Annotated in this window: 52 protein-coding genes (1 of these 52 only partly in view); 18 read left to right on the top strand and 34 right to left on the bottom strand. The window is 59.4% G+C overall.

Going from position 1 to position 57,671, the window contains the following annotated elements; all coding sequences use genetic code 11:
- The 3 genes from gspE (EDF75_RS19975) to nadC form a co-directional block, all read right to left on the bottom strand.
- Nucleotides 1-645, bottom strand: partial view of a type II secretion system protein GspE gene (gene gspE / locus EDF75_RS19975; protein ID WP_133600648.1) — the 5' end (the start) only. It extends 744 nt beyond the left edge of the window; the window shows 645 of its 1,389 coding nt (coding positions 1-645); it begins with the start codon at nt 643-645; the stop codon falls past the left edge of the window.
- 10 nt (nt 646-655) lie between these two features.
- Complete coding sequence (gene ppdD, locus EDF75_RS19970) at nt 656-1,087, bottom strand: prepilin peptidase-dependent pilin (RefSeq protein ID WP_133600647.1); 432 nt, start codon at nt 1,085-1,087, stop codon at nt 656-658.
- 183 nt (nt 1,088-1,270) lie between these two features.
- Nucleotides 1,271-2,164, bottom strand: a complete 894-nt coding sequence (gene nadC / locus EDF75_RS19965; protein WP_133600646.1) for a carboxylating nicotinate-nucleotide diphosphorylase — start codon at nt 2,162-2,164, stop codon at nt 1,271-1,273.
- A 293-nt stretch (nt 2,165-2,457) separates the two neighbouring features.
- Between nadC and ampD the strand changes: the two genes are divergently transcribed.
- Both ampD and ampE read left to right on the top strand, forming a co-directional pair.
- Nucleotides 2,458-3,021, top strand: coding sequence for a 1,6-anhydro-N-acetylmuramyl-L-alanine amidase AmpD (ampD, locus tag EDF75_RS19960; protein ID WP_133600645.1), 564 nt, complete (start codon nt 2,458-2,460; stop codon nt 3,019-3,021).
- A complete protein-coding gene (gene ampE, locus EDF75_RS19955) occupies nt 3,018-3,872 on the top strand; it encodes a beta-lactamase regulator AmpE (protein WP_133600644.1) in 855 nt (284 codons plus the stop codon). Before ampD ends, ampE begins: the two co-directional genes overlap by 4 nt.
- Nucleotides 3,873-3,899: 27 nt before the next feature.
- On the opposite strand, the gene EDF75_RS19950 is transcribed toward ampE, so the two are convergent.
- From EDF75_RS19950 to aroP, 3 genes are all read right to left on the bottom strand, one after another.
- Complete coding sequence (locus tag EDF75_RS19950; protein WP_133600643.1) at nt 3,900-4,850, bottom strand: glycoside hydrolase family 43 protein; 951 nt, start codon at nt 4,848-4,850, stop codon at nt 3,900-3,902.
- Nucleotides 4,850-6,256 carry a glycoside-pentoside-hexuronide (GPH):cation symporter gene (locus tag EDF75_RS19945; protein WP_123710096.1) on the bottom strand — a complete coding sequence of 469 codons (1,407 nt, stop codon included), beginning with the start codon at nt 6,254-6,256 and terminating at the stop codon, nt 4,850-4,852. The genes EDF75_RS19950 and EDF75_RS19945 overlap by 1 nt, the downstream gene beginning before the upstream one ends.
- A gap of 172 nt (nt 6,257-6,428) precedes the next feature.
- Nucleotides 6,429-7,802: an aromatic amino acid transporter AroP gene (gene aroP / locus EDF75_RS19940; RefSeq protein WP_133600642.1), complete on the bottom strand. Its 1,374-nt coding sequence runs from the start codon at nt 7,800-7,802 to the stop codon at nt 6,429-6,431.
- Between the two features lie 643 nt (nt 7,803-8,445).
- Between aroP and pdhR the strand changes: the two genes are divergently transcribed.
- The 7 genes from pdhR (at nt 8,446) to yacL (ending at nt 19,746) form a co-directional block, all read left to right on the top strand.
- Nucleotides 8,446-9,225, top strand: a complete 780-nt coding sequence (gene pdhR, locus EDF75_RS19935; protein ID WP_004857919.1) for a pyruvate dehydrogenase complex transcriptional repressor PdhR — start codon at nt 8,446-8,448, stop codon at nt 9,223-9,225.
- 248 nt (nt 9,226-9,473) lie between these two features.
- Nucleotides 9,474-12,137, top strand: coding sequence for a pyruvate dehydrogenase (acetyl-transferring), homodimeric type (gene aceE, locus EDF75_RS19930; RefSeq protein ID WP_133600641.1), 2,664 nt, complete (start codon nt 9,474-9,476; stop codon nt 12,135-12,137).
- 14 nt (nt 12,138-12,151) lie between these two features.
- Nucleotides 12,152-14,041 (top strand): pyruvate dehydrogenase complex dihydrolipoyllysine-residue acetyltransferase, encoded by a 1,890-nt coding sequence (aceF, locus tag EDF75_RS19925; protein ID WP_133600640.1) that lies wholly within the window; start codon nt 12,152-12,154, stop codon nt 14,039-14,041.
- Nucleotides 14,042-14,366: 325 nt separating this feature from the next.
- Entirely contained in the window at nt 14,367-15,791 is a 1,425-nt protein-coding gene (gene lpdA, locus EDF75_RS19920; protein ID WP_045859854.1) for a dihydrolipoyl dehydrogenase, read from the top strand.
- A gap of 162 nt (nt 15,792-15,953) precedes the next feature.
- A complete protein-coding gene (locus EDF75_RS19915) occupies nt 15,954-16,238 on the top strand; it encodes a hypothetical protein (protein WP_133600639.1) in 285 nt (94 codons plus the stop codon).
- A 363-nt stretch (nt 16,239-16,601) separates the two neighbouring features.
- On the top strand, nt 16,602-19,199 hold the full coding sequence (acnB, locus tag EDF75_RS19910; RefSeq protein ID WP_133600638.1) for a bifunctional aconitate hydratase 2/2-methylisocitrate dehydratase: 2,598 nt from the start codon (nt 16,602-16,604) through the stop codon (nt 19,197-19,199).
- Nucleotides 19,200-19,383: 184 nt separating this feature from the next.
- Complete coding sequence (gene yacL, locus EDF75_RS19905; protein ID WP_133600637.1) at nt 19,384-19,746, top strand: protein YacL; 363 nt, start codon at nt 19,384-19,386, stop codon at nt 19,744-19,746.
- A 32-nt stretch (nt 19,747-19,778) separates the two neighbouring features.
- Here the strand turns inward: yacL and speD are convergent, their stop codons facing one another.
- From speD to EDF75_RS19890, 3 genes are all read right to left on the bottom strand, one after another.
- Complete coding sequence (gene speD / locus EDF75_RS19900) at nt 19,779-20,573, bottom strand: adenosylmethionine decarboxylase (RefSeq protein WP_133600636.1); 795 nt, start codon at nt 20,571-20,573, stop codon at nt 19,779-19,781.
- A 14-nt stretch (nt 20,574-20,587) separates the two neighbouring features.
- Entirely contained in the window at nt 20,588-21,457 is an 870-nt protein-coding gene (gene speE / locus EDF75_RS19895) for a polyamine aminopropyltransferase (RefSeq protein WP_133600635.1), read from the bottom strand.
- A gap of 165 nt (nt 21,458-21,622) precedes the next feature.
- Complete coding sequence (locus tag EDF75_RS19890) at nt 21,623-21,970, bottom strand: YacC family pilotin-like protein (protein WP_095104103.1); 348 nt, start codon at nt 21,968-21,970, stop codon at nt 21,623-21,625.
- Between the two features lie 144 nt (nt 21,971-22,114).
- Between EDF75_RS19890 and cueO the strand changes: the two genes are divergently transcribed.
- On the top strand, nt 22,115-23,707 hold the full coding sequence (gene cueO / locus EDF75_RS19885) for a multicopper oxidase CueO (protein WP_133600634.1): 1,593 nt from the start codon (nt 22,115-22,117) through the stop codon (nt 23,705-23,707).
- A gap of 74 nt (nt 23,708-23,781) precedes the next feature.
- Here the strand turns inward: cueO and EDF75_RS19880 are convergent, their stop codons facing one another.
- Complete coding sequence (locus EDF75_RS19880; RefSeq protein WP_133600633.1) at nt 23,782-26,175, bottom strand: glucose/quinate/shikimate family membrane-bound PQQ-dependent dehydrogenase; 2,394 nt, start codon at nt 26,173-26,175, stop codon at nt 23,782-23,784.
- 204 nt (nt 26,176-26,379) lie between these two features.
- Between EDF75_RS19880 and hpt the strand changes: the two genes are divergently transcribed.
- On the top strand, nt 26,380-26,916 hold the full coding sequence (gene hpt / locus EDF75_RS19875) for a hypoxanthine phosphoribosyltransferase (protein WP_041147520.1): 537 nt from the start codon (nt 26,380-26,382) through the stop codon (nt 26,914-26,916).
- Nucleotides 26,917-26,988: 72 nt separating this feature from the next.
- Here the strand turns inward: hpt and can are convergent, their stop codons facing one another.
- Complete coding sequence (gene can / locus EDF75_RS19870) at nt 26,989-27,651, bottom strand: carbonate dehydratase (protein WP_133600632.1); 663 nt, start codon at nt 27,649-27,651, stop codon at nt 26,989-26,991.
- Between the two features lie 106 nt (nt 27,652-27,757).
- Between can and EDF75_RS19865 the strand changes: the two genes are divergently transcribed.
- From EDF75_RS19865 to EDF75_RS19850, 4 genes are all read left to right on the top strand, one after another.
- A complete protein-coding gene (locus EDF75_RS19865) occupies nt 27,758-28,684 on the top strand; it encodes an ABC transporter ATP-binding protein (protein WP_041144085.1) in 927 nt (308 codons plus the stop codon).
- The gene (locus EDF75_RS19860; protein WP_045859825.1) at nt 28,681-29,451 is read left to right on the top strand and encodes an ABC transporter permease; all 771 of its coding nucleotides are present in this window, start codon (nt 28,681-28,683) and stop codon (nt 29,449-29,451) included. The genes EDF75_RS19865 and EDF75_RS19860 overlap by 4 nt, the downstream gene beginning before the upstream one ends.
- A gap of 120 nt (nt 29,452-29,571) precedes the next feature.
- The gene (locus EDF75_RS19855) at nt 29,572-30,012 is read left to right on the top strand and encodes a PTS sugar transporter subunit IIA (protein ID WP_133600631.1); all 441 of its coding nucleotides are present in this window, start codon (nt 29,572-29,574) and stop codon (nt 30,010-30,012) included.
- Between the two features lie 63 nt (nt 30,013-30,075).
- Nucleotides 30,076-31,323 carry a polysaccharide deacetylase family protein gene (locus EDF75_RS19850; protein ID WP_133600630.1) on the top strand — a complete coding sequence of 416 codons (1,248 nt, stop codon included), beginning with the start codon at nt 30,076-30,078 and terminating at the stop codon, nt 31,321-31,323.
- 35 nt (nt 31,324-31,358) lie between these two features.
- Here the strand turns inward: EDF75_RS19850 and panD are convergent, their stop codons facing one another.
- The 9 genes from panD to thpR all read right to left on the bottom strand — a co-directional run bounded on the left by panD (nt 31,359) and on the right by thpR (nt 38,526).
- A complete protein-coding gene (panD, locus tag EDF75_RS19845) occupies nt 31,359-31,739 on the bottom strand; it encodes an aspartate 1-decarboxylase (protein ID WP_095103716.1) in 381 nt (126 codons plus the stop codon).
- Between the two features lie 149 nt (nt 31,740-31,888).
- Nucleotides 31,889-32,743 carry a pantoate--beta-alanine ligase gene (panC, locus tag EDF75_RS19840; RefSeq protein ID WP_041144089.1) on the bottom strand — a complete coding sequence of 285 codons (855 nt, stop codon included), beginning with the start codon at nt 32,741-32,743 and terminating at the stop codon, nt 31,889-31,891.
- A gap of 11 nt (nt 32,744-32,754) precedes the next feature.
- Nucleotides 32,755-33,546, bottom strand: coding sequence for a 3-methyl-2-oxobutanoate hydroxymethyltransferase (gene panB / locus EDF75_RS19835; RefSeq protein WP_133600629.1), 792 nt, complete (start codon nt 33,544-33,546; stop codon nt 32,755-32,757).
- Nucleotides 33,547-33,663: 117 nt separating this feature from the next.
- A complete protein-coding gene (gene folK, locus EDF75_RS19830; protein ID WP_133600628.1) occupies nt 33,664-34,143 on the bottom strand; it encodes a 2-amino-4-hydroxy-6-hydroxymethyldihydropteridine diphosphokinase in 480 nt (159 codons plus the stop codon).
- Nucleotides 34,140-35,534, bottom strand: a complete 1,395-nt coding sequence (gene pcnB, locus EDF75_RS19825) for a polynucleotide adenylyltransferase PcnB (protein ID WP_133600627.1) — start codon at nt 35,532-35,534, stop codon at nt 34,140-34,142. The genes folK and pcnB overlap by 4 nt, the downstream gene beginning before the upstream one ends.
- A 179-nt stretch (nt 35,535-35,713) precedes the next feature.
- Nucleotides 35,714-36,595, bottom strand: coding sequence for a tRNA glutamyl-Q(34) synthetase GluQRS (gene gluQRS / locus EDF75_RS19820; protein ID WP_133600626.1), 882 nt, complete (start codon nt 36,593-36,595; stop codon nt 35,714-35,716).
- Between the two features lie 58 nt (nt 36,596-36,653).
- A complete protein-coding gene (gene dksA, locus EDF75_RS19815) occupies nt 36,654-37,109 on the bottom strand; it encodes an RNA polymerase-binding protein DksA (RefSeq protein WP_007373199.1) in 456 nt (151 codons plus the stop codon).
- Nucleotides 37,110-37,261: 152 nt separating this feature from the next.
- Nucleotides 37,262-37,990 carry a DNA/RNA nuclease SfsA gene (sfsA, locus tag EDF75_RS19810; protein WP_133600625.1) on the bottom strand — a complete coding sequence of 243 codons (729 nt, stop codon included), beginning with the start codon at nt 37,988-37,990 and terminating at the stop codon, nt 37,262-37,264.
- The gene (gene thpR, locus EDF75_RS19805) at nt 37,990-38,526 is read right to left on the bottom strand and encodes an RNA 2',3'-cyclic phosphodiesterase (protein WP_045859802.1); all 537 of its coding nucleotides are present in this window, start codon (nt 38,524-38,526) and stop codon (nt 37,990-37,992) included. Before thpR ends, sfsA begins: the two co-directional genes overlap by 1 nt.
- A 127-nt stretch (nt 38,527-38,653) precedes the next feature.
- Between thpR and hrpB the strand changes: the two genes are divergently transcribed.
- On the top strand, nt 38,654-41,098 hold the full coding sequence (gene hrpB / locus EDF75_RS19800; RefSeq protein ID WP_133600624.1) for an ATP-dependent helicase HrpB: 2,445 nt from the start codon (nt 38,654-38,656) through the stop codon (nt 41,096-41,098).
- A gap of 7 nt (nt 41,099-41,105) precedes the next feature.
- Here hrpB and EDF75_RS19795 read toward each other — a convergent pair whose 3' ends face one another.
- From EDF75_RS19795 to gspC, 13 genes are read right to left on the bottom strand one after another with little or no spacing between them, the layout of a single operon-like run.
- Nucleotides 41,106-41,906: a prepilin peptidase gene (locus EDF75_RS19795; RefSeq protein WP_133600623.1), complete on the bottom strand. Its 801-nt coding sequence runs from the start codon at nt 41,904-41,906 to the stop codon at nt 41,106-41,108.
- On the bottom strand, nt 41,903-42,658 hold the full coding sequence (locus EDF75_RS19790) for a type II secretion system protein N (RefSeq protein WP_133600622.1): 756 nt from the start codon (nt 42,656-42,658) through the stop codon (nt 41,903-41,905). Before EDF75_RS19790 ends, EDF75_RS19795 begins: the two co-directional genes overlap by 4 nt.
- The gene (gspM, locus tag EDF75_RS19785; RefSeq protein WP_133600621.1) at nt 42,648-43,139 is read right to left on the bottom strand and encodes a type II secretion system protein GspM; all 492 of its coding nucleotides are present in this window, start codon (nt 43,137-43,139) and stop codon (nt 42,648-42,650) included. Before gspM ends, EDF75_RS19790 begins: the two co-directional genes overlap by 11 nt.
- Nucleotides 43,132-44,328: a type II secretion system protein GspL gene (gspL, locus tag EDF75_RS19780; protein ID WP_133600620.1), complete on the bottom strand. Its 1,197-nt coding sequence runs from the start codon at nt 44,326-44,328 to the stop codon at nt 43,132-43,134. Before gspL ends, gspM begins: the two co-directional genes overlap by 8 nt.
- Nucleotides 44,321-45,301: a type II secretion system minor pseudopilin GspK gene (gene gspK / locus EDF75_RS19775; protein WP_133600619.1), complete on the bottom strand. Its 981-nt coding sequence runs from the start codon at nt 45,299-45,301 to the stop codon at nt 44,321-44,323. Before gspK ends, gspL begins: the two co-directional genes overlap by 8 nt.
- Complete coding sequence (gene gspJ, locus EDF75_RS19770) at nt 45,298-45,882, bottom strand: type II secretion system minor pseudopilin GspJ (RefSeq protein WP_133600801.1); 585 nt, start codon at nt 45,880-45,882, stop codon at nt 45,298-45,300. The genes gspK and gspJ overlap by 4 nt, the downstream gene beginning before the upstream one ends.
- A gap of 11 nt (nt 45,883-45,893) precedes the next feature.
- Nucleotides 45,894-46,259, bottom strand: coding sequence for a type II secretion system minor pseudopilin GspI (gene gspI, locus EDF75_RS19765; protein ID WP_041144103.1), 366 nt, complete (start codon nt 46,257-46,259; stop codon nt 45,894-45,896).
- Nucleotides 46,256-46,774 carry a type II secretion system minor pseudopilin GspH gene (gene gspH, locus EDF75_RS19760; RefSeq protein WP_133600618.1) on the bottom strand — a complete coding sequence of 173 codons (519 nt, stop codon included), beginning with the start codon at nt 46,772-46,774 and terminating at the stop codon, nt 46,256-46,258. Before gspH ends, gspI begins: the two co-directional genes overlap by 4 nt.
- Nucleotides 46,774-47,196, bottom strand: a complete 423-nt coding sequence (gspG, locus tag EDF75_RS19755; RefSeq protein ID WP_041144105.1) for a type II secretion system major pseudopilin GspG — start codon at nt 47,194-47,196, stop codon at nt 46,774-46,776. Before gspG ends, gspH begins: the two co-directional genes overlap by 1 nt.
- 20 nt (nt 47,197-47,216) lie before the next feature.
- A complete protein-coding gene (gene gspF / locus EDF75_RS19750) occupies nt 47,217-48,431 on the bottom strand; it encodes a type II secretion system inner membrane protein GspF (protein ID WP_133600617.1) in 1,215 nt (404 codons plus the stop codon).
- Entirely contained in the window at nt 48,418-49,926 is a 1,509-nt protein-coding gene (gene gspE / locus EDF75_RS19745; protein WP_133600616.1) for a type II secretion system ATPase GspE, read from the bottom strand. Before gspE (EDF75_RS19745) ends, gspF begins: the two co-directional genes overlap by 14 nt.
- Nucleotides 49,923-51,863 carry a GspD family T2SS secretin variant PulD gene (gene pulD, locus EDF75_RS19740; protein ID WP_133600800.1) on the bottom strand — a complete coding sequence of 647 codons (1,941 nt, stop codon included), beginning with the start codon at nt 51,861-51,863 and terminating at the stop codon, nt 49,923-49,925. The genes gspE (EDF75_RS19745) and pulD overlap by 4 nt, the downstream gene beginning before the upstream one ends.
- A 42-nt stretch (nt 51,864-51,905) precedes the next feature.
- Nucleotides 51,906-52,757, bottom strand: coding sequence for a type II secretion system protein GspC (gene gspC / locus EDF75_RS19735; protein ID WP_133600799.1), 852 nt, complete (start codon nt 52,755-52,757; stop codon nt 51,906-51,908).
- A 307-nt stretch (nt 52,758-53,064) separates the two neighbouring features.
- Between gspC and pulA the strand changes: the two genes are divergently transcribed.
- Nucleotides 53,065-56,337, top strand: a complete 3,273-nt coding sequence (pulA, locus tag EDF75_RS19730) for a pullulanase-type alpha-1,6-glucosidase (RefSeq protein ID WP_133600615.1) — start codon at nt 53,065-53,067, stop codon at nt 56,335-56,337.
- Nucleotides 56,338-56,427: 90 nt separating this feature from the next.
- Complete coding sequence (gene gspB, locus EDF75_RS19725; protein WP_463671441.1) at nt 56,428-56,988, top strand: type II secretion system assembly factor GspB; 561 nt, start codon at nt 56,428-56,430, stop codon at nt 56,986-56,988.
- 41 nt (nt 56,989-57,029) lie between these two features.
- Here gspB and gspS read toward each other — a convergent pair whose 3' ends face one another.
- Nucleotides 57,030-57,404 carry a type II secretion system pilot lipoprotein GspS gene (gene gspS / locus EDF75_RS19720; protein WP_133600614.1) on the bottom strand — a complete coding sequence of 125 codons (375 nt, stop codon included), beginning with the start codon at nt 57,402-57,404 and terminating at the stop codon, nt 57,030-57,032.
- Between the last annotated feature and the right edge of the window lie 267 nt (nt 57,405-57,671).

The following is a 57,671-nucleotide window of genomic DNA, read 5'->3' as shown; positions in this document are numbered from 1 at the left end:
GGGCTGATTGAGCGCCGAGACAAAGGCGGCAAGCTGTTCTGGGGAGAGGCCGATCGCCTCGAGGTCCAGCGCCTGCTCCACCTGATGCAGCAGGCGCAGAACGATTTTCTCACCGTAGCGACAGGGCAGGGTGGCGATGCGAAATGAGACCGATTGTCCCGAGAGCGTCTGAGTAAACTGACCGTCCTGCGGCAGGCGGTGTTCGGCAATATCAAGGTTCCCGAGCACCTTAAGCCGCGCCGTTATCGGCAGCGCCAGTTCGGCGGCGAGCGGCGCGAGCGGATGGAGCACCCCGTCGACCCGCAGGCGTATGCGCAGGCTACTTTCACCAGGCTCGACGTGGATATCAGATGCGCGCTGGCGCAGCGCCTGCTCCAGAATTTGCTTAACCTGGTCGATGACGCCGGTTGGTGTTTCGCCGCTGGCGGCAGATGGCCCGGGCTGTGCGGCCGACTGCTGGCGCTGATTCATTTTTTCCTGGCTCCAGCACTCGATATCGATCCGCTTTTGCGTGGCAAAGCGCAGCGCCTCCATCAGCTCAGGCGGCGGAGAGTCTACGACCGCGATGGAGAGGGTTTGCTCATCGCTGTTAAGCACCAGGGCATGGTAGCGCTGGCAGAGGGCGATCAATTTTTCGGCTTTCATCGCGTTGGCCTCAGTTAAAGCGGAAGACGTCTTCACACGCCTGCTTGAGGGCGCTGCCGCTGGCGATGTCGCACTCTCTTTGCCAGCCGGTAATGCCATTTGCGCTATCCCAGCCCGGCGTCATGGTGACGCGTAGCCCGTTGAGGCTCTCCTGCCCGCTGAGCGTGACGACGCCTTGCGCCACGGTCAGGGCGGAAACGTAGCGCGTGGTGGCGGGCGCGGGAATGCCGTTGCTGCCGCCGTCGCAGCTTGCGAGGCCGCCGTGCTCAAGGGCGCAGAGCTCCACCGCCGTGCGGTAGGGAATAAAGGTTTGCAGCATGTCGGTGAGCGCCGCCTTGCGCAGATAGTTCTGGTAGGCGGGAATACCGATGGCGCTGAGAATGGCGATAATGCCAATCACCACCATGAGTTCGATAAGGGTAAAGCCGCGTTGTTTGTCCATCGTTTGCTCCTTATTAGCGTCGGGAGCACTGTGGCGGTCTGCGGGGAGGATGACGAGCGGTAAATGAGCGCTCAGGAAGCGGCTTCCCGGGCCTTCTCTACTTATTACAGGGTGAGGGCAAAGCGCTGAGATCGCCCTCGCAAAGCGTGCGCCCCGGCAGGCGAGCCATGCCGGGGCGGAGCGTTAGCGGAAACGCATCGACAGGTCGAGCGCGCGGACGTGTTTGGTCAGGGCGCCAACGGAGATGTAATCGACGCCGGTTTCGGCAAACTCACGGATCGTCTCGAAGGTGACGTTGCCGGAGACTTCCAGCGCGGCCTGGCCGCTGGTGCGCTTCACCGCTTCGCGCATCAGGTCGGGGGTGAAGTTATCGAGCATGATGATATCGGCCCCGGCCTTCAGGGCTTCATCCAGCTCATCAAGGGATTCAACCTCAACTTCTACCGGCACGTCCGGATGCAGCCAGAAGGCCTTCTCGACGGCCTGGCGCACGGAGCCGGAGGCAATAATGTGGTTCTCTTTGATCAGGAAGGCATCGAACAGCCCCAGGCGGTGGTTTGCGCCGCCCCCGCACAGGACGGCATACTTCAGCGCGGTGCGCAGGCCGGGCAGGGTTTTACGGGTATCGAGCAGCTGGGTTTTGGTGCCCGCCAGCAGATCCACGTAGCGGCGCACCTCGCTGGCGACCCCGGATAGGGTCTGCACGAAGTTCAGCGCGGTGCGCTCGCCGGTCAGAAGAAGGCGGGAAGGGCCCTGCAGCTCAAACAGCGGCTGATCCGCCTTGACCGCGTCGCCATCGTCAACCAGCCAGGTGACGCTGACGTCATCGCCAGCCAGCTGAATAAAGACCTCTTCCACCCAGCGCTTGCCGCAAAACACGCCGTCTTCGCGCGTAATGACCACCGCGTGCGAGCGTGCGCTTTCCGGCAATAATTGCGCGCTAATATCGTTGTTAGCGTCAACTTCGCCGCCTAAATCTTCGCGCAGGGACTGGGCTACGGCATCGGTAATATCGAGGTTAATACGTTCCAGCAGCGCGTCACGGCGGCGGTCGGGGTTGTAGCGACGAGGCGACATGATAAAGCTCCAGATAGATAAGATTCAGAAGTGGGAAACATGCTAACCTGAACGGCGTTTCTACACCATATACTCTTCATCCTTCAGGCTATTGCAGCGTTGGCGTGCCTGCGCTGTAGAGGTTGAGGCGCGGCACCGCTCCTTTGCTAAAGGGCGGACAGGTCGAATTGGCGGATGGCGCATTTTCTGCCCGCCGGCTGCGGCGATCGGCCCCGAACGAATTTGTGTATGATAATCGGCATCCCTGGCCATGGGCGGCCCGGGAGCATGCGTTAGTGAAAGGAGACTCCGCAATGCAGTTGAACGGAGGATGGCTGGTGGGCGCGCGTCGGGTTCCTTCGCCGCACCATGATTGCCGCCCGGATGATGAAACCCCCTCTCTGCTGGTGGTGCATAATATTAGCCTGCCGCCGGGTGAATTTGGCGGTCCGTGGATTGACGCTCTGTTCAGCGGCACGCTCGATCCCACCGCGCATCCCTATTTTGCCGGGATCGCTCAGCTGCGGGTTTCGGCGCATTGTCTGATTCGCCGCGATGGTGAAATCGTGCAGTATGTGCCTTTCGATAAGCGCGCGTGGCATGCCGGCGTCTCCTGCTATCAGGGGCGCGAGCGCTGCAACGACTTCTCTATTGGTATTGAGCTGGAAGGAACGGATACGCTGGCTTATACCGACGCGCAGTATCAGCAGCTGGCCGCGGTTACGCGGCAGCTGACCGCGCTGTATCCGGCCATTGCTGAAAACATGACCGGCCATAGCGATATCGCGCCGGTGCGTAAAACGGATCCCGGCCCGGCGTTTGACTGGGCAAAATTTCGCGGTCTGCTGACCGCTTCGTCAGATAAGGAGATGCCATGACGTTGTTTTCTACGCTGCTGGTTCTCATCGCCGAACGCCTGTTTAAGCTGGGCGAGCACTGGCAGCTCGATCATCGCCTCGAGGTCCTGTTCCGTCGCGTGAAGCACTTCTCGCTTTTCGGCACGCTGCTGATGGCGGCGGTGGCGATGGTCGCGGTATACATTATTCAGCGCCTGCTGCAGGGCGTGCTGTTTAACGTCCCGCTGCTGGTGTTCTGGATCCTGCTTGGTCTGCTGTGCATTGGTGCCGGCAAAGTCCGTCTGCACTATCACGCCTATCTGAAGGCCGCTTCCCGCAACGATAAGCATGCCTGCGACGCGATGGCCAGCGAGCTGACGCTTATCCACGGCGTCCCGCCGGGCTGCGACAATCGCGAATACCTCAGCGAACTGCAGAATGCGCTGCTGTGGATCAACTACCGCTACTACCTTGCGCCGCTGTTCTGGTTTGTGGTCGGCGGGCCGTGGGGCCCGATCACGCTGATTGGCTACAGCGTTCTGCGCGCATGGCAGTCGTGGCTGGCTCGCTATCAAACGCCGCACCACCGTTTACAGTCAGGAATTGACGGCATTTTGCACGTCGTGGACTGGGTGCCGGTGCGGCTGGTTGGCGTGGTTTACGCGCTGGTTGGTCACGGGGAGAAGGCGCTACCCGCCTGGTTCGCCTCGCTGGGCGATCGCCATTCGTCGCAGTACCAGGTGCTAACGCGCCTGGCGCAGTTCTCGCTCGCCCGCGAGCCGCATGTCGACAAGGTCGAGACGCCAAAGGCCGCCGTCTCAATGGCCAAGAAAACGTCGCTGGTGGTGGTGGTGATTATGGCCCTGCTAACGATTTACGGCACGCTGATTTAAGCGCCCGCCCGGCGGCGGGCGAGACGCTTAGTCTGTATCCGCAGGCGGGATGCCAAAATCAGGCATCCCGTTTTTTTGCCAGACGATCCGCTTCAGCCGCGTATGGCGATTAGGGTCGTACAGCGGGTCACCTTCAATTTCGGTGTAGCTTCGCGCGTGATACACCAGCACGTCTTCCCCTTCCTCCGTTTGCGTAAAGGCGTTGTGCCCGGGACCATACTGACGGTTCGCATCGCTGGTGCAAAACACCGGCTGCGGCGATTTATGCCAGTTCTCCGGCCGCAGCGGGTCGGCCTGGCGGTCGATCCACAGCAGCCCCATGCAGTAGTTCTCATCCGTGGCGCTGGCGGAGTAGCTCACGAACAGTTTGTCCTCATGAAACAGCGCCGCCGGGCCCTCGTTCACCAGAAAACCGCGGCACTCCCAGCCAAACTCCGGCTTACTCAGCATCACGGGATCGCCTTTCAGCGTCCATGGGTTTTCCTGCTCTGCCAGATACAGGTTCGAGTTGCCGTCGATATGCGGGGCCTTTTGCGCCCAGAGATACCACTGCTTTCCCTGATGACGGAAGGTGGTGGCATCCAGCGCAAAGGTGTCAAAGGGCGTTTTCACCCGGCCTTTTTCTCTCCACCTGCCGGTCAGCGGATCGCCGTCATCGCATTCAAGCACGAACATGCGGTGCTGGAACATGCCCAGCGCGTCGAGGTCGTGGGTATGGGTCGCCGCGAAGTAGATGTACCATTTCCCGTCAATTTCATGCAGTTCCGGCGCCCAAATCAGCTGGCTCATCGGGCCGCTTTCCGGCTTGCGCCAGACGACCACCGGCGGCGCCTCGCGCAGGCCCTCCAGCGTTGCGGCGCGGCGGATCTCCAGCCGGTCATACTCCGGGACCGAAGCTATAAAATAGTAGTGCTGCCGATGGCGCAGAATAAACGGGTCCGCGCGCTGTTCAATAAACGGATTCGGCCAGTTGTTCATCAGGCTTTCCTTATCTGTTCGCTGGTTTTGAGGTCCTGAAGTTCGTTCAGCTCGCCGTAGTTGACGCGGCGTTTCTCGAGGTCGGCCTGGATTTGGCTCATAAACTCGCGATTCACTTTTAGCATCCTCACCACCCCTGCGGTCAGCAGATAGCCGATGCCCGGAATAATGCTGAACAGCAGGACAATGCCGTTTACGGCGGAGGCGCTTTGCTCTTTGGCCCCGGAATCATAGCCGTACCAGGAGAGCAGGAAGCCGACCATCGCCCCGGCTACCGCCAGCCCAACCTTCAGGAAGAAGAGGTTGCCGGAGAAGCTAATGCCGGTGATGCGTTTGCCGGTTTTCCACTCGCCGTAGTCATCAACGTCGGCCATCAGCGACCAGTGCAGCGGCGATGGGATCTGATGGAGGATGTTAAGCAGGAAGTAGAGCACCATAATCATCGTGGTGGCGTGCGGGTCGAAGAAGTAGAAGGCGCAGGAGAAGATAGCCAGCGCGATGTTGGTCCAGAAAAATACCTGCAGCTTGCACCAGCGGTCGGTCAGCACCTTGGCCAGCATGCTGCCGATCATCATCCCGACGACGCCGAGGCTGATAAACAGGGTCGCAAAGTGGGTGCTTTGCTGCATCACCCAGGTTACGTAATACATGGTGGCGGCCATACGGATAAAGCCCGGACAGACGTTGCACAGCGTCAGCAGCAGAATGCGTACCCACTGGTCATTTTTCCAGACGTCTTTGAAATCCTTCTTCAGTTCATCATTGGTTTGCACCGCCGGACGCACGCGCTCACGTACCGTGGCGAAACAGAATAAAAACATGCACATGCCGATAAGCGCCAGCACGGTCATCGCCATCTGGTAGCCTTTGGCTTTATCGGCGCCGCCGAACCAGTCCGCCATCGGCAGGAGCGTTAACGACAGCAGCAGCGTGGCAATGCCGACCATCACAAAGCGGTAGGACTGGCAGGCAACGCGCTCCCTGGGGTCATTAGTAATGACGCTGCCTAGCGAGCAGTAGGGAATATTGATGGCGGTATAGGTCAGCGAGAGCAGGAAGTAGGTGACGAAGGCATAGATAACCTTGCTGTTATACGTCCACTCGGGCGTGGTGAACATCAGGACGCTAAACAGGGCATAGGGGAAGGCTATCCACAGCAGCCACGGGCGAAAGCGGCCATATTTGCTGCGGGTGCGGTCGGCCATCGCCCCCATGATGGGGTCGGTCACGGCGTCAATAACGCGCACCGAGAGCAGCAATACGCCGACCAGCGCCGGAGCAAGGCCGAATATATCGGTATAAAAATAGTTAACAAACAGCATGATGGCGCCGAAAATGATGTTACATCCGGCATCGCCCATCCCATAGCCAATCTTTTCTTTAACTGAAAGCTTATTGTCTGCCATCTGGAGATCCTCCCCGTTGCGGTATGGAAGGATTATTTGCTGATATGTTGTTAAATGCGTTGCAGTATCAGGTTAACGATATGGACAAAACGACTGATGCAGGGGAAGTGTGAGGTGGGTAACAGTGCTCTGTGCCCGCAACGATGCGGCGGGCACAGAGTTTGGAGATGTATTAATGTGCTTTTACGGCGCTGGCGTTTCTTTGTTTGAGCAGGTAGCCGACGCCGAGAACGGCAATCCACACCGGGATCAGGTAGACGGAAATGGCCATGCCCGGGGTGATCAGCATGATGACCAGTACCGCGACCATGAACAGCAGGCAGATCCAGTTACCGACCGGGTAGAACAGGGCCGGGAAGCGGGAAACCACGCCCTGCCGCTGTTTTGCGCGACGGAACTTGATGTGCGCCAGGCTGATCATTGCCCAGTTAATCACCAGGGCAGAGACAACCAGCGCCATCAGCAGACCAAACGCTGATTCAGGAGCGAGGTAGTTAATCAGCACGCACAGCGCGGTCACCACGGCGGAAACCAGGATGGTATTCACCGGTACGCCGCGCTTGTCGACGTTCATCAGCGCTTTCGGTGCGTTGCCCTGCTGGGCAAGGCCAAACAGCATCCGGCTGTTGCAGTAAACGCAGCTGTTATACACCGACAGCGCGGCGGTCAGTACCACCACGTTGAGCGCGTTAGCAACGAAGGTATCTCCCAGTTCGTGGAAGATCAGCACAAACGGGCTGGTGTCTGCGGTCACGCGGGTCCACGGCAGCAGAGAGAGCAGTACCGCCAGCGAGCCCACGTAGAAGATCAGGATACGGTAGATAACCTGATTGGTGGCTTTGGGAATGCTCTGCTCCGGGTTATCCGCTTCCGCCGCGGTGATCCCTACCAGCTCCAGGCCGCCAAACGAGAACATGATGATGGCCATCATCATCACCAGCCCGGTGAAGCCGTGCGGCAGGAAGCCGCCCTGATCCCACAGGTTACGAACGGTTGCCTGCGGGCCGCCGTTGCCGCTGAACAGCAGCCAGCCGCCGAACAGAATCATCGCCACAACGGCAACGACTTTAATAATGGCGAACCAGAACTCCATCTCGCCGAAGACCTTCACGTTGGTGAGGTTGATGGCGTTAATGGCAACGAAGAAGATAGCTGCAGAAACCCAGGTTGGGATCTCGGGCCACCAGAACTGGACGTATTTTCCGACCGCGGTCAGTTCCGCCATGGCGACCAGAACGTACAGCACCCAGTAGTTCCAGCCGGAGGCAAAGCCGGCAAAACCGCCCCAGTACTTATAGGCGAAATGACTGAATGACCCTGCCACCGGCTCTTCCACAACCATCTCACCGAGCTGGCGCATAATCAGAAAAGCAATAAAACCGGCGATGGCATAGCCAAGGATAATACCGGGACCTGCTGACTGGATAACGGACGCGCTGCCCAGAAACAGGCCGGTACCGATAGCGCCGCCCAGAGCAATAAGCTGTATATGGCGGTTTTTCAGGCCGCGCTTTAGCCGATCGCCTTGCTGTTGACCTTCCATCATGAAACCTCGTGTGTGGTTATTTTGCGTTTACGCTTCATCCTTCAGGCTGTTGCTTTATTGTCGGTCCCTGCCAGATAGCATAGCTATCCCTATTGCTGAGAGTTGATGACCAGCCCTGTTATGCATGATTCTGCGTCAACATTATTGTGTTGTGTAATTATGAAATTCCGTTTCTGTATTAATTTCTTTACGCAAGGCGGAATATAAAATCACTAAAAGGCCTTTTGTATCATGGAGAATAGTGATAAGTGCGGGCGAATGCACCTGCTTTATGAAGGGGTGATGACGAAGCGAACAAAAAGAAACCATTTGTAAATAGGGCGGCGACGGGCGCTTTTAACCCTTAATGACTAACCACGCAATAAAACTGAATATAAAGACGCGTTTTGGCCTGTTGAATCGGTTCAGATAGCCTGTTTTACGTTTCACAAAAGTTAACGCTACCTCCAACGGGGTAAAGACATCATTTGTGAGAAGTTACAATTCTGAAATGTTATTTCTGTAAGGTTGTTAAAATATGCCGGGTTTACTGATTTCAATCAAAACCTGTATGGACAGAAGGTGAATACTTTGTTACTTTACCGCTACGAACTGCGAATTGGTAAGACCAATTGACTCCGGGCTAATGGCAGAGACAGGGAATATGGCCTACAGCAAAATCCGCCAACCAAAACTATCTGATGTGATTGAGCAGCAGCTAGAGTTTTTAATCCTTGAGGGGACGTTGCGCCCCGGTGAAAAACTCCCGCCTGAACGCGAACTGGCTAAACAGTTCGACGTTTCCCGTCCCTCGCTGCGTGAGGCGATTCAACGCCTCGAAGCCAAGGGCCTGTTGCTTCGTCGCCAGGGCGGTGGAACTTTTGTACAGAGCAGCCTGTGGCAGAGCTTCAGCGACCCGCTGGTAGAGCTCCTGTCCGATCACCCTGAATCCCAATTCGATCTGCTGGAAACCCGTCACGCGCTTGAAGGCATCGCGGCTTATTACGCGGCGCTGCGCAGCAATGATGCTGACCGCGAACGTATTCGCGAACTGCATCAGGCCATTGAACGGGCCCAGCAGTCCGGCGATCTTGACGCCGAATCCGATGCCGTCGTCCAGTATCAAATTGCCGTCACCGAAGCGGCGCATAATGTTGTGCTGCTGCATCTGCTACGCTGCATGGAGCCGATGCTGGCGCAAAACGTTCGTCAGAACTTTGAATTGTTGTACGCCCGTCGGGAAATGCTCCCGCAGGTCAGCAATCATCGCACGCGTATTTTCGAGGCGATAATCGCCGGGGAGCCGGAGCAGGCGCGTGAAGCGTCGCATCGACACCTGGCATTCATTGAAGAAATTTTGCTGGATCGTAGCCGTGAGGAGAGTCGTCGAGAACGCTCACTGCGTCGTTTACAGCAACGGAAAGATGAGAACTCCGGTTCTTAAGCGCCATTTTTTAGAGCGCGGCAACTAAACGCAGAACCTGTCTTATTGCGCTTTTAGTTTCAGTTGCCCTAAATAATTCGGCTTGTATCGCGGCGGCAAGCGTCGGAATCCCCGGGAGCATAGCTAACTATGTGACCGGGGTGAGGACGAGAAGCCAACAATGATACAAGCCGAAGTATGACGGGCAAAGAGTGCAATGGGACAGGTTCCAGATTAATCAACGATTAGATAGATAAGGAATACCCCCCATGTCAGAACGTTTACCAAATGACGTGGATCCGATCGAAACTCGCGACTGGCTACAGGCGATCGAATCGGTCATCCGTGAAGAAGGTGTTGAGCGCGCTCAGTATCTGATTGACCAACTCCTTTCTGAAGCCCGCAAAGGCGGGGTGAAGGTTGCTGCTGGCACATCTACTGGCAGTTACGTCAACACTATTGCCGTTGAAGATGAACCGGAATACCCGGGGAATCTCGATCTGGAACGTCGCATTCGTTCTGCGATTCGCTGGAACGCCATCATGACCGTTCTGCGCGCATCGAAAAAGGATCTTGAGCTGGGCGGCCACATGGCTTCCTTCCAGTCCTCCGCGACCTTCTATGAAGTGTGCTTCAACCACTTCTTCCGTGCGCGCAACGAGCAGGATGGCGGCGACCTGGTTTACTTCCAGGGCCACATCTCTCCGGGCGTCTACGCACGTGCGTTCCTCGAAGGTCGTCTGACTGAAGAGCAGATGAACAACTTCCGTCAGGAAGTGCATGGCAAAGGCCTCTCTTCCTACCCGCACCCGAAACTGATGCCGACCTTCTGGCAGTTCCCGACCGTATCCATGGGTCTGGGCCCAATCGGTGCAATCTACCAGGCTAAATTCCTGAAATATCTGGAACACCGTGGCCTGAAAGATACTTCCAAACAAACCGTTTACGCCTTCCTGGGCGATGGCGAGATGGATGAGCCGGAATCTAAAGGCGCTATCACCATCGCGACCCGTGAAAAACTGGATAACCTGGTCTTCGTCATCAACTGCAACCTGCAGCGTCTGGACGGCCCGGTCACCGGTAACGGCAAAATCATTAACGAACTGGAAGGCATCTTTGCCGGTGCTGGCTGGAACGTTATCAAGGTTATCTGGGGCGGCCGCTGGGATGAGCTGCTGCGTAAAGACACCAGCGGTAAGCTGATTCAGCTGATGAACGAAACCGTTGATGGCGACTACCAGACCTTCAAATCCAAAGACGGTGCCTACGTTCGCGAGCACTTCTTCGGTAAATATCCGGAAACCGCAGCGCTGGTTGCCGACTGGACTGACGAGCAGATCTGGGCCCTGAACCGCGGTGGTCACGATCCGAAGAAAGTCTTCGCTGCACTGAAAAAAGCGCAGGAAACCACCGGTAAAGCTACCGTTATCCTGGCCCATACCATCAAAGGTTACGGCATGGGTGATACCGCTGAAGGTAAAAACATCGCTCACCAGGTGAAGAAAATGAACATGGACGGCGTACGCTACGTCCGCGATCGTTTCAACGTGCCGGTTGCCGATGCTGATATCGAAAAACTGCCGTACGTGACCTTCCCGGAAGGTTCCGAAGAGCATACCTATCTGCACGCCCAGCGTGAGAAACTCCACGGCTACCTGCCGACCCGTCAGCCTAACTTCGATGAGAAGCTGGAGCTGCCGACCCTGGGAGATTTCGGTCCGCTGCTGGAAGAGCAGAACAAAGAGATTTCTACCACCATCGCCTTCGTTCGTGCCCTGAACGTGATGCTGAAGAACAAGTCCATTAAAGACCGCCTCGTGCCGATCATCGCCGATGAAGCGCGTACCTTTGGTATGGAAGGCCTGTTCCGTCAGATTGGTATCTACAGCCCGAACGGTCAGCAGTACACCCCGCAGGACCGTGAGCAGGTTGCTTACTATAAAGAAGACGAGAAAGGTCAGATCCTGCAGGAAGGTATCAACGAACTGGGTGCCGGCGCATCCTGGCTGGCTGCTGCGACCTCTTACAGCACCAACAACCTGCCGATGATCCCGTTCTACATCTACTACTCCATGTTCGGGTTCCAGCGTATCGGTGACCTGTGCTGGCAGGCAGGCGATCAGCAGGCTCGCGGCTTCCTGGTCGGCGGTACTTCCGGTCGTACCACGCTGAACGGCGAAGGTCTGCAGCACGAAGATGGTCACAGCCATATTCAGTCTCTGACTATCCCGAACTGTATCTCTTACGATCCGTCTTACGCGTACGAAGTTGCCGTCATCATGCACGATGGCCTGGAGCGTATGTACGGTGAGAAACAAGAGAACGTTTACTACTACATCACCACGCTGAACGAAAACTACCACATGCCGGCCATGCCGGAAGGCGTTGAGGAAGGTATCCGTAAAGGTATCTACAAACTCGACACCCTTGAAGGTAGCAAAGGTAAAGTTCAGCTGCTGGGCTCCGGTTCTATCCTGCGTCACGTGCGTGAAGCAGCAGAGATTCTGGCGAAAGACTACGGCGTAGGTTCTGACGTCTACAGCGTAACTTCCTTCACCGAGCTGGCGCGCGATGGCCAGGACTGTGAGCGTTGGAACATGCTGCACCCGCTGGAAACCCCGCGTGTACCGTACATCGCTCAGGTGATGAACGACGCACCGGCCGTAGCGTCTACTGACTATATGAAACTGTTCGCCGAGCAGGTTCGTACCTATGTACCGGCTGATGATTACCGCGTACTGGGTACCGACGGCTTTGGTCGCTCTGACAGCCGTGAAAACCTGCGTCACCACTTCGAAGTAGATGCTTCCTACGTGGTTGTTGCGGCGCTGGGCGAACTGGCTAAACGTGGTGAAATCGATAAGAAAGTTGTGGCAGAAGCAATCGCCAAATTTAACATCGATGCAGATAAAGTTAACCCGCGTCTGGCGTAAGAGGTAAGAGAATAATGGCTATCGAAATCAACGTACCGGATATCGGGGCAGATGAAGTTGAAATCACCGAAATCCTGGTCAAAGTTGGCGACAAAGTTGAAGCTGAACAGTCGCTGATCACCGTAGAGGGTGACAAAGCCTCTATGGAAGTCCCGTCTCCGCAGGCTGGCGTCGTTAAAGAGATTAAAGTCTCCGTTGGCGACAAAACCGAGACCGGTAAACTTATCATGATTTTCGATTCCGCCGATGGTGCAGCAGCCGCTGCACCTGCGCAGGAAGAGAAAGCAGCAGCGCCAGCTCCGGCCGCTGCACCGGCTGCGGCCGCGGCGAAAGACGTACACGTGCCTGATATCGGCGGCGACGAAGTAGAAGTCACCGAGATCATGGTTAAAGTGGGCGACACCGTTACGGCTGAACAGTCTCTGATTACCGTTGAAGGCGACAAAGCGTCAATGGAAGTCCCGGCACCGTTCGCGGGTACCGTGAAAGAGATTAAAATCAGCGCTGGCGACAAAGTCTCCACCGGCTCGCTGATCATGGTCTTCGAAGTGGCGGGCGCGGCACCTGCCGCAGCGGCAGCACCGGCACAGGCGGCCGCTCCGGCGGCAGCGGCTCCGGCTGGCGCGAAAGACGTTAACGTACCGGATATCGGCGGTGACGAAGTTGAAGTGACCGAAGTGATGGTGAAAGTGGGCGACAAAGTTGCCGCTGAACAGTCACTGATCACCGTAGAGGGTGACAAAGCCTCGATGGAAGTTCCGGCACCGTTCGCGGGCACCGTGAAAGAGATCAAAATCAGCACCGGCGACAAAGTCTCCACCGGCTCGCTGATTATGGTCTTCGAAGTTGAAGGCGCGGCGCCTGCTGCGGCTCCGGCGGCAGCTGCTCCGGCACCTGCAGCGGCTGCACCGGCTCCGGCTGCGAAAGCGGCGGCCCCTGCGGCGAAAGCTGAAGGCAAATCCGAGTTCGCTGAGAACGATGCCTACGTCCATGCGACTCCGCTGATCCGCCGCCTGGCGCGCGAATTTGGCGTGAACCTGGCGAAAGTGAAAGGCTCCGGTCGTAAAGGCCGCATCCTGCGCGAAGACGTTCAGGCCTACGTGAAAGATGCCGTTAAGCGCGCTGAGTCTGCGCCTGCTGCCGCTACCGGCGGCGGTATCCCGGGCATGCTGCCGTGGCCGAAAGTGGACTTCAGCAAGTTTGGTGAAGTTGAAGAAGTTGAGCTGGGCCGTATCCAGAAAATCTCTGGTGCTAACCTGAGCCGTAACTGGGTGATGATCCCGCACGTTACGCACTTCGACAAAACCGACATCACTGACCTCGAAGCGTTCCGTAAGCAGCAGAACGCGGAAGCTGAGAAGCGTAAGCTGGACGTGAAATTCACCCCGGTGGTCTTCATCATGAAAGCGGTTGCCGCTGCGCTTGAGCAGATGCCTCGCTTCAACAGCTCCCTGTCCGAAGATGCGCAGCGTCTGACGCTGAAAAAGTACATCAACATCGGTGTGGCGGTTGATACGCCTAATGGTCTGGTTGTTCCGGTCTTCAAGGACGTGAACAAGAAGAGCATTACCGAGCTGTCCCGTGAGCTGACGGTGATCTCTAAGAAAGCGCGTGACGGTAAGCTGACCGCTGGCGAAATGCAGGGCGGTTGCTTTACCATCTCCAGCATCGGCGGCCTGGGTACCACCCACTTCGCGCCGATTGTTAACGCGCCGGAAGTGGCTATCCTCGGTGTGTCCAAATCCGCGATGGAACCGGTATGGAATGGTAAAGAGTTCGTTCCGCGTCTGATGATGCCGATCTCTCTGTCCTTCGACCACCGCGTGATCGACGGTGCTGATGGTGCTCGCTTTATTACCATCATCAACAACACCCTGAGCGATATTCGCCGCCTGGTGATGTAAGCGAAAAGCCGGCCTGACGGCCGGCTTTTTTCTGGTAATCTCGCGCGCGTTTTGGGGTTATCGGCAATAAAGGACAAAATCGTTTGCCGTTTGTTGTTTCAAAATTGTTAACAATTTTGTAAAATGCACGCGGATAGAACGTCCCGGTGGATATAAGGGTATTAATATACATACCCTATGGATTTCTGGATGCAGCAAGGCAGCAAGCGCCAGAATCCCCAGGAGCTTACTCAAGTAAGTGGCTGGGGGGAAGGTGTGAAGCTAACGCAGTTGCGGCCTGAAAGACGACGGGTATGACCGCCGGATACTAACTACAGAGGTCATGATGAGTACTGAAATCAAAACTCAGGTCGTGGTACTTGGGGCTGGTCCCGCAGGTTATTCTGCTGCCTTCCGTTGCGCTGACTTAGGTCTGGAAACCGTCATCGTCGAACGTTACAGCACCCTGGGCGGTGTTTGTCTGAACGTCGGCTGTATCCCTTCTAAAGCGCTGCTGCACGTTGCTAAAGTTATCGAAGAAGCGAAAGCGCTGGCCGAACACGGTATTGTTTTCGGTGAGCCGAAAACCGATATCGACAAAATTCGTACCTGGAAAGAGAAAGTTATCACTCAGCTGACCGGCGGTCTGGCCGGTATGGCCAAAGGCCGTAAAGTGAAAGTGGTAAACGGTCTGGGTAAATTTACCGGGGCTAACACCCTGGAAGTTGAAGGCGAAAACGGCAAAACCGTGATCAACTTCGACAACGCGATCATCGCGGCGGGTTCCCGTCCGATCGAACTGCCGTTCATTCCGCATGAAGATCCGCGCGTGTGGGACTCCACCGACGCCCTCGAACTGAAATCCGTACCTAAGCGCCTGCTGGTTATGGGTGGCGGTATCATCGGTCTGGAAATGGGTACCGTTTACCATGCGCTGGGTTCAGAGATTGACGTGGTCGAAATGTTCGACCAGGTTATCCCGGCTGCCGATAAAGACGTGGTGAAAGTCTTCACTAAACGCATCAGCAAGAAGTTCAACCTGATGCTGGAAACCAAAGTGACCGCCGTTGAAGCAAAAGAAGACGGCATCTACGTTTCCATGGAAGGCAAAAAAGCCCCGGCTGAAGCGCAGCGTTACGACGCCGTGCTGGTGGCTATCGGCCGCGTACCGAACGGTAAAAACCTCGATGCGGGCAAAGCCGGCGTTGAAGTTGACGAACGCGGCTTCATCCGCGTTGATAAGCAGCTGCGTACCAACGTACCGCACATCTTCGCTATCGGCGATATCGTGGGTCAGCCGATGCTGGCGCACAAAGGCGTTCACGAAGGTCACGTTGCCGCAGAAGTTATTTCTGGCCTGAAGCACTACTTCGACCCGAAAGTGATCCCGTCAATCGCCTATACCGAACCGGAAGTTGCCTGGGTTGGTCTGACCGAGAAAGAAGCGAAAGAGAAAGGCATCAGCTACGAAACTGCCACCTTCCCGTGGGCAGCATCCGGCCGTGCGATCGCTTCCGATTGTGCAGACGGTATGACCAAACTGATCTTCGACAAAGAGACCCACCGTGTTATCGGCGGCGCGATTGTCGGCACCAACGGCGGCGAGCTGCTGGGTGAGATCGGTCTGGCTATCGAAATGGGCTGTGACGCAGAAGACATCGCTCTGACCATCCACGCGCACCCGACTCTGCACGAGTCCGTTGGCCTGGCGGCAGAAGTCTTCGAAGGTAGCATCACCGACCTGCCGAACGCGAAAGCGAAGAAAAAGTAACTTTTTCTTTCCGGCAAAAAGCATAAGCGGCTCTGTGAGCCGCTTTTTTTATGCCTGATGTTTAGATCTGTGTCTGCGTTAATAACCTGCTACAGGTTATAGATACTTTGACAATAATTACTAAGTAAACTTATAGCTGGTTAATTATTAGTGGGGTGGGTTATGAAACGCTTTTTAACAACGACGTTGTTAGCGGCAACGCTGGCATCCGCTATGGCCTGTGCCGCCGATCCTTCCATTCCGTGGGCTGACAACAGCGGCGGCACGGAAAATACGCATATTGCCACGATGGGGCAGAACCTGAATACGCAGCACCAGGCGATCAGCAAAACGAGTGAAGGCGTCTGGGCGGCGAACTCGGGCAGCATCAAGAGCGATGAAGCCGCACTGAGCAGCACGAAGCCGGCATTTGGCGGCTACCCGCAGCTGATGCCCCATCAGGGCTAAAATCGTTTCAGCTTCTCAGCGCCCGGCGCGGGATGAGGCGCCGGGCATATTTTATGCTTTTTTCCTGAAAGGGCGCGCCAGCCGCACGGCGGGATGAAGCGGCTGATTTTGCCGGAAGAGGGGTCAGCCGCCGGCAGCACATGAAATTTATATACCGGGAAACCGGTGTAAAGGCTGCAAAATCCTGCCCTTAACGATTCAGCTAATTTTTAATGTTGCTTTTTTGTAAACAGATTAACACCTCCCCAAAATCCTGCTATGCTGCCGACGCGGTATCGGGCATTTACCCTACAAACTGCTGTCTCACAGGAGCGTGAAGAGAATCGCCTACCGCATTTTACAATGAGAGCGAGGAGAACCGTCGTGCTAGAAGAATACCGTAAGCACGTAGCTGAGCGTGCAGCCGTTGGGATTGTTGCCAAACCCTTAGATGCAACCCAAATGGCCGCGCTGGTAGAACTGCTGAAAAACCCGCCAGCGGGTGAAGAAGAATTCCTGTTAGACCTGTTAATTAACCGCGTACCGCCGGGCGTCGACGAAGCCGCCTACGTTAAAGCCGGATTCCTTGCCGCCATCACCAAAGGTGAAGCGACCTCCCCACTGGTTACCCCTGAAAAAGCCGTTGAACTGCTGGGCACCATGCAGGGCGGTTACAACATTCATCCGCTGATTGACGCGCTGGACGATGCCAAACTGGCTCCGATTGCCGCGAAAGCGCTGTCCCATACGCTGCTGATGTTCGATAACTTCTATGATGTAGAAGAGAAAGCGAAAGCGGGTAACGAACACGCTAAGCAGGTGATGCAATCCTGGGCCGACGGCGAGTGGTTCCTGAGCCGCCCGCAGCTGGCGGAAAAAATCACCGTCACCGTTTTCAAAGTTACCGGTGAAACCAACACCGATGACCTTTCCCCGGCGCCGGACGCCTGGTCCCGCCCGGATATCCCCCTGCACGCGCTGGCGATGCTGAAAAACGCCCGTGAAGGCATCGAACCGGATCAGCCGGGAGCGGTTGGCCCGATCAAGCAAATTGAAGCGCTGCAGAAAAAAGGCTTCCCGCTGGCCTACGTTGGCGACGTCGTCGGTACCGGCTCTTCGCGTAAATCCGCCACTAACTCGGTGCTGTGGTTTATGGGCGACGATATCCCGAACGTGCCGAACAAGCGCGGCGGCGGCCTGTGCCTTGGCGGGAAAATTGCCCCAATCTTCTTTAACACTATGGAAGATGCGGGCGCACTGCCGATTGAAGTGGACGTCAACGACCTGAATATGGGCGACGTCATTGATGTTTACCCGTTCAAAGGCGAAGTGCGTAACCACGAAACCGATGCGCTGCTGGCGACCTTCGAGCTGAAAACCGACGTGCTGATCGACGAAGTCCGCGCCGGTGGCCGTATTCCGCTGATTATCGGCCGTGGCCTGACGACCCGCGCGCGGGACGCTCTGGGCCTGCCGCACAGCGACGTTTTCCGTCACGCGAAAGACGTTGCCGAAAGCACCAGCGGCTTCTCGCTGGCGCAGAAAATGGTTGGCCGCGCCTGTGGCGTAACCGGTATTCGTCCTGGCGCCTACTGTGAGCCGAAGATGACCTCCGTTGGCTCCCAGGATACCACCGGTCCGATGACCCGTGACGAGCTGAAAGACCTGGCGTGCCTGGGCTTCTCTGCGGACCTGGTGATGCAGTCCTTCTGCCATACCGCGGCCTATCCGAAGCCGGTCGACGTGACCACGCACCATACTCTGCCTGACTTCATTATGAACCGCGGCGGCGTCTCTCTGCGTCCGGGCGATGGCGTTATCCACTCGTGGCTGAACCGTATGCTGCTGCCGGACACCGTAGGTACCGGCGGCGACTCCCATACCCGTTTCCCGATCGGTATCTCCTTCCCGGCGGGCTCTGGTCTGGTGGCGTTTGCCGCCGCCACCGGCGTCATGCCGCTGGATATGCCGGAATCCGTGCTGGTGCGCTTCAAAGGAAAGATGCAGCCGGGGATCACCCTGCGCGATCTGGTTCACGCCATCCCGCTGTACGCCATCAAGCAGGGCCTGCTGACCGTTGAGAAGAAAGGGAAGAAAAACATCTTCTCCGGACGCATTCTGGAAATCGAAGGCCTGCCGGATCTGAAAGTTGAGCAGGCGTTTGAGCTCACCGACGCCTCCGCCGAGCGTTCTGCAGCCGGCTGTACCATCAAGCTGAACCAGGCGCCGATCGTTGAGTATCTGAACTCCAACATCGTTCTGCTGAAGTGGATGATCGCCGAAGGTTACGGCGATCGCCGCACCCTGGAGCGTCGCGTTCAGGGGATGGAAAAATGGCTGGCGGATCCGCAGCTGCTCGAAGCCGATGCGGATGCGGAATATGCCGCGGTTATCGACATCGATCTGGCGGATATCAAAGAGCCGATCCTCTGCGCACCGAACGATCCGGACGACGCTCGTCTGCTGTCCGACGTTCAGGGGGAGAAGATCGACGAAGTCTTTATCGGCTCCTGTATGACCAACATCGGCCACTTCCGCGCCGCAGGTAAGCTGCTGGATAGCCACAAAGGCCAGCTGCCGACCCGTCTGTGGGTGGCTCCGCCAACCCGTATGGATGCGGCTCAGCTGACCGAAGAAGGCTACTACAGCGTCTTTGGTAAGAGCGGCGCGCGGATCGAAATCCCGGGCTGCTCCCTGTGCATGGGCAACCAGGCGCGCGTAGCCGACGGCGCGACGGTGGTTTCCACCTCAACCCGTAACTTCCCGAACCGTCTGGGGACCGGCGCGAACGTCTACCTGGCTTCCGCTGAGCTGGCGGCCGTGGCTTCACTGCTCGGCAAGCTGCCGACGCCGGAGGAGTACCAGACCTTCGTCGCTCAGGTCGATCAGACGGCAGCGGATACCTACCGCTACCTGAACTTCAATCAGCTGGATCAGTACACTGAGAAAGCGGATGGGGTGATTTTCCAGACTGCGGTATAAGGTCACGCGTCAGCTCGCCTGACGAACTGGCCGTAAAGTCTCCAGTGCCCGGTGAACATTGCGTCACCGGGCATTTTTATTTCCAATCCTTCATCCTCCCCGCTTTTTTTCTTTCCCGGTGCTGCGATAATTACGCTATGGGTACAGTGCAGCGTGACGCATTGCCCTTGCAGAGGAAGAGACTATGGATTACGAATTTCTGCGCGATATTACCGGAGTGGTAAAGGTGCGGATGGCGATGGGCCACGAGGTGGTGGGGCACTGGTTTAATGAAGAGGTGAAGGATAATCTCGCCCTGCTGGATGAAGTGGAACAGGCCGCGCGTACCGTAAAAGGCAGCGAGCGCTCCTGGCAGCGTGCCGGGCATGAGTACACGTTATGGTTAGACGGCGAGGAGGTCATGATTCGCGCTAACCAGCTGGAGATTTCCGGCGATGAAATTGAAGAAGGGATGAGCTACTACGACGAAGAGAGCTTCTCCCTCTGCGGCGTCGAAGACTTTCTGCAGGTCGTTGCCGCCTACCGCGAGTTTGTGCAACAGCGCTGAACCCGGCGGAGCCTCCGTGCTCCGCCAACGCTTTACACCGCCGGAATGTTGCGGGCGTAGTAAATCTCGCGCATCTCCTTCCACAGCAGGTCGGTAATGACCCTGCGCTCCTCTTCGCTTAAATCTTCTGGCCTGGTATGGAACATGTAGTGCTTCAGGTCGAACTCCTTCAGCAGCATCTTGCTGTGGAAGATATTTTCCTGGTACACGTTGACGTCCACCATGTCGTACAGCGACTTGATGTCTTCGGACATAAAGTTCTGTATCGAGTTAATTTCATGATCGATAAAGTGCTTCATCCCGTTGATATCACGCGTAAAGCCGCGAACGCGGTAGTCAATGGTGACGATATCGGATTCCAGCTGGTGGATAAGATAGTTCAGCGCCTTCAGCGGCGAAATGACGCCGCAGGTTGATACTTCAATATCAGCGCGGAAGGTACAGAGCCCGCCCTCGGGATGGCTTTCCGGGTAGGTATGGACGCAGATATGGCTTTTATCGAGATGGGCGACCACGGTTTCCGGCAGCGGGCCAGGATGCTCGCTTTGATCGATAAGCTGCGGGTCAATCGGTTCTTCGCTGACCAGAATGGTGACGCTGGCGCCCTGCGGCTCATAATCCTGGCGCGCGATATTCAGGATATTGGCGCCGATTATTGAGCACGTCTCGGACAAAATCTCGGTCAGGCGGTTGGCGTTATAGAGTTCATCGATATAGGCGATATAGCCGTCGCGCTCTGCCGCCGTTTTGGCATAGCAGATATCGTAAATGCAAAAACTCAGGCTCTTGGTCAGGTTGTTAAAGCCGTGCAGCTTCAATTTTTTCAATTTAGTTCACCCCCTTATTTAAGATCGCTGACGGACAGCGCATCCAGCAGATATTGCGGTAGGGCGAATGCCGCCGTATGAATTGCCGGGTTGTAATAGCGGCACTTGAGGTTTGCTTTGTGGAAGCGCGCCTGGATGATTTCGCTGGAAAGATGGCGCAGGGCGTCATTGTCCGTCGCCCAGGCGAAGGTCATGATGCCGCCGTAATAGGTGGGTACCGCCGCCTGATAGAAGCTGACGTCGCTGAAGTAGTGGCCCAGCTTACGGTGGCTGTCGACGGCTTCATCCTGCTGCAGAAAGCTCACGCCGTTCTGGGCAACGAAAATTCCGCCGGGGTTCAGGCAGCGCTTGCAGCCTGCATAAAAGGCCGAAGTGAACAGGCTTTCGCCGGGACCAATGGGGTCGGTGCAGTCGGAGATAATGACGTCAAACGTTTGCGTCGTCTGGTTAACAAAATTGACGCCGTCGTCGATAACCAGCGTAAAGCGCGGATCGTCGTAGGCGCCGGCGTTGTGGTTTGGCAGGTACTGGCGGCAGAAAGAAACCACGCCCGCGTCAATCTCAACCATAGTGATCGTTTCGATATGCGGATGACGGGAGACTTCGCGCAGCATGGCGCCGTCGCCGCCGCCGATGATCAGCACGTGCTTCGCCTGGCCGTGGGCCAGCAGCGGAACGTGGGTCATCATTTCATGATAGATAAACTCATCGCGCTCGGTGGTTTGCACCACGCCGTCCAGCGCCATCACGCGGCCAAAAGCGGCGTTGTCAAAAATGATCAAATCCTGATGATCGGTCTTCTCGTGATACAGCACGTTATCAACGGTAAAATACTGACCAAAATGGTCGTGCAGCGTTTCATGCCACAGTTTGCTATCGGCCACGGATTGATTCCTCCTTCGTTAACATCTGTTACACCCGTAAAAAACGAGCGCAACATCATAGCCAACTATAGATGAGGATGCACGGCGGATATTTCAGCAATGCGCGTACGGGCGAATACGCCTGAAAATAGAGGCGATAGCGGGCGGAAATTCTGCGGTGCGGCGCTATTTAACGTAAGCCAGCAGGCTGAGCGAATCGCGCGCCAGCGCTTTACATTTTTTGGGGGTCGAAATCTTGATGCCGCTGAGATCGCGGTAGCTGTCTTCGCCGAGCGCTTTCATATTAAAGCTGTCGTAGTTGCTCAGATCCCATTGATTCTGTTGAGCAAAAAAGACCAGCGCGCGACGGATCTGGGTATTAGGCAGGTTCTGGTAACCGCAGTCGTTTTTCAGAAAAACAAATACCGCTGTTAAATCAGCCATATCTTCCGCTTCCGACTCGCTTAACGCGTAGCTATTGGCGGATAGTGCAAGCAGGCTGCCGAGCACTAGTGTTCTGCAAAGCGTCTTCATTTTGTTTACCATTGAATCACGGACGAACAAAGTTAGCATACTTCTTTACATGACGCCGAGCTTTATTCTTACTCTTCTGCTTGACCTTCCCGTTGCTGGAGGGTTTAAGCTCAAAAGTTCACCAGCAGAATAAAAGGATGTGAAATGCAACGTCGTGAATTTATCAAATTAACCGCCGCGCTTAGCGCGTTCAGCGCGCTTCCGCTCTGGAGCCGCCCGGCGTTTGCCGCCGCTCGCCCGGCATTGCCGATACCTGAACTGCTTGCCGCCGACGCGCGAAATCGCATCACGTTAACCATCCAGGCAGGGAAAACCCAGTTTGGTCCCCATAGCGCCACCACCTGGGGCTATAACGGTAATCTGCTGGGCCCTGCGCTGCGCCTCAAAAAAGGGGAGGCGGTCACCGTGGATATTCATAACCGCCTGGCCGAGGAGACCACCGTGCACTGGCACGGCCTGGAGGTCCCAGGCGAAGTTGACGGCGGGCCACAGGGGGTCATTGCGCCAGGGGCTTCCCGCAGCGTGAGCTTCACGCCGGCACAGCGGGCCGCCACCTGCTGGTTCCACCCGCATCAGCACGGTAAAACCGGGCGCCAGGTGGCGATGGGGCTGGCGGGGCTGGTGCTGATTTCCGATGAGGAGAGCGAGCGCCTGCTGCTGCCCAAGCAGTGGGGGATCGATGACGTGCCGGTGATCGTGCAGGATAAGCGCTTCACCGCCGCCGGCGAAATTGACTATCAGCTCGATATCATCAGCGCGGCCGTCGGCTGGTTTGGCGATACGCTGCTGACCAACGGGGCGCTCTATCCCGAGCACGCCGCCCCGCGCGGCTGGCTGCGTCTGCGCCTGCTTAACGGCTGCAATGCCCGTTCGCTCAATTTCTCAACCAGCGACGGCCGACCGATGTACGTGGTAGCCAGCGACGGCGGGCTGCTTGCCGAGCCGGTCAAGGTGAGCGAGCTGCCGGCATTGATGGGGGAGCGCTTTGAAGTGCTGGTGGATACCCGCGACGGCAAAGCCTTCGATCTGATCACGCTGCCGGTCAGCCAGATGGGCATGGCGATTGCCCCGTTCGACAAACCGCAGCCGGTGCTGCGCGTCCAGCCGCTGACGATTCAGGCATCCGGCCAGCTGCCGGATACCCTGGCGGCGATGCCCGGGCTGCCGCCGCTGGCTGGCCTGACCCAGCGCACGCTGCAGCTGTCGATGGATCCGATGCTGGATATGATGGGCATGCAGGCGCTGATGAAAAAGTACGGCGACGGAGCGATGTCAGGCATGCACCACGGCGGCATGATGGATAGCGGCAGCATGGGAAATATGAACCACGGCGAGATGGGCAAGATGAACCACGCGGGTATGGGGCAGATGAACCACGGCGACGGTGCGTTCGATTTCCACAACGCCAACCGTATCAACGGCAAAGCTTTTGATATGGGCGTGCCGATGTTCGCTGCGGCGAAGGGAGAGTATGAGCGCTGGGTCATCTCCGGCAAAGGCGACATGATGCTGCACCCGTTCCACATCCACGGTACCCAGTTCCGCATTCTGTCGGAAAACGGCCGGCCGCCCGCCGCGCATCGGACGGGGTGGAAAGATACCGTCCGGGTCGACGGCGGCGTCAGCGAAGTGCTGGTGAAGTTCGAGCACGACGCGCCGAAGGAGTTTGCCTATATGGCGCACTGCCATCTGCTGGAGCATGAGGATACCGGCATGATGCTCGGCTTCACGGTCTAGCCCGGCCGCGCGGCCTGTTATACAAAAGAAAAGGCCCGGTTCTCACCGGGCCTTTTGCTCTTCAACTGCAGCGGTTATTTCGCTTCGTCCGGCAGGGCGTAAGCGACGATGTAGTCGCCCATTTTCGTCCCGAACGAACCGTGACCGCCGGCGGAGATGACAACATACTGCTTGCCATCAACCTCGTAGGTCATCGGCGTCGCCTGGCCACCCGCCGGCAGGCGGGCCTGCCACAGCTTCTCACCGTTGCTCATATTGTACGCGCGCAGGTAGTTATCCGCGGTAGCGCCAATAAACAGCACGTTACCCGCCGTGGAGATCGGGCCGCCCAGCATCGGCATGCCGAGCGTAAACGGCACCTGGACCGGCATCGGGAACGGCAGGCTGTCCTGCGGCGTCCCGATACGTTTTTTCCACACCACTTCGTTAGTCTTCAGATCCAGCGCGGAGATGTAGCCCCAGGCCGGCTGTTTGCACGGCAGGCCAAACGGCGACAGGAAGGCGTTGAGGGTTACGCCATACGGCACGCCGTACTGCGGCTGCACGCCGGACTCGGTGCCGGAGCCTTTCGCATCTTTTGGCGGCTCCATCGGGTTGCCCGGGCCGCGTGGGATCAGCTTAGAGACGAACGGCAGCGCCATCGGGTTGGCAATCGCCACCTGACGGTTCGGATCGACGGAGATACCGCCCCATTCGAACATGCCGAGGTTACCCGGGAATACCAGCGTGCCTTGCTCAGACGGCGGGGTGAAGATGCCTTCATAGCGCAGCTGGTGGAAGATAACGCGGCACACCAGCTGGTCGAACATGGTGGCGCCCCACATATCCGCACCGGTCAAATCTTTCTTCGGACGGAAGCTCAGGTCGGAGAACGGCTGCGTTTTGGCAACGTAATCGCCTTTCGCCGCGCCCTGCGGAACCGGTCTTTCCGGCGCCGGGACGACCAGCTCGCCGTTACGACGGTCCAGAACGAAGATGTTACCGGTTTTGGCCGGCGCGTAGATAACCGGTACGGTTTTACCGTTGACGTCAATATCTGCGAGGGTTGGCTGCGACGGCATATCCATATCCCACAGATCGTGATGAACGGTCTGATAGTTCCATACCAGTTTACCGGTGGTCGCGTTCAGCGCCACGATAGAGCTGGCGTAACGCTCCTGTTCCGGCGTACGGTTGCCGCCCCAGATATCCGGCGTGGTGACGCCCATCGGCAGATAGATTAAATCCAGCTTCGCGTCATAGGCCGCAGGCGCCCACGAGTTAGGGGAGTTCAGCGTAAAGTGGTGCTGGTCGTCGGGGATCGCGTTCGGGTCTTTGGCACCCGGATCGAACACCCACTGCAGCTTGCCGGTATTGACGTCGAAACCGCGAATCACGCCCGACGGCTCGCGGGTAGAGAAGTTATCGGTCACCGCGCCGGCGATGATAATGGTGGTATCGGTAACGATCGGCGGGGATGTCGGTTCGTACATCCCCGGAGTGGTCACCGGCATGTTGGTCTGCAGGTTGAGAATGCCTTTGTTGGCAAAGGATTCACACAGCTGGCCGTTGTCGGCGTTAATGGCGAACAGGCGACCGTCGTTGACCGGCAGGATGATGCGGCGCGGGCAGTTGGCGACGACGTCAGCCGGCGCGCTGTCGGCTTTGGCTTCGTGGTAAGAGACGCCGCGGCAGGTCACGTGCTGGAAGGATGGGTCCGCGTTCAGCTGCGGATCGAAGTGCCACTTCTCTTTCCCGGTCGCCGCGTCCAGGGCGAACAAACGCTGGTGGGCGGTACACAGGTAGAGCATGTTGCCGACCTTAATCGGCGTCACTTCGTTAGTGATCTCACCCGGATCGTTCGGCTGCTTCAGGTCGCCGGTGCGGAACACCCAGGCTTCCTTGAGGTTCTTCACGTTATCGGCGTTGATTTGCTTCAGCGGTGAATAGCGTTGGCCCTCCTGGTTACGGCCATATGCCGGCCAGTCGCCGTCGGCAACGGCGGAGATCGGGGCCGCAGGCGTGGCGTCGGCGCTCAGGGTGCCGTTCACTTCCTGCGGATCGTTAAATCCGGCCCAGGTCAGGATCCCGCCGCTGATCAGCAGGGCGATAACCAGCCCGGCAACCGCGCCGGCGGAAGGGACGGGCAGGCGACGCCAGACGAAGGGCAAAATCAGCCAGATGCCGAAGAACACCAGGATGTCGCTACGCGGGGTGAGCGCCCAGAAGTCAAAGCCGACCTCCCAGACTCCCCAAATCATGGTGGCGAGAAGCAGCGCGGCGTACAGCCAGAGCGCAGAACGCTTACCGCGCAGCAGCATAACGGTAACGGCGAGCATCACCAGGCCGGCAATCGGGTAGTACCAGGAGCCGCCGATAGCGGCCAGCCATACCCCGCCAACGAGAAGATAGAGACCGCAGAACGCTGCAAAGAGCGCAGTCAGCGTCACGACGAGTCGCCGCGATTGTTGAGGTTTTGTTTCTGCCATAGAAGGTTACTCGTTTTGTTTGTTAATATTTTAGATGCAATTAATTATAGGATTTAACAAGTGTGATCGGAATCACAAAATAGCTTTTATTATTCCCTGCACCGCAGATTTCTTTTTACTGGTATACTGGTCAGCTTGCCGGTCAACGTCGATGTGAGAGCAGCGGCTTTGATGATTTACATTAAGAATCAAGTGGTTAGTTTAATGAAACATACTGTAGAAGTGATGATCCCGGAAGCCGAGATCAAAGCGCGTATCGCCGAACTGGGTCGTCAAATCAACGAATGCTACAAAGACAGCGGCAGCGAAATGGTGCTGGTGGGGCTGCTGCGCGGCTCATTTATGTTTATGGCCGACCTGTGCCGTGAAGTTCAGGTGCCGCATGAAGTCGATTTTATGACCGCTTCCAGCTACGGCAGCGGCATGTCCACGACCCGCGACGTTAAAATCCTCAAGGATCTGGACGAAGACATTCGCGGTAAAGATGTCCTGATCGTGGAAGACATCATCGACTCCGGCAACACGCTCTCTAAAGTGCGTGAGATCCTCAGCCTGCGCGAGCCGAAATCGCTGGCCATCTGTACGCTGCTGGATAAGCCGAGCCGTCGCGAAGTGAGCGTACCGGTTGAGTTTGTCGGCTTTGCTATCCCGGACGAATTCGTTGTTGGTTACGGTATTGATTACGCCCAGCGCTATCGCCATCTGCCGTACGTAGGCAAAGTGGTGCTGCTGGACGAGTAGGGCGCAGGTAGGCAATATGGCGGCACCCGGCTAAGCGGCGCGCCGCCCGTCCGGATGTGAGAAGCGCGTCGGCTACTTGTGGTTGATGTGCTTGATTTTGAGGTTGGAAATGCCGTGACGGTAGCGCTGTTCGAGGGTTTCGCGGCTGACGGCGGTCACGTCAAGATCGCGCAGCAGGCCATCGTGAATGCCGTAGGCCCAGCCGTGGATCGTCACCTTCTGCCCGCGTTTCCACGCCGAGCGCATAATCGTTGAGTGACCCAGGTTATAGACCTGCTCCATCACGTTCAGCTCGCACAGCGTATCAAGGCGGCGCTCTTCGGGCATCTCGCCCAGCAGCGAACTGTGTTTAAACCAGATATCGCGAATATGCAGCAGCCAGTTGTCGATAAGGCCCAGCTCGGTGTTTTCAATCGCCGCCTGCACGCCGCCGCAGCCGTAGTGGCCGCAGATGATAATATGCTCGACCTCCAGCACATCAACGGCGTACTGCACCACGGAAAGACAGTTCAGGTCGGTGTGAATCACCAGGTTGGCAACGTTGCGGTGTACAAACAGTTCGCCAGGCTCCAGGCCCGTTAACCGCTCAGCGGGTACGCGGCTATCAGAACATCCAATCCACAGAAAGCGCGGTTTTTGCGCCTGAGACAAGGTTGCAAAAAAACCGGGGTCTTCTTCCACCAGCATTTTTGACCATAGTGCATTGTTGCTGATGAGTGTATCTATATCGTTCATGGACGTTCACGGCCTATAACCAGGTAAGTGCGTTGCGCTAATATAGGTTAACCTCACGTTTTTTAAAACAACCCATCGCGTGTCACGACACGAGAAGAGACATTTAATGACCATTGCTCTGGAACTAAAACAGCTTACAAAAACCTACCCCGGCGGGGTTCAGGCGCTGCGGGGGATCGACCTGCAGGTTGAGGCAGGCGACTTTTATGCGCTGCTGGGCCCGAACGGCGCGGGTAAATCCACCACGATTGGCATTATCAGCTCGCTGGTCAATAAAACCTCAGGCCAGGTCAACGTCTTTGGCTACGACCTGCAGAAGGACGTGGTTAACGCCAAGCGCCAGCTCGGCCTGGTGCCGCAGGAGTTTAACTTTAACCCCTTCGAAACCGTGCAGCAGATCGTCGTCAACCAGGCGGGCTACTACGGCGTTGAGCGTAAAGAAGCGGTGATACGCAGCGAAAAATACCTGAAACAGCTCGATCTATGGGAAAAGCGCGGCGAGCGCGCGCGGATGCTATCCGGCGGCATGAAGCGCCGTCTGATGATCGCCCGCGCCCTGATGCACGAGCCGAAATTGCTGATCCTCGATGAACCAACCGCGGGCGTGGATATCGAACTCCGCCGTTCGATGTGGGGCTTCCTCAAGGATTTGAACGATAAAGGCACCACCATTATCCTCACCACCCACTACCTGGAAGAGGCGGAGATGCTGTGCCGCAATATCGGCATTATTCAGCGCGGCGAGCTGGTGGAGAACACCTCCATGAAGGCGCTGCTGGCGAAGCTAAAATCGGAAACCTTTATTCTCGATCTGGCGCCGAAAAGCCCGCTGCCAGTGCTCGAAGGCTATCAGTATCGGCTGGTGGATACCTCAACTCTGGAAGTTGAGGTGCTGCGCGAGCAGGGGATCAACAGCGTATTTTCTCAGCTGAGCGCGCAGGGCGTTCAGGTTTTAAGCATGCGTAACAAAGCCAACCGCCTGGAAGAGCTGTTTGTCACGCTGGTACATGACAGGAAAGGAGAATCAGCATGATGCAGCTGTACTGGGTCGCGCTGAAAAGCATCTGGGCCAAAGAGATCCACCGTTTTATGCGTATCTGGATCCAGACGCTGGTGCCGCCGGTGATCACCATGACGCTCTATTTCGTCATTTTTGGCAACCTGATCGGTTCGCGCATCGGCGAAATGCACGGTTTTACCTATATGCAGTTTATCGTGCCGGGCCTGATTATGATGGCGGTGATCACCAACGCCTACGCCAACGTGGCCTCCTCTTTCTTCAGCGCGAAATTCCAGCGCAATATTGAGGAGCTGCTGGTGGCGCCGGTGCCGACGCACGTGGTTATCATCGGCTACGTTGGCGGCGGCGTGGCGCGCGGGCTGTTTGTCGGGATCCTCGTCACCGCGATCTCGCTGTTCTTCGTCCCGTTCCAGGTTCACTCCTGGCTGTTCGTTGGGCTGACGCTGATCCTGACGGCCATCCTCTTCTCGCTGGCGGGCCTGCTGAACGCGGTATTTGCCAAAACCTTTGACGATATCAGCCTGATCCCGACCTTCGTGCTGACGCCGCTGACCTACCTCGGCGGGGTATTCTACTCTCTGACCCTGCTGCCGCCGTTCTGGCAGGCGCTGTCGCATCTGAACCCGATCGTCTACATGATCAGCGGCTTCCGCTACGGCTTCCTCGGTATCAACGATGTTCCGCTGATTACCACCTTTGGCGTACTGGTGGTCTTTATCGTCGCGTTCTACCTGCTGTGCTGGTCTCTGATCCAGCGCGGACGCGGTCTGCGCAGCTAGCGGACCGTTATTGGCGCTTCGCTGAGCGATTAGGCGAAGCGCCATCGGCTAATCTTGACTGCCATCACCGACATCAATCATTCCCCTTGTTAAATTAGCCTCCTGCTAAGGAGGTAGGCGATGTTAGGTTGGGTTATTGCGTGTCATGACGAGAAGGCGCAGGAGCTGCTGGGCCGTCTGGAAAAAAGATATGGGCCGCTGACGCAGTGTCGGGCGGTGAACTACTGGCGCAATCTCAGCAGCAATATGCTGAGCCGGATGATGTGCGAGGCGCTGCACGCGGTCGACAGCGGCGATGGCGCGATCTTTCTGACCGATGAAACCGGCGCGGCGCCGTATCGGGTCGCGGCGCTGATGAGCCATAAGCACACCCACTGCGAAGTGATCTCCGGAATCGACTATCCATTGTTAGAGCGAATGTATCTGCTGCGCGAGAGCCTGAGCAGCGAAGCGTTTCGCGAGGCGATAGTCAGCGCCGGAGGCCCGACGGTCAGCAGCCTCTGGCACCAGCAGCAAAAAAATCCGCCTTTCCGCCTGCTGCATGAAGCGTACGGGAATTAGGCGTTGGTATTGATGCCGCTTTTGTTACAATGGCGGCAGTTTCTTTCCAGCGGTTAGACGTCGATGTTTGCCCGAATCTTTGCTCTGCTCCTTGTGCTGACGTCGCTCAGCGCCTCTGCCAGCCTGTTAAGCCAACAGGGCGTGCCTGCGCGCTATATGCAAACCGCTGAAGATGCGGTTATCTGGGCGCAGATAGGCAATGAGGTGGTCAGCGTCGGCAATATCCGCGCCGGGCAAATTATTGCCGTCGTGCCGACCGCCGCCGACTATTATGAGTTCAGCTTCGGCTTTGGTACTGGTTTTATCGATAAAGGCCACCTGCAGCCGGTGCAGGGCAAGCAGCGGGTGGAGGACAGCCTCGGCGATTTGCATAAGCCGCTGAGCAATCAAAACCTGCTCACCTGGAAAGATACCCCGGTCTACGACGCCCCCTCCAGCGGCAGCGCGCCGTTCGGCACGCTGGCGGATAATTTACGCTATCCGATAATCAGCAAGCTAAAAGACCGGCTCAATCAGACCTGGTTTCAAATTCGCATCGGCAATCGCCTGGCGTGGGTCAGTAGCCTCGACGCCCAGCAGGATAACGGCATTCCGATCCTCACCTATCACCACATCCTGCGTGATGAAGAGAACACCCGCTTTCGCCATACCTCGACCACCACCTCCGTTCGCGCCTTCAGCAACCAGATGACCTGGCTGCGCGACCAGGGTTACACCACCCTGAACATGTATCAGCTGGAAGGCTACGTGCGCAATAAGATCAACCTGCCGGCGCGCTCGGTGGCGATCACCTTTGATGACGGCCTGAAGTCGGTCAATCGCTACGCATGGCCGATCCTCAAGCAGTATGGCTTTCACGCTACGGCGTTTATTATCTCCTCGCGCATTAAGCGCCATCCGCAGAAATGGGCGCCTAAGTCACTGCAGTTTATGAGTATTTCTGAGCTGAAGCAGATTCAGGACGTCTTTGACGTGCAGTCGCATACCCACTTTCTGCATCGGGTTGACGGCGGGCATCGTCCGATTCTGCTGAGCCGCAGCTACCACAATATCCTGTTTGATTTTGAGCACTCGCGCCGCGCCTTGACGCAGTTTAATCCGCACGTGCTCTATCTCTCCTATCCGTTTGGCGGCTATAACGCCACGGCGGTGAAGGCCGCGAACGACGCCGGTTTTCATATGGCGGTGACCACGGTGAGAGGGAAGGTGAAACCCGGGGATAATCCGTTCTTATTGAAGCGGCTCTATATTCTGCGCACGGATTCGCTGGAGACGATGTCGCGGCTGATCAGCAACCAGCCGCAGGGATAGCTCGACGCCCGTCCTGAGCAGGGCGTCGCAAGGCATCAGGCAACCTGGACCGGAATGGCTTTGGCCTGGCGCTTCATTTCGTTGTCGCCTTCAAAATAGGCGACCTTTGGCCTCCAGCTGCGGGCTTCTTCATCGCTCATGGTGACGAAGCTGGCGATGATCAGAATATCGCCGACGCTGGCGCAGTGCGCCGCCGCGCCGTTAACGGAAATGATTCTGGAGCCGCGCTCGGCGGCGATGGCGTAGGTGGTGAAGCGGTTACCGTTAGTCACGTTCCAGAGATGGATCGCCTCATTTTCGAGGATCCCGGACGCATCAAGGAAATCCTGGTCAATAGCGCAGGAGCCTTCATAGTGCAGATCGGCCTGAGTGACTTTTACGCGGTGGAGTTTGCCCTGCAGCATATTACGAATCATAGTGTCTACCTTTATTCCCGTCATACTTCAAGCGGCATACAGGCTGGCTGCACTCGAACTATTGCGGGTATCTATCTGACGAAAACGAAGCGGATATCGCATCCGCTTGAGCAAATGCCGGGCAGTATTGCCCGGTTTTTAACCTTTGTCTACAGGCCGAGCTCGACGATTTTATTGTCGATAAGACGCGCCTGGCCGAGCCATGCTGCCATCAGGATCACCGCCCGTTGGCTGGTTTCCGTCAGCTCCAGCAGCGTATCCGCATCGCGGATCTGAATATCGTCGGAGCGGAAGCCCTTTTCGTCCAGCTCCTGCCCGGCAAGGGTAATCATTTCATCCAGATTACGATCGCCGGCCGCCAGCTTTTCCGCCACGCTATTCAGCACTTTATACAGCCCTGGGGCGATCTTGCGCTGGTCAGCGGTAAGGTAGCCGTTGCGTGAACTGAGCGCTAAGCCATCTTTGGCGCGGATAATCGGTACGCCGATAATCTCGATATCGTAACCCATGTCGGCAACCATCTTGCGGATCAGCGCCAGCTGCTGGAAATCCTTCTCGCCAAAGCAGGCAACGTCCGGCTGCACCAGGTTGAACAGTTTGCTGACGATGGTGGAGACGCCGCGGAAGTGGCCCGGACGGCTGGCCCCTTCAAGCATGGTCGACAGGCCTGGAACATCGACGTAGGTCTGACCTTCGGTACCGTGCGGATAGATTTCCGCCGGAGCCGGTGCGAATACGAAGTCCACTTTGCGTTTGTTCAGCTTCTCGCAATCGTCCTGCAGCGTGCGCGGGTAGCGCGTCAAATCGTCAGGGCGGTCGAACTGCATCGGGTTAACGAAAATGCTGACCACCACGACGTCAGCGCTGGCTTTCGCTTCATCAACCAGCTTCATATGACCGTCATGCAGGTTGCCCATGGTGGGGACCAGCGCAATGCGCTTGCCTTCCTGACGTAAACGGCGGATATGCTGACGCAGCAGCGGCAGGGATTCAATAATCAGCACAACAAGACTCCTTAATGGAAACTGTGTTCTTCGCCCGGATAGACGCCGGACTCCACTTCGGCAATATACTGCCGTACCGCCGCGCGTATGTCGCCTGCTGCGGCGAGGAAATTTTTAGCGAATTTAGGGATATGGCCGCCGGTGATGCCGAAGGCGTCATGCATAACGAGGATTTGCCCGTCGGTAACGTTGCCCGCGCCGATGCCGATCACCGGGATGGTCAACGCGTCGGTAACGCGCTGGGCCAGTGCGACCGGCACGCACTCCAGCACCAGCAGCTGCGCGCCTGCGGCTTCGAGCGCCAGCGCGTCGTCAAGCAGCGCTTGCGCCGCGTCGCCGCGTCCCTGGACCTTATAGCCGCCAAAAACGTTAACCGACTGCGGCGTCAGGCCAAGATGGCCGCAAACCGGTACCGCCCGTTCTGCCAGCATTTTTACGGTCTCAGCCAGCCACGCGCCGCCTTCGATTTTGACCATATTCGCCCCCGCGCGCATCACCACGGCGGCATTGGCAAAGGTCTGTTCCGGCGTGGCGTAGGCCATAAACGGCAGGTCGGCGAGCAGCAGGCAGGCCGGAGCGCCGCGGCGTACTGCCCGGGTGTGGTAGGCTATGTCTTCAACCGTCACCGGCAGCGTGGAGTCGTGGCCCTGTACCGTCATGCCCAGCGAGTCGCCAACCAGCATCACGTTGATGCCCTCATCGGCAAACAGCTTTGCGAAGCTATAGTCGTAGGCGGTGATGGTGGCGAAGCGCTTCTTCTCCTGTTTGCATTTCTGCAGCAGGGCGATAGTGGTCGGTTTCATAACGTTTCCTGATGATGAAAGTCATATTAACCGGCATTCTAACAGCAGCACTGGAGGGGGCAACGGTTTTAGGCAACCGATAACCACGATCGCCGTAATTGTTAAAGGCAGCGGGGACTACCAGAGAACGGGTTTATCGGCAGCGAGCTGGGTCAGTACGCTGCGTAACGCGACTCCGTCAGGAAAATGGAGCTCGGGGGCAATCTCAAACAGCGGCCACAGCATAAAGCCGCGGTTTTTCATATCGTAATGCGGCACCGTCAGGCGCTCGCTGTCGATAACCTGCTCGCCAAACAGCATGATATCGAGATCGAGCGTGCGCGGACCCCAGCGTTCGGCCTTGCGTTCGCGGCCCTGCTGCAGCTCGATGCGCTGGGTATTATCCAGCAACTCTTCTGCGGTAAGCCCGGTCTCCAGCGCGACGGCGGCGTTAAGGTAGTCAGGCTGATCCTGCGGCCCCAGCGGCGGCGTGCGGTAGAAAGAGGAGACGGCGACGATCCGGCTGTTGGGGAGCTCCGCCAGCGCGGCAACGGCAGCATTAACCTGCTCCAGAGGAGCGGCCAGATTGCTGCCGAGGGCGATAAAGGCGAGCGTCATGCGCCGCCCGGGCGCGGGGCGCGTTTACGCGGACGACGATGACGGCGGCGCGGCGCCGGCTCTTCATCGAGCTCGTTAAGCATATCTTTTTGATCCGGCGGTGGTGCAACCTGGAACTCGCCCCACCATTTGGTCAGGCGCAGCAGCTCGCCGTTCTTTTCGGCGCCGGCGCGCAGCTCAAGCAGATCGTACGCGGCGCGGAATTTTGGATGCTCCATCAGCTTCCACGCGCGTTTGCCCTGGCGGCGGGACATCCGCAGCTGCAGCTGCCAGATATCGCGAACCAGGGTGGTGATGCGCTTCGGAATCGCCAGCGTACGGCAGGCTTCGTCCAGCACGTCGTTCATCGCCAGCAGGAAGGCGTCGTTGTACGCCAGACCGCTCTCCTGGGTAATTTTCTGCGCCATTTCCAGCAGCGGATACCAGAACATCACCGCAAACAGGAACGCCGGGTTAACGCGCATATCGTTATGGATGCGGTTATCGGTGTTCTTCAGTACCTGGGTGATGATGTGCTCCATCGGGCTATCGCCGTGCTCGGTAAAGTAGCGGGTGATGGTCGGGAACAGCGGCTGGAACAGATTGTATTCGCGCAGCAGCATATAGGTATCAAAACCGTAGCCCGCCTGCAGCAGCTTGAGCACTTCTTCAAACAGACGCGCCGGAGGCACGTCGTGCAGCAGTGCCGCCAGGCGTGGGATCGGCTCGGCGCTTTCCGCGCTGATGCTCATATTGAGCTTGGCGGCAAAGCGCACCGCGCGCAGCATGCGTACCGGATCTTCGCGGTAGCGGGTTTCCGGATCGCCAATCAGGCGGATAACGCCATCCTGCATATCCTTCATGCCGCCAACGTAATCGCGGACGGTAAAGTCGGCAACGCTGTAGTAAAGGCTGTTAATGGTGAAGTCGCGGCGCTGGGCATCTTCTTCGATGGAGCCGAAGATGTTGTCGCGCAGCAGCATGCCGTTCTGGCCGAGCTGCGAGGTGACGCGATCGGTGGTATGCCCTTCGTGGTGACCACGGAAGGTGGCGACTTCGATAATCTCCGGCCCGAACATGACGTGAGCCAGGCGGAAACGGCGGCCGACCAGGCGGCAGTTGCGGAACAGTTTACGTACCTGATCCGGGGTCGCGCTGGTGGTGACGTCGAAATCTTTCGGCTTCTTGCCAAGCAGGAGGTCGCGTACGCCACCGCCGACGAGATAGGCTTCGTAGCCCGCCTTGTTCAGTCGATAGAGCACCTTGAGGGCATTATCACTGATATCTTTGCGGGAAATTGCATGCTGTTCGCGCGGGATAACCGTCATATGCGTTTGTTCGACGGCGGCTTCTGCCTCGCGCTCCTCACGGCTTAGCACCTTACGGCAAAAATTAGCGACTCGGGTAAAAATGTTGCACCTCGTAGTGTCAGACTGACTTCAGGACCAAAAAGCTACTCTATGGGCTTCAGATTGCAGCACGGCGACAGGCTTGTGGGCTCACGGTGGCATAGAAAGCTATGTAACCTGGGCGGACAAATGCGGCTATCGCAGCGGCAACATGTAAGGCGACGAGTAAAAATTGCGGCTAATCATAGCTCAGCGGGAGCCATTTGAGAATGCTGGATTTTTTCGGGTTTCCAGTTCGCTACCGCCTGCCTGAGTAAATCATCGGTACTCAAGGCTCGCCATTCCTGCTCAACGTCCTGATTAAGAAACATTAGCGCCCGTATAATTTCCGGGCGCGGATCGCCTTCCGGCAGCGCCGGGGCATGATTTTGTTTGGAGAGTTTATTCCCCTCGGCGTTCAGCGCCAGCGGCAGATGCAGGTAATCCGGCGCCTGCCAGCCAAAGTGCTGATAGAGCGAAATCTGCCGCACCGTAGGCTCAATAAGATCGGCGCCGCGGACTATCTCACTCACGCCCTGGAAACGATCGTCCACCACCACCGCAAGATTATAGGCGAACAGGCCGTCGCGGCGGTGGATAATAAAATCTTCGCGCGCCAAAGGCTCGTCGGCAACCAGGGTTCCGCGCAGCTGGTCATAAAACTCAAGCACCGGTCGCGTCTGGCGTATGCGCAGCGCGGCGTCCTCTGCCGGCAGCCGCAGGTCGCGGCAGTGACCGTCATAGATGCCGCCGACGGCGTGAATACGCGCGCGGGTGCAGGTGCAGTAATAGCACAGCCCCTGCTCATACAGCCAGGCAAGGTGCTCCCGGTAGGCTTCGTGGCGCTGCGACTGCCACAGCACTTCGCCATCCCAGTGCAGCCCGTAACGCTCGAGCTGGCGCAGAATGGTATCGGCGGCGCCGGGAACTTCCCGCGGCGGGTCGATATCCTCAATGCGTACGTGCCAGATGCCGTTTTTTGCCCGCGCCTGGAGATAGCTGCCGAGTGCGGCAATCAGGGAGCCGAAATGGAGTTCGCCGGAGGGTGAGGGGGCAAAGCGGCCTGTATAGCGTGAGTCATTCATGGTCTATAGAGCATGTAGGCGGGAGAAACTCCCGCCGGAGATACGATAGCGAAGTGGATTAGCCAGCCATCTGTTTTTCGCGAATTTCCGCCAGAGTTTTGCAATCGATGCACAGATCTGCGGTCGGACGCGCTTCCAGACGGCGAATGCCGATCTCAACGCCACAGGATTCACAAAAGCCGAAATCTTCGTCTTCGACTTTCTTCAGTGTTTTCTCGATCTTTTTGATGAGTTTACGTTCGCGATCGCGGTTACGCAGCTCCAGGCTGAACTCCTCTTCCTGAGCGGCACGGTCTACCGGGTCCGGGAAGTTAGCAGCTTCATCCTGCATGTGTGTTACGGTGCGATCCACTTCATCCCTGAGTTGATTACGCCATGCTTCAAGAATACGCTTGAAGTGCGCTAGCTGGGCTTCGTTCATATACTCTTCGCCCGGCTTCTCTTGGTACGGCTCCACCCCAGCGATGGCGAGAATACTCAGGGACGATGTTTTACGGTTTTGCCCTTCTTGCATGTTGCTTCTCCTTAACACGCACTATCGATCCCCATGGTGGGGGAAAAATCAGGCCGCTATAAATAGCAGATGCTTTTCCGGATAGCAATTATCTAAACGTTACACTTGACAACCCTGTGAAGAAAAGCGTATTTGCGCTCGCGACCCGGACACTATTTAGCCGTTTGTTTACCGGGAGTTAACACCACGGTAATCGGCTTATTCAGAGTCATCATCTCGGTAGAAAGTTCCGCTTTATATGCGAGAATTTCAACCCCCTTGGTTTGCGCTTCAATCAATAGCTGTGCGTATCTGGCATCAATGTGGTGAGCGGGAGAGAAACGGTCGATCGCCGAATGCAGCACGGCGAACAAAATCACCGCCCGATCGCCGGCTGCCGCCACGCCCATCAGCTCCCGCAGGTGCTTCTGGCCGCGCTCGGTGACCGCATCGGGGAAATAACCGCTCTCTTTCTCCGCTAACGTAACCGATTTCACTTCAATATAGCAGTTTTGTCGTTCTTCTGCCTGTAACATAATATCGATGCGGCTGTTCTCTCCGCCATATTTAACTTCACTTTTCAGCGTGTTATAGCCAGAAAGCTCGCTAATATTACCCGCCAGTATCGCCTCTTTTGCCAGCGTATTGGCGCGTAAAGTATTCACGCAAATCGTCGCGCCCTGCTGGGTTTCGGTTAATTCCCAGGTATGGGCATACTTGCGCTTCACGTTATCGGAGGTGGAATACCAGACGGTATCGCCGGGGGTCGCGCAGCCGGTCATCGCCCCGGTGTTCGGGCAGTGCAGGGTCAGCTCGCGTCCGTCGGGGGTCACCACGTCGGCCAGAAATCGTTTGTAACGTTTAATCAGAACGGCGGACCGTAGCGGTGGGGTGAACAGCATCAGCTCTCCTCGTTGAAGGGGTAACGTTCCAGCGCGGTATAGCGGGTACGTCCGCGGGCAAAGCTGGATTCATAAAGTACAAATTCGCGCACCGCAAACGTCCAGCTGAAGCCTGGCGGCGGGATGGGGACCGCGCTGCGGGCGTCGCGCAGCAGGGTGATATGCGGATGGAACGGCTGCGGGCTTTGATAGCAGCCGCTGCGGGCCGCCTGCGCGCGCAGCATTCCGGCCAGCTGCAGCACGCCGCGCGGCGGCTGGCGCGTACCGAGCCACACCACCCGCGAACGCAGCCACTGTCCGGCATCGTCGAGGGTCAGCGTAAAGCCGGGCTGGCGAATGCGTCCCGCCTGTGCCGCCAGCGCGCGCTGCTTATCCGCGCTGACCTCGCCAAGAAAGGCCAGCGTCAGGTGCAGATTGGCTTTTGCTACCGGCCTGCCGGCGTCATCCGGGAAGCTCAGGGCGCGCCAGTCGACGATCCGCTGCTGCACCTCTTCAGGCAGTTCAAGGGCGAAAAACAGCCTTTTCGGCTCGGACATGATAAATACCCGGTAATCATTTCAGTGCGATGAATTTCAACCTGCAGCGTATCTGCAACGCGAAAGACGACAAGTCAGGCGTGATGCTACAATGCCTGCCCTTGAATGTTAAGCCCTGGAGCCTTTCGTGTCCTCATTGCCGGTTGCCGCCGTCCTCCCCGAACTTCTCTCCGCTCTGCAGCAGGCGCCGCAGGTGCTGCTCAATGCGCCAACTGGTGCCGGTAAATCGACCTGGCTGCCGCTGCAAATCCTCGCGGCGGGCCAGATCGACGGGCGCATTATTCTGCTGGAACCGCGCCGGCTGGCGGCGCGCAACGTGGCGCAGCGGCTGGCCGAACTGCTGGGCGAGAAGCCGGGCGATACCGTGGGCTACCGGATGCGTGCGGACACCTGCGTCGGGCCGAATACCCGAATCGAAGTGGTCACCGAGGGGATCCTGACGCGCACGCTCCAGCACGATCCCGAGCTGACGGGCGTGGGTCTGGTGATCCTTGATGAATTCCACGAGCGCAGCCTGCAGGCGGATCTGGCCCTCGCCCTGCTGCTCGACGTGCAGCAGGGCCTGCGCGACGATCTCAAGCTGCTGATTATGTCGGCGACGCTGGATAACGATCGCCTGCAGCGGATGTTGCCGCAGGCGCCGGTGATTACCTCCGCCGGCCGGGCCTTCCCGGTGGAGAAGCGCTATCAGGCGCTCGCCGCGCACCAGCGCTTTGATGAGGCGGTGGCGATAGCCGCCGCCGAGCTGCTGCGCCAGGAGAGCGGGTCGATGCTGCTGTTTCTCTCCGGCGTCGGCGAAATTCAGCGGGTGCAGGAGCAGCTGGCCGGGCGGGTGGCTGACGATGTGGCTATCTGTCCTCTGTACGGGGCGCTGCCGCTGAGCGAGCAGCGAAAGGCGATTCTGCCGGCGGCGAAGGGGACGCGTAAGGTGGTGCTGGCGACCAATATTGCCGAAACCAGCCTGACCATTGAGGGGATTCGACTGGTGGTGGATAGCGCCCAGGAGCGGGTTGCCCGCTTTGACGCCCGCACCGGCTTAACCCGCCTGATAACCCAGCGCATCAGCCAGGCCTCCATGACCCAGCGCGCCGGCCGCGCCGGGCGACTGGAGCCCGGAATTTGCCTGCACCTGATCGCCAAAGAGCAGGCGGAACGCGCGGCGGCGCAGAGCGACCCCGAGATCCTGCAAAGCGATCTGTCGTCGCTGCTGCTGGAGCTGCTGCAGTGGGGATGTCACGATCCCGCCGAACTCCGCTGGCTGGATCTGCCGCCGGAGATCAATCTGGCAGCGGCCCGGCGTCTGCTGACGGCGCTCTCTGCGCTGGAGGGCGGCAGGCTGTCGGCGCGCGGGCGTAAAATGGCCGCGCTGGGCAACGATCCGCGCCTTGCGGCCATGCTGACCGCGGCGGACTCTCCCGATGCGGCGGCAACGGCGGCTAAGCTGGCGGCGATCCTCGAAGAACCGCCGCGCGGCGGCAATAGCGATCTTGGCTCGGCGTTTGCCCGCCAGCAGCCTGGCTGGCAGCAGCGGGCGCAGCAGCTGCTGAAGCGCCTCGGCAGCCGGGCGGGCTATCCGGACGCGCAGCGCGCGGCGGCGCTGCTGGCCCCGGCCTTTGCCGACCGGATTGCCCGCCGACGCGGCCAGGAGGGGCGCTATCAGCTGGCAAACGGCATGGGGGCGATGCTTAACGCCGATGACGCGCTCGGACGCCATGAGTGGCTGATTGCGCCTCTGCTGCTGCAGGGAAGCTCGTCGCCGGATGCGCGCATTTTACTTGCGCAACCGCTGGATATTACCGCGCTGCTGGAGCAGTTGCCGGATCTGGCGCAGCGCTCCGATACCGTGGAGTGGGATGAGGCCCAGGGAACGCTGAAGGCCTGGCGCCGCACCTGTATCGGCCAGCTGGTGATCAAAACTCAGCCGCTGGCAAAGCCGTCGGAAGAGGAGCTGCACCGGGCGATGCTCAACGGCATTCGCGATAAGGGCCTCAGCGTGCTGAACTGGACGGCGGAGGCGGAGCAGCTCCGTCTGCGGCTGCACTGCGCGGCGCAGTGGCTGCCGGAGGAGGCGTGGCCGGCGGTGGATGAGGCCTCGCTGCTGGCAACGCTGGAGGCGTGGCTGCTGCCGCAAATGAGCGGCGTGCACTCGCTGCGCGCGCTCCGGGCGCTGGATATTCGCCAGGCGCTGCAGAACTGGCTGCCGTGGCCGCTGCGCCAGAAGCTCGATAGCGAGCTGCCAACCCACTACGTCGTGCCGACCGGCAGCCGGATCGCCATTCGCTACCATGAGGAAAACCCGCCGGCGCTGGCGGTGCGTATGCAGGAGATGTTTGGCGAAGCGACGACCCCGACCATTGCCCAGGGCCGGATGGCGCTGGTGCTGGAGCTGCTGTCGCCCGCCCAGCGCCCGCTGCAGATCACCCGCGATCTCAGCGCCTTCTGGCAGGGAGCCTATCGGGAAGTGCAAAAAGAGATGAAGGGACGCTACCCCAAACACGTCTGGCCGGACGATCCGGCAAACGCCGCGGCGACCCGGCGCACCAAAAAGTATGCGCCGCCGGGGTCGAACTGAGCCCGGGCTATGCCGCCTGGGCCCACAGGAACAGGCCGCCGCCGGCCAGCGCCAGCCAGGGACCGAAGGCCAGCGGCCGATCCAGCGGCTGGTGGGTCAGCCGCCGCAGCACCAGGGTGCAGATAAGCCCGCTGGCCGAGGCCAGCAGCAGCGTATTGGGCAGCGCCTGCCAGCCGGACCATGCGCCGAGCGCCGCCAGCAGCTTAAAATCACCGTACCCCAGCGCCTCCCTGCCGGTCAGCAGCCGAAATACCCAGTACACCGCCCAGAGCGACAGGTAGCCTGCCATCGCGCCGATAACCGCCTCCGTCAGCGGTACGAAGGTGGCGTTGAGATTAAACAGCAGCCCGGCCCACAGCAGCGGCAGCGTCAGGCAATCGGGGAGCAGCTGCGTCCTGGCGTCGATGAGCGCCAGCACCAGCAGGGTGGAGAGCAGCCCCAGCCCGCCCAGCAGCGCGAAACCCGGAGTCAGCAGGTACCCGGCGAGCACAAACAGCAGCCCGCAGAAGAGCTCGGTCAGCGGATAGCGGCGTGAAATCGGCCGCGCGCAGCAGCGGGAGCGCCCCTTCAGCAGCAGGAAGCTGAACAGCGGGACGTTATCCCGCCAGGCGACGGGCTGGCGGCACTGCGGGCAGAACGACGGCGGAAAGCTCAGGCTAAGCCGCTCCTGGCCCTCCTCGGCCATTAACATCAGCGGCAGCCGGTAGATAACGACGTTAAAAAAGCTGCCGAAGCACAGACCGAAAATAAACAAAAAACCGCCCCATATCAGGGGGAACTGCAGTGAAAATGCGGCAAATAGCGTCATGGTTTCTCCGGTGGTGACCATTTTCCCTGCAGCTGCCAGGGCGTGCGTCCATGTTCATCCTTGCGGCCGCTCTGGGCGATAAGCGCCGCGAGCAGCGTCGGCGTTGACTGCCGGCTCTGTAGCGTTCCGCGAAACGCGTAGCCGCCGTCAGGCGCGAGGGTGCCCTGTCCGCTCAGGCTCAGCTGATGCGAGTCCTGGCTAATGTTCAGCGCCAGCGCGCCCGCGGGCGTGCAGCTGAATTTGCCGCTGACGCTGGCCAGCGTCAGGGAGCCGGCGGGGGAGCTCAGCGCCGCATCCTGCCAGCGCGCGCGGCCCTCGGATATCTGCCGGCAGCCGTCGTGGCCGAAGCGCGCCTCGGCGATCTCCAGCGTAATCAGGCCCTCGGCGTCAACCGATCCGGCCTGCGCCAGCCCGCGACCGGCCACGCCGGCCGGGACGATAAGGCGGCCATCGCGCAGGGTCAGCGCGCTCAGCCCCTGCAGCCAGACCTGGCCGCGCAGCCCGCTGGGATCGCTGAACGAAATATGCCAGCCCGGAAGCGCGCCGGAGAAAGCCAGCCGCCAGCGCAGGTGGGCGAGGCCGGCTCCGCGCCAGACAATATCTCTGGCCTCGCCCTGCCAGACGGTGCCGGCAAGCTCGCCGACGCCGATCCCGGTCGGCAGCGCGGCGGTCAGCAGCCTGGCGGGGGCGGTGAGCAGCATCCACAGCAGCCAGGCGCCGAGCAGCAGTCCGACGGCGGATTTACTTCTCATGCCGACGCTCGAGGATCAGCGTATTCACCGTCACCCAGCCGGGACGCTGGGGATGCGCGGTGACGGCCAGGGAGGCGGCGTGAATGCCCTGCCGGCCCAGGGCGTCGAGCCATGACATCAGGGCCTGAAAGGTACAGGCCTCGAGGGTGACGCTCACCCGCATCCCCTGCGGCTGCAGCCGGACGATCGCCAGCGCCTGGCGGGCCGCCTCGCGCATGATGACCGCCGAGGGCTCTTCGGCGGTGGCCGCAGGGCCCGGCCGCTGGCGGCTTAGCTGCTGCAGGAGCGGAGCCTGCTGCTGCATCCAGCGCAGGCTGGCCTGCTCTTTGGCGAGGGTTTGCCGCCACTGCTGCTCGCGGTCGAGCCACGGCTGCCAGAAGGCGTAGTACGCGATACCGACAAACAGCGCGAGGGCCATCGCCATCAGCAGGCGCTGCTCCCGCTGCGAGCGCTGCTGCCATAAAATACGCAGGCTATGCATCGTTTTCCTCCAGGGAGAGACGCCCCTCAATGCCGTCCGCTCGCGGCTTCATTTCGCCGGTTCGTACGCGAAAATGGGGCTGCGCCCGCAGCCTGAACTGCTCCAGCGCCCGGGGCGATACCGCCGACACGTCGAGCTGCAGGGCGTTGCGCGCGCCGTCATAGGCCAGGGCCCGCAGGCGGATCCCCGGGGTCTCGGCGACGATCTTTTGCACCAGGCTGATGGTGACGACCGACGGCGGATGCGCCGCCGTCTGCTCAAGCTGGCGCAGATGCTGCTGCATCTGCAGCCGCGGGTTAATCACCCGGGTCTCCGTTTTAAACCACTGATGATAAAACGCCCGGCTGGCCTGCTGAGCCGCGGCCGCCCGCTGGCCGAGCGCCAGATGATCGAGCACGGCGTTAGTGCCCCACAGCAGCACCAGCGCGGCGGCAGCGGCCATCGCCGGACGCCAGCGCAGCCCGGCGGGCTGCCAGCGGCGCTTCGGCGCAAACTCTCCCTGACGTAGGCAGATGCGCTGCGCCGCCGGATCCGCCGCCGCCAGCTGGAGTAAATCCTGCGCCGCCAGCGCGCGCCACGGCGCCGGGATCGGCGGGGGCGGAGAGTAGCTGTCGATCGGCGGCTGCTCCTCGCCGGGGGAGAGCAGCTCGGCCAGCCAGCCGGCTTCCGCCGCCATCCCGCCCCAGGCCTGATGGCGAATCAGCCACTGTTCGCCGACCTGCAGCGCGCTCCAGCGGCCCGGAGTGAAGGGGAGAGCCAGCGCATCCGGCGTCAGGGCGAGGATCTCGAGCCCCAGCTCGTCGCAGCGGGCGAGCCACTCGCGCATTTTTTGCCGCTGCAGGGCGGCGACGTGGCAGAGATTTTTCTGCCGCCGGAGCAGCGCAAAATGAACCTCCTCGACGTCGGTTGCCAGCTGCTCTTCGAGCAGGAAGGGCAGGATCTGCTGCGGGCGCTGGCGCAGGCCGGCGGGCAGCGTCACGCTGTGAAAAGCGCAGTCGCTGGCCGGAACCAATACCCAGGCGGGATAGCGCGCCGCCAGCTCGCGCAGCGTCGGGTCATCGTCACCGGCGGACCATTCGCCGGCGCTCTCCGGCTGTCCGGGCGAGAGCAGGCGCCAGGCGATCGGCCGGTCAGGGGCGCCGAGGCGCAAAATGAGCGCCGCGCGCGGCGGCGTTTTATCGTTATTCATCGGCCACTCTGTAAAGTCCATAACGTCGCTGGATAACGCGGAAGCTGCGCCCTTCGCGCTGCAGGAGGCTGCGCTGCTGATAGCGCGCGCTGCCCATGACCACGGTGAACGAGGCGACGAAGCGTTCACTGTGGACCGTCAGCCAGGGACGCACGGCGGTGGTGTCAGCGTCCTGCAGCGCCTGCTGGGCTAAAAACGCGGCGACGCTGTTCCAGCCGCTTGCCGGACGGGCGCTCAGCAGCTGGCGCGCCTGCTGAATGCTCAGATCTGCGGGGAACAGCGCCGCCAGCAGGGCAGCCTGCGCCGGCTTCAGGGTGTTGATATTGATCTGCAGGGCGTCGTTCGGGTGGGCGCAGACGTAGGGCAGCAGGCGCTGGTACAGCGCCGCGTCCATCCCGGCGAGCAGGCGCAGCTCGCTGAGGTCCTGGATATTCTGGTTGCCGGTCAGGTAGCCCGGCGACTGCGCCATATAGACCTCGTCTTCCGCGCCGTTGAGCAGCGGCTGGCTATCCGCATCGATCCAGTCGCGCAGGGCGGCGGTGAGCTGCAGGGCGCGCAGCGGCTCCGCGCCGAGTTTTTCCAGCAGGCGGGTAAAGGCGCGCGCCGCGGCGGGGATCGCTTCGCTTTCATCGGCGGCGGTGCGGTTGACGGCATTCAGATTGAAGCAGGCCAGATCGTCGGTAATCGTGGCGTAAATCTCGCCGCCATCGACGGTGAAGCGGCGTCCCTGCTGGGCCCAGTTTTGCGCCAGATGGGTCTGGTTCGGCGAATCAAGCGCGTCGCGCTGCAGCAGGGCGGCGACCATCGTCTCCGCGCCCAGCGCGTACCACCTGGCCTGCAGGTTATCGAGGGTGGTGGCCGTGTGCTGGTACATCCGCGCCGTTCTTTCGGTAATGGCGCTCGCCAGCACCATCATCAGGGCGAGGATCAGCAGCACCATCAGCAGCGCGACGCCGCGCTGGCGGCCGTTCATGGCTGCTCTCCGGGGGCAACTAAAAACAGGCGCGTGACGTCGCCGTAGCCCTTCAGCGTTAAGGTGACTTCAAGCGCCTGCGGCAGCTTTTGCGCGGACTCCCAGCGATCCTGCCAGCCGCCGTTGGCGTAAAAGCGCAGGCGGAACGCCTCGACGTCGCGCTGCAGGACCCAGGTCGTCGGCCGGCTGCCGGTGAGCGGGTCCTGCTGGTCATAGCTCAGGCGCTCCAGCCGCTGCTGGCGCAGGCGGTAGCTGACGCTCTGGATCTCTGAGCGCGGCAGCATGCCCATCGGGTTTGGCCAGCCGCTGCGGCTAAAGGCTACCGCCCAGTCGTCGCTGCCCAGCTGGAAGCGCCCGGCGGAGAAGATGGCGGCATCGTCGCGGCCGCGGCGGGGGACTATCTGGTTGAAGTCGGCGGCCATCTGGCTAAAGGTCTGCTGCAGCGCCTGGATCTGCTGCGCTTTTTCTTTGGTGAGCGTATCCGCGCGAATGACGTTTTGCAGCACGCTGACCGCCGCCACGCTCAGCGCGGCGAGGATCGCCAGCGCCAGCAGCATTTCAACGAGAGTAAAGCCGCGCATGGTGCCGTGGTTCATGGCCGGGTCACCCAGGTGCGCAGCGAGGAGACCGGGGCCTTGTCGCTTTTATCATGGCGGACCTCGACGTCCAGCGCCCGCAGCTGCGGGAGCTCGGTTTCGACGCCCTGCCAGCGGATATGCCAGCTGCCGCCTGCCGCCTGGACCGTCGTTTCCGAGGGGCTCAGCGCCGGCCAGCGGTTTTCCAGCTTCAGCTGGATCAGCTGATTGTCGGCAAGCCACCCGGCGAGGGTTTTCTCCTCCATGCGCCCGAGATGGTTCGTCTGCTGCAGCGTGGCCTGCATCACGGACAGCCCGGCGAGGGCGAAGACCACCAGCGCGACCATGACTTCGATAAGCGTCATTCCGGACTGCGATTTCATGGGCTCTCCTCCCGCTGCGCGGGCTGCACGCCGCCGCGGGCGTCAACCTCCAGCGCCAGATCGCGGCCGATATGCAGCTGAAAGGGGGTCACTTCCCCGCCGGGGAACAGCAGAACGTCGGGCAGCTCGCCCGGCGTCCAGGCGGCGCCATCGGGAAAGCTCAGCGCCAGCGGTTCCAGGGCGGCGCTGCCCGAGGTGGCGACGCGCGCGATCTGCAGCGGCTGCCAGCGGGAGCCCTCCTCGCCGCCGTCCGCTTCGCCAGCCTGGCCGCTCTCGTCTGGGGTCAGCAGCCGCATAAACTGCCAGCGGTCGGGGTGAATCGAGATACCGTAGAACTGGCCGGTCTGCAGCCCGCGGTCGCGGACAAAGCTCAGCTGTGCCTGGAAGCGCTCGAGGATCTGCGCCGGGTCGTTCTCGCGCGATGGCGGAAACGCCAGCATCACCATGCCCGCGCTAACGCCCATCAGCAGCAAAATGAGCATCATCTCCAGTAACGTGAAGCCGCGCTGGTGCACTATTTTTTCCCGATATTCCAGTTGCCGAGATCGTCGTTGGTATCCGGCATGCCGTCCGGCCCAACGCTAAACACGTCGACCTGGCCGTGCTGGCCGGGGCTGAGCAGCTGATAGTCGTTGCCCCACGGGTCCTGCGGCAGGCGGCGGATATAGCCACCTTCCGGATAGTTACGCGCCTGCGGCTCGGCGGCAGGACGGCTGACCAGCGCCGCGAGCCCCTGCTCGGTGTTGGGGTAGCGGCTGTTATCCAGCTTGTACATATCCAGCGCGCCCTCCAGCGCCACCAGATCGCTGACCACCTTTTGCCGGTCCGCTTTTTCTTTATTGCCCATCAGGTTAGGGACCACCAGGCTGGCAAGAATGCCGAGAATGACAATCACCACCATAATCTCCAGTAAGGTGAATCCACGCTGTCGTTGCATTTTTTTCTCCATTATTACAATCACATACTCATAAGAGTGTTGAGCTGCAGGATCGGCTGCAGAATGGCCAGCACGATAAACAGCACCATCCCGGCCATCGCCACCACCAGCAGCGGCTCAAACAGGCTGAGCGCCATCTGAATTTGCGCGCTCAGCTCGCGGTCCTGGTTATCGGCGGCGCGCTCGAGCATGCCGTTGAGCTCGCCGCTCTGTTCGCCGCTGGCAACCATGTAGCGCATCATCGGCGGGAAGAGGGCGGTGGCTTCGAGGGCGCGGTGCAGGCTGATCCCTTCGCGCACCGACTCGGCGGCGGTTTCCAGCTGGCGGCGCGCCCAGGTGTTGCTTAACACCTCCGCGCTGATGCGCATCGACGGCAGCAGCGGGACGGCGCTGGCGTTCAGAATGCTGAGGGTGCGGGCGTAGCGGGCGCTGTTGATGCTGCGGGCCACCCGGCCAATCAGCGGCAGGCGCAGCAGCTGTCTATGCCAGATGAGCCGCCGCGCGGGCTGGCGCAGGGCGTAATGCAGCAGCAGCCCACCCGCCAGCAGCGCCAGCAGTAGCCAGGGGCCGGCGCTGCGGACGATATCGCTCATGGTCATCAGCAGGCGGGTGGAAAACGGCAGGGCCTGCTTGAGATGAATAAACTGATCGACGACCTTCGGCACCACCGTGGAGAGCAGAATAGCGATCACGCTGATGGCGACCAGCGTCAGCACGATGGGGTAGATCATGGCCTGCAGCAGGCGGGCGCGAAGCTGCTGGCGCTGTTCGGTATAGTCCGCCAGCCGGTTAAGCACGCCGGCAAGGTGCCCGGAGGTTTCGCCCGCGGCGACCATCGCGCAGTACAGGCGGTCGAAGCAGGCCGGATAGCCGCGCATGGCCTCCGCCAGGGTATGACCTTCCAGCACCTTGCCGCGCACGCCGGCCATCAGGGTTTTCAGGTGCGCTTTTTCACACTGCTGCGCCACCGCGTCCAGCGCTTTTTCCAGCGGGATCGCGGCCGCCACCAGCGTCGCCAGCTGGCGGGTGAGGAGGGCGAGGTCGCCGGCGCCGGTGCGCCGCGTCAGCAGCGAATGCCCGCCGCCGCGCGCGCGGCCTTCAGCGGCGTCGACCTCAACGGGCAGCCAGCCCTTTTCCCGCAGCAGCTGGCGGGCGTGGCGGGCGGAGTCCGCCTGCTGTACGCCGCGCTGCGTCCTGCCGCGCTCATCGAGCGCCCGGTAGCTAAAAATGGCCATCCTGGTCCCCCTGCGCCGCATGCTGCTCGGTCACCCTGACCACCTCTTCCCAGCTGGTTATTCCACTCAGCACCTTCTCCAGTCCGGCGCGGCGGAGGGTGATATAGTCCGCCCCCAGCCGCTGGCCCAGCGTTAATTCGTTTTCTCCGCGGTGGATTGCCATCCGCACCCGATCGTCAACCCGCAGCAGCTCGTGGATCCCGGTACGCCCGCGATAGCCGGTGAAGCCGCACTCCGCGCAGCCTGCGGCGTGCCACAGGGTCGTACCGGCCGGGACGCCCATCCGTATCGCCGTTTCCTCATCCGCCTGCCCCGGACGACGGCAGTGTGGGCAGAGCCGGCGCACCAGGCGCTGCGACAGCACCGCCAGCAGCGAGGTTGACAGCAGAAAAGGCTCCACGCCCATATCCTGCAGGCGCGAAATTGCCCCCAGCGCGCTGTTGGTATGCAGCGTGGAGAGCACCAGGTGGCCGGTGAGGGAGGCCTGGACGGCAATCTGCGCCGTCTCGCCGTCGCGGATCTCGCCCACCAGCACCACGTCAGGGTCCTGGCGCAAAATGGCGCGCAGCCCGCGGGCAAAGGTCATCTCCACCCTGGGGTTGACCTGGGTCTGGCCGATCCCTTCCAGCTCGTATTCGACGGGGTCTTCGATGGTCATAATATTGCGCTCGCGAGCGTCCAGCCGGCTGAGGGCGGCGTACAGGGTGGTGCTTTTACCCGAACCGGTAGGGCCGGTGACCAGAATGATGCCGTGCGGGCGGGCCATCAGCTCATCGACCTGCTGCAGGAGCGCGGGCGGCATCCCGAGGGTCAGCAGGTCGAGGTTGACGCTGTTTTTATCCAGCAGGCGCAGCACCACGCGCTCGCCGTGGCCGGAGGGCAGCGTCGAGACGCGCACGTCAACGGCGCGCCCGCCGATGCGCAGCGCCATGCGGCCATCCTGCGGAATGCGCTTTTCCGCGATGTCGAGGTTGGCCATCACCTTAATGCGCGAAATCAGCAGGGCCGCAAGCCGACGCTGCGGGCGGAGGATCTCCCGCAGTACGCCATCGACGCGAAAGCGGATCTGCAGGTGGCGCTCGTAGGTTTCGATATGAATATCCGAGGCCTGCTCTTTGATAGCCTCCGTCAGCATGGCGTTGATCAGGCGGATAATCGGCGCATCGTCCTCGCTATCCAGCAGATCGTCGGTGTCGGGCAGCTCGTCGGCGAGGGTGTATAAATCCAGCTCGTTGCCGATGTCGGCCATCATGCGCCGGGCTTCCGCCGAATCGCGCTGGTAGCTGAGCACCAGCAGCTTCTCGAACTCGTCGGCGGCCAGCCGCTGGACCTCGATCGGCCTGCCCGCCACCCGGCGCGCCTCAAGCAGCGCCGCCGTAGGCGCCTCGGCGAGGCAGCGGACGGCGCAGGTCTCGCCGTCGCTCAGCAGGATAATGCCGTGGGCGCGGGCGTAGACGAAAGGCAGCAGCGGGCGGCTCTCCTCCAGCGGCGTCACGGCTGGCCTCCCAGGTTGAAGGCGTCGATGGCGGCGCCGATCCGGCGAAACGCGGCGGTATCCTGCTGGGGGTAGATATGCAGCAGGTCATCGTTCAGCGACGCTTCCGTGCCGTCTTTGCCGCGCTGTTTGGTTTGCGCGTCGTTAAAGGCGGTGTACTGACCCGAAGAGGCCTGCCGGTAGCCGTCGCGGTCGCGAATGATGGTCGGACGGATAAACAGCATCAGGTTGCGTTTGGAGACCTTTTTGCTGGTGGAGCGGAACAGGGCGCCAATCACCGGGATATCGCCGAGCAGCGGCACCTTATCGGCGGAGTCGGTGACGCTTTTGTCCAGCAGCCCGCCCACGACGACGGTTTCGCCGCTGCCAACCAGCACCGCGTTGTTCACCGTGCGGGTATTGAAGGTGGCGCCTAAATCCGAGCTGGTGCTGGAAGCGGAGTCGGCGACGCTGGAGACCTCCTGCTCGATCTCCAGCAGCACCGAGTCCCCTTCGTTAATCTGCGGCTTGACCTTCAGCTTGATGCCGACGGTTTTGCGTTCGACGGTATTGAAGATGTTATCGCCGGAGGTGGTCTGCGAGCCGCTGAGCACCGGCACCTCCTGGCCGACGTTAAAGGTCGCCTGCATGTTGTCGAGGGTGACGATGCTGGGGGTGGCGAGAATATCGTTTTTGCTGCTGCTGGAGAGGGCGGTGAGCAGCATCGCCCAGTTCCCCTGGTAGAACCCGGCGGCGATGCCGTTAAAGGAGCTCAGGGCGCTGGCGAGCGAGCTGGTGACCGTGCCGTCTTTGTTGTACTGGTTGGCGCCGGCAATGGCCGTTGAGATCGGCAGCCCGCTGTTGTTGAACTGGGTCATGCCGGCATTTTTATTGGCCCACTGCACGCCCAGATTGAGGCCGTCGGCGTCCTGAACCTCGGCAATAATGGCTTCAACCAGCACCTGCGGACGGCGAATATCCAGCTGGGCGATGACCCGCTCGAGGTCGTTCATGACGTCCGGGGCGGCGGTCACGATCAGCGCGTTGGTCTGGCCGTGGGCTTTGATGATGATGTTTTTATCCAGCGCCGCCACCGGCTTTGCGCTCTGCTTTTCGCTCTGCATGCTGCTGCTGATGCCGGTTAGCACCTCCACCAGATCGGCGGCTTTGGCATACTTGAGGTAGATAACCTTGGTGTTTCCCTGCACCGCCTGCTGGCGGTCGAGCTGGCGGATCATGGTGATGATGCGCTGGCGGGAGTTCGGTTCACCGCTCACCAGCACCGAATTGGTCCGCTCGTCGGCGACCACGTTCGCCACCATCGAACCGGGGAGCGCCGATTTGCTGGTGTCTTTGTTGAGCTCATTCACCAGCTTGACCACGTCGGCGGCGGAGGCCCAGGAGAGCGGGACCGTCACCACGCTGCGATCGCCGGCGTTATCAACCCGCTCGACGATGGTCAGCAGACGCTTAATCACCGCCGCGCGCCCGGTCATCAGCAGCACGTTGGACGGCTCGTAGTGCACCACGCTGCCGGCCCCGGCGTTGTCGTTGAGCTGTCGCAGCAGCGGCGCGAGGTCGCGAGCGGCAACGTTGGTTAGCGGTACCACGCGGGTCACCACCTCATCGCCCACGCCCGGGGAGGCGTCGCTGGCCACCGGCACCGCCGCGGTTTTGGCATCTTTTGAGCGCACCACCTTCAGCACGCCGTTATTCATATTGATAACCGCAAAGCCGTAGACGTCCAGCACGCTGAGGAAGAACTGATAATATTGTTCTTCATTGAGCATATCGTAGCTGCGAACGGTAATTGTGCCGCGTACGCTGGGGTCGATAATGACCGTCTTATTGAGGTTTTTGCTGACGGTATTAATAAATTCCTGAATATCCGTACCCTTGAAGCTGGCGGAGAATTCTTCCGCAGCGGCGGGTTTGAATAACAGCGCGCTGAATATCATCAGCAGCGTAAAAAGCAGGCGGAAAATTAGGGTGCTGCGCAATTATTCATCCCTCAAGGCTAAATAGATATCCTGCCGCTGGCCGTCGCGTTCGACGGTCAGCGTTATTTCGCTAAGCTCGGGGAGCTGTTTTAATGCTTGCTGAGCCTGCTGCCGATCGCGGAGATCGAGACCGTTCAGAGCGACCGCCAGATCGTTTTCCTGTAATCCGGCCTGGCGGAAAAGAGTGGGGTCTTTTCCCGGATTAAGTCGATATCCGCTGAGCTGCTCATTGACCATAATCGGGGAAATATTGAGATAGTTGAGAATATTTTGCGGCCGCTCGCGTACCTGCTTAACCCACTCTTTCGCCGGCGGCGTCGGAGCGGATTTCACCGCTGCGCCAGCGTCGTCAAAGAGCGGTATCGCTTCGTTCCTGCCGCGATAGTTAACGATCAGGCGATCGTTAAGAATGGCGACTATTTTGGCTTCGTTACCCGGAGTGCTGTCGCCAACGCCCAGGCTAACCTGTTGATTCCCTTTCGCTACGATGGCAATTGAACGTGCGGCATCGCTGCTGGCGAGCAGGCCGGTGATCCGCAGCTTGAGGGCGGAGAGTGGCGCCTCGGCCAGGCTTTTACCGTCGGCTGAACCGCCCGCTGGCGGCGGCGCTTTTTCCGCATTGCCAAATAGCGTAAACGGCGCTAATTCGTCAGGCCGAATAGCCGCCGGGGAAGGTAAAACCGCCGCGGCGTTAATCGTCATAGCCGCAGAGTCTACAGGGAATATAATTCGCCAGCTTAATTTGGCGAGCTGCTGAGCAATAGGTAATAACATGACGAACATCACAATATGAGGCGCGTTGTTAATTATCGTTTTATTTGTTAGTGTTAACCTCATCACAGAAAAAGGTATTTTAATTCTTTTTCTCATCCTGTTTTCCCCGGGGCGGTCGCGATCCCCTACCTGTATTGGTGGGTGGCTTTTTATATTTAAATCTTTTATTGCGAAATTCTCGGTGAGTCGCCGCAAAGCATAATGAGTTTCGCTATCCGGGTCGTCATTCCCTTTTTATTTTTACTCCCCCGGCCGCCTACGCCCCCCCATTAATTGCTAATGGATGATTGAATCGCTGAAAACAAAAATATCTAATTGCGGCGCTTTACAGATAAACATCTTTTCTTACCTTTCATAATTTATTAAGCATATTAGGGACTATCGAATGCTCAGATATACCTGTAATGCCCTATTCCTTGGCTCGTTGGTTTTACTTAGCGGCTGCGATAATAGTTCTTCATCTTCTTCCTCTGGCTCACCCGACACGCCCGATAATCAGGACGTCGTCGTTCGTTTACCCGATGTGGCGGTTCCCGGTGAAGCTGCCACGGCTTCCTCTCAGCAGGCGGTCATTCATCTGGTTGATATTGCTGGCATAACCGGCACGACACCCGCCGATTACAGCACCCGGAATCTCTATCTGTGGAATAACGAAACCTGCGACGCGCTAAGCGCCCCGGTGGCGGACTGGAATGATGTCAGCACCACGCCGAGCGGCAGCGATAAATACGGCCCGTACTGGGTGATTCCGCTCAATAAAGAGAGCGGCTGTATTAACGTCATCGTCAGAGACGGCACCAACAAGCTGATCGATAGCGATCTGCGCGTGTCGTTCGGTGACTTTACCGACCACACGGTCTCGGTTATCGCCGGCAGCAGCTCGCTGTATGATACCCGCGCGGATGCGTTTCGCGCCGCGTTTGGCGTGGCGCTTGCCGAGGCCCACTGGGTCGATAAGACCACTCTGCTGTGGCCGGGCGGTGAGGGCAAACCGATCGTTCGCCTGTACTACAGCCACAGCAGCAAAGTGGCCGCCGATAGCGAGGGCAAATTTACCGACCGCTATCTGAACCTGACTCCCACCACCGTCAGCCAGCAGGTGAGCATGCGCTTCCCGCAGCTCTCCAGCTACGCCGCGTTTAAGCTTCCGGATAATGCGCCGGTTGACGAGCTGCTGCAGGGCGAAACGGTGGCGATCGCCGCCGAGAAGGACGGCATTCTGATCTCCGCCACCCAGGTGCAGACGGCGGGCGTGCTGGACGACGTCTACGCGCCGCCGGCGGAGGCCCTCAGCTACGGGGCGCAGGTGAGCGATGGCGGGGTTAATTTCCGCCTGTGGGCGCCGACCGCGCAGCAGGTCGATCTGGTGCTGTATAGCGCCGATAAAAAGGTGCTTGCCAGCCATCCGATGACCCGCGACGCGGCCTCGGGCGCCTGGGCGTGGCAGGGCGGAAGCGATCTGAAGGGGGCCTTCTACCGCTATGCGCTGACGGTTTACCACCCGCAGTCGCGCAAGGTTGAACAGTACGAAGTGACCGACCCGTACGCCCATAGCCTCTCCACCAATTCGGAGTACAGCCAGGTTGTCGATCTGAACGATAGCGCGCTCAAGCCCGACGGCTGGGATAGCCTGGCGATGCCTCATGCGCAGAAAACCAAAGCCGATCTGGCGAAGATGACCATTCATGAATCGCATATTCGCGACCTTTCTGCCTGGGACAGCACCGTTCCGGCCGAGCTGCGCGGTAAGTATCTGGCGCTCACCGCTCAGGACAGCAATATGGTGCAGCACCTGAAAAAGCTCTCCGCCTCCGGGGTGACCCACGTTGAGCTGCTGCCGGTGTTCGATCTGGCGACGGTCAACGAGTTCAGCGATAAAGTTGCCGACATCCAGCAGCCGTTCAGCCACCTCTGCGAAGTCAACAGCGCGGTGAAGAGCAGCGAATTTGCCGCCTACTGCGCCAGCGGTTCGACGGTGGAAGAGGTGCTTAATCAGCTGAAGCAAAGCGATAGCCAGGATAACCCGCAGGTTCAGGCGCTGAATAGCCTGGTGGCGCAGACCGATTCCTACAACTGGGGCTACGATCCGTTCCACTACACGGTGCCGGAAGGCTCTTACGCCACTAACCCGGAAGGTACCGCGCGGATCAAAGAGTTCCGGACCATGATCCAGGCGATTAAGCAGGATCTGGGAATGAACGTGATCATGGACGTGGTGTACAACCACACCAACGCCGCCGGACCAACTGACCGGACTTCGGTGCTGGATAAAATCGTCCCCTGGTACTATCAGCGTCTGAACGAAACCACCGGAAGCGTGGAATCGGCGACCTGCTGCTCGGACTCCGCGCCGGAGCATCGGATGTTCGCCAAGCTTATCGCCGACTCGCTGGCGGTATGGACCACCGATTACAAAATTGACGGCTTCCGTTTCGACCTGATGGGCTATCACCCGAAAGCGCAGATCCTCTCGGCGTGGGAGCGGATGAAGAGCTTAAATCCGGATATCTACTTCTTCGGTGAAGGCTGGGACTCCGGGCAGAGCGACCGTTTTGAAATCGCTTCGCAGATCAATCTCAAAGGCAGCGGGATCGGGACCTTCTCCGATCGTCTGCGCGACTCGGTGCGCGGCGGCGGTCCGTTTGACTCCGGCGACGCGCTGCGTCAGAACCAGGGGATCGGCAGCGGCGCCGGCGTATTGCCTAACGAGCTCACCAGCCAGAACGAAGATACGGTGCGCCACCTTGCCGATCTGACGCGTCTGGGCATGGCCGGCAACCTTGCCGACTTTGTGATGATCGATAAAGACGGCGCGGTGAAAAAGGGCAGCGAGATCGACTACAACGGCGCGCCGGGGGGCTATGCGGCTGACCCGACGGAGGTTGTTAACTACGTGTCGAAGCACGATAACCAGACCCTGTGGGACATGATCAGCTACAAAGCCGCGCAGGAGGCCGACCTCAACACCCGCGTGCGGATGCAGGCGGTATCGCTGGCGACGGTGATGCTGGGCCAGGGGATCGCCTTCGATCAGCAGGGTTCGGAGCTGCTGCGTTCTAAATCCTTCACCCGCGACTCCTATGATTCCGGTGACTGGTTTAACCGCGTCGATTACGCCATGCAGGACAACAACTTTAACGTCGGGATGCCGCGCAGCAGCGATGACGGCAGCAATTACGATCTGATTTCCCGCGTTAAGGAGATGGTGGCGACGCCCGGTGAGCCGGAGCTGCAGCAGATGACCGCGTTCTACCAGGAGCTGACCCAGCTGCGCAAATCATCCCCGCTCTTCACCTTAGGTGACGGCAGCGCGGTGATGAAGCGCGTCGATTTCCGCAATACCGGCGCCGACTCGCTGGCTGGCCTGCTGATCATGACCATCGATGACGGCGTCCAGGCGGGCGCAAGCCTCGATGGCCGGGTGGATGGCCTGGTCGTGGCGATCAACGCGGCGCCTGAGAGCCGGACCCTCCATGATTTCAATGGTGAAAACCTGCAGCTGAGCGCCATTCAGCAGGCGGCGGGAGAGGGATCGCTGGCGAACGGCGTCGAGATCGCTGCCGATGGCGCGATTACGCTGCCGGTCTGGTCCGTCGCGGTGCTGGAAAAACCGCAGGGCGACGTGCAGGGGGCGGGCCTGCCGGTAAGCAGCAAATAAAGCATCTCTTTAGCTGACCTGCACTAACGGGGTCAGGCAGCCCGGCGCTCGGCGTCGGGCTGCGATTCTTTCGCTATCAGGAGAAAGGGTGTGATGATTCGCCATGATGAAGAGTGCCCGATGCCCGCAGTGAGCGTCCGGGACGCGGGATCGCCGGTGATGGTTGGTACAATGGTGCAGGTTCCCTGGCTTACCGTTCCGCTCTACGCCGCGCTATTTATCGCGCTGGGCTGGTTTGGCGGCGAGCAGTGGCGAAATGCGCCGGTCGCGCAAAAGCCGCTGGTGCCGGTGGCGCACGCGGCGCTGGTGCCGCTTAGCCAGCCAGCACCGCAGCAGGCGTCCTCCGCACCGGTATCCGCTCCGCACAGGCAAAAGGCGCAGGCCAGCGTCGAGGAGGAGAACCTGCAGGAGGAGGATTATTTACCGGCATTACGCTACAGCGCGCATATCTACGCCTCGAGTGAGGATAAGCGCACGATTGTTATCAACGGTCAAAGCTGGCAGGAGGGGCAATCGCCGCTGCCGAATCTGGTGATTGAGCAGATTCAGCAGGATTTAACCGTGTTTAGCTTTAAGGGCAATACGTTTACTCTGGCGGCGCTGGATGACTGGCCGGGAGGTATTATTGCGGATAGTCCACAGGGGCAATAAATTAGGCGCCAATAAAACGCAAAATAACCGGCCGCGACATTTTATTCGCGACCTAATCCGGCAATAAAGGGTGCCAGCTGGCGATTAAACTGACTGCATTTGGTTGTTTCCGGAGTGCTGTCCTGCTGCAGCTGTTGATACATCTGCGCGCTGCGCTGCGCCAGGGTTGCGTAATCGATATTTCCCCATCCTCTTTTTTTCCCGACATTCCACGCGGCCTGGGTGAGGGCTTCATCTGCGGGCAGATCGCTGCGATTGCATTTGTTCTTCAGGTAGCGGGCGCCTGCGGCCACCGACGAGAGCTGCTCAAGCTGCGCCTCGCTGCTGACGCCAGGGCTTAACGTTGAGGAGCGATTCTGCTGACAGCCTGAAAGCGCGGCGATCATGATAAGCGGAAATATAACGAAAGTTCGCATAATATTAAGCTGGAATGGTTAACTGAAGGCTAGTTTAACAAATATTTCCCCGCTGTCATCAGTAAATATTATTATATATAGTTAAGCGCCTCTCACTTTTATCCACGGATGGTTTAAGATTTATCTTTACTTACGAGAAAAATATTTATTGTCACAGTCCGAATATAATATTTCGTTCGGCGGGAAGCTTGCGTTTTTATCCGCAGCGCGGGGGCCGAAAAGCGTGAAGCGCACGGGGCGGCGGGGAGCATTTTTTATGTTATTAAA

This window comes from Klebsiella sp. BIGb0149, assembly GCF_004362605.1.
GTDB classification, from domain to species: Bacteria; Pseudomonadota; Gammaproteobacteria; order Enterobacterales; family Enterobacteriaceae; genus Klebsiella; species Klebsiella terrigena.
This window is presented reverse-complemented; position numbering and strand designations above follow the sequence as displayed.

Bases quoted from the DNA above. Each gene is read 5' to 3' on its own strand.
- EDF75_RS19850 (WP_133600630.1), top strand. From the start codon at position 30,076: ATGTTTGCCCGAATCTTTGCTCTGCTCCTTGTGCTGACGTCGCTCAGC.
- ampD (WP_133600645.1), top strand. From the start codon at position 2,458: ATGCAGTTGAACGGAGGATGGCTGGTGGGCGCGCGTCGGGTTCCTTCG.
- panB (WP_133600629.1), bottom strand. From the start codon at position 33,546: ATGAAACCGACCACTATCGCCCTGCTGCAGAAATGCAAACAGGAGAAG.
- sfsA (WP_133600625.1), bottom strand. From the start codon at position 37,990: ATGCTGTTCACCCCACCGCTACGGTCCGCCGTTCTGATTAAACGTTAC.
- aroP (WP_133600642.1), bottom strand. From the start codon at position 7,802: ATGATGGAAGGTCAACAGCAAGGCGATCGGCTAAAGCGCGGCCTGAAA.
- gspI (WP_041144103.1), bottom strand. From the start codon at position 46,259: ATGAAATCGCAGTCCGGAATGACGCTTATCGAAGTCATGGTCGCGCTG.
- gspL (WP_133600620.1), bottom strand. From the start codon at position 44,328: ATGAATAACGATAAAACGCCGCCGCGCGCGGCGCTCATTTTGCGCCTC.
- EDF75_RS19855 (WP_133600631.1), top strand. From the start codon at position 29,572: ATGTTAGGTTGGGTTATTGCGTGTCATGACGAGAAGGCGCAGGAGCTG.
- gspK (WP_133600619.1), bottom strand. From the start codon at position 45,301: ATGAACGGCCGCCAGCGCGGCGTCGCGCTGCTGATGGTGCTGCTGATC.
- cueO (WP_133600634.1), top strand. From the start codon at position 22,115: ATGCAACGTCGTGAATTTATCAAATTAACCGCCGCGCTTAGCGCGTTC.
- EDF75_RS19865 (WP_041144085.1), top strand. From the start codon at position 27,758: ATGACCATTGCTCTGGAACTAAAACAGCTTACAAAAACCTACCCCGGC.
- can (WP_133600632.1), bottom strand. From the start codon at position 27,651: ATGAACGATATAGATACACTCATCAGCAACAATGCACTATGGTCAAAA.
- gspS (WP_133600614.1), bottom strand. From the start codon at position 57,404: ATGCGAACTTTCGTTATATTTCCGCTTATCATGATCGCCGCGCTTTCA.
- gspM (WP_133600621.1), bottom strand. From the start codon at position 43,139: ATGCATAGCCTGCGTATTTTATGGCAGCAGCGCTCGCAGCGGGAGCAG.
- gspJ (WP_133600801.1), bottom strand. From the start codon at position 45,882: ATGCGCGGCTTTACTCTCGTTGAAATGCTGCTGGCGCTGGCGATCCTC.
- ppdD (WP_133600647.1), bottom strand. From the start codon at position 1,087: ATGGACAAACAACGCGGCTTTACCCTTATCGAACTCATGGTGGTGATT.
- aceE (WP_133600641.1), top strand. From the start codon at position 9,474: ATGTCAGAACGTTTACCAAATGACGTGGATCCGATCGAAACTCGCGAC.
- EDF75_RS19915 (WP_133600639.1), top strand. From the start codon at position 15,954: ATGAAACGCTTTTTAACAACGACGTTGTTAGCGGCAACGCTGGCATCC.
- ampE (WP_133600644.1), top strand. From the start codon at position 3,018: ATGACGTTGTTTTCTACGCTGCTGGTTCTCATCGCCGAACGCCTGTTT.
- gspG (WP_041144105.1), bottom strand. From the start codon at position 47,196: ATGCAACGACAGCGTGGATTCACCTTACTGGAGATTATGGTGGTGATT.
- gspF (WP_133600617.1), bottom strand. From the start codon at position 48,431: ATGGCCATTTTTAGCTACCGGGCGCTCGATGAGCGCGGCAGGACGCAG.
- EDF75_RS19945 (WP_123710096.1), bottom strand. From the start codon at position 6,256: ATGGCAGACAATAAGCTTTCAGTTAAAGAAAAGATTGGCTATGGGATG.
- panD (WP_095103716.1), bottom strand. From the start codon at position 31,739: ATGATTCGTAATATGCTGCAGGGCAAACTCCACCGCGTAAAAGTCACT.
- thpR (WP_045859802.1), bottom strand. From the start codon at position 38,526: ATGTCCGAGCCGAAAAGGCTGTTTTTCGCCCTTGAACTGCCTGAAGAG.
- pulA (WP_133600615.1), top strand. From the start codon at position 53,065: ATGCTCAGATATACCTGTAATGCCCTATTCCTTGGCTCGTTGGTTTTA.
- folK (WP_133600628.1), bottom strand. From the start codon at position 34,143: ATGACGCTCGCCTTTATCGCCCTCGGCAGCAATCTGGCCGCTCCTCTG.
- pdhR (WP_004857919.1), top strand. From the start codon at position 8,446: ATGGCCTACAGCAAAATCCGCCAACCAAAACTATCTGATGTGATTGAG.
- aceF (WP_133600640.1), top strand. From the start codon at position 12,152: ATGGCTATCGAAATCAACGTACCGGATATCGGGGCAGATGAAGTTGAA.
- nadC (WP_133600646.1), bottom strand. From the start codon at position 2,164: ATGTCGCCTCGTCGCTACAACCCCGACCGCCGCCGTGACGCGCTGCTG.
- yacL (WP_133600637.1), top strand. From the start codon at position 19,384: ATGGATTACGAATTTCTGCGCGATATTACCGGAGTGGTAAAGGTGCGG.
- EDF75_RS19790 (WP_133600622.1), bottom strand. From the start codon at position 42,658: ATGAGAAGTAAATCCGCCGTCGGACTGCTGCTCGGCGCCTGGCTGCTG.
- pulD (WP_133600800.1), bottom strand. From the start codon at position 51,863: ATGATATTCAGCGCGCTGTTATTCAAACCCGCCGCTGCGGAAGAATTC.
- EDF75_RS19880 (WP_133600633.1), bottom strand. From the start codon at position 26,175: ATGGCAGAAACAAAACCTCAACAATCGCGGCGACTCGTCGTGACGCTG.
- EDF75_RS19890 (WP_095104103.1), bottom strand. From the start codon at position 21,970: ATGAAGACGCTTTGCAGAACACTAGTGCTCGGCAGCCTGCTTGCACTA.
- EDF75_RS19795 (WP_133600623.1), bottom strand. From the start codon at position 41,906: ATGACGCTATTTGCCGCATTTTCACTGCAGTTCCCCCTGATATGGGGC.
- gluQRS (WP_133600626.1), bottom strand. From the start codon at position 36,595: ATGAATGACTCACGCTATACAGGCCGCTTTGCCCCCTCACCCTCCGGC.
- EDF75_RS19860 (WP_045859825.1), top strand. From the start codon at position 28,681: ATGATGCAGCTGTACTGGGTCGCGCTGAAAAGCATCTGGGCCAAAGAG.
- hpt (WP_041147520.1), top strand. From the start codon at position 26,380: ATGAAACATACTGTAGAAGTGATGATCCCGGAAGCCGAGATCAAAGCG.
- EDF75_RS19950 (WP_133600643.1), bottom strand. From the start codon at position 4,850: ATGAACAACTGGCCGAATCCGTTTATTGAACAGCGCGCGGACCCGTTT.
- dksA (WP_007373199.1), bottom strand. From the start codon at position 37,109: ATGCAAGAAGGGCAAAACCGTAAAACATCGTCCCTGAGTATTCTCGCC.
- lpdA (WP_045859854.1), top strand. From the start codon at position 14,367: ATGAGTACTGAAATCAAAACTCAGGTCGTGGTACTTGGGGCTGGTCCC.